This is a genomic window from Stenotrophomonas sp. FR024 (assembly GCF_047500745.2).
Lineage (GTDB): Bacteria > Pseudomonadota > Gammaproteobacteria > Xanthomonadales > Xanthomonadaceae > Stenotrophomonas > Stenotrophomonas maltophilia_A.
Genome location: NZ_JAXAXM020000002.1, coordinates 1 through 45,038, shown reverse-complemented (window position 1 = coordinate 45,038; position 45,038 = coordinate 1). Strand labels below are relative to the sequence as shown.

Annotated in this window: 30 protein-coding genes, 1 tRNA gene and 1 pseudogene; 18 read left to right on the top strand and 14 right to left on the bottom strand. The window is 65.8% G+C overall.

Annotated elements, in window-relative coordinates; translation table 11 throughout:
• Nucleotides 1-206: 206 nt before the first annotated feature.
• From lexA to ACMZ91_RS02120, 6 genes are all read left to right on the top strand, one after another.
• Nucleotides 207-842 (top strand): transcriptional repressor LexA, encoded by a 636-nt coding sequence (gene lexA, locus ACMZ91_RS02145; protein WP_032128412.1) that lies wholly within the window; start codon nucleotides 207-209, stop codon nucleotides 840-842.
• Between the two features lie 204 nt (nucleotides 843-1,046).
• On the top strand, nucleotides 1,047-2,084 hold the full coding sequence (recA, locus tag ACMZ91_RS02140; RefSeq protein WP_005412937.1) for a recombinase RecA: 1,038 nt from the start codon (nucleotides 1,047-1,049) through the stop codon (nucleotides 2,082-2,084).
• 110 nt (nucleotides 2,085-2,194) lie between these two features.
• Nucleotides 2,195-2,686 carry a recombination regulator RecX gene (gene recX, locus ACMZ91_RS02135; protein WP_005409024.1) on the top strand — a complete coding sequence of 164 codons (492 nt, stop codon included), beginning with the start codon at nucleotides 2,195-2,197 and terminating at the stop codon, nucleotides 2,684-2,686.
• Between the two features lie 109 nt (nucleotides 2,687-2,795).
• Nucleotides 2,796-5,444: an alanine--tRNA ligase gene (gene alaS / locus ACMZ91_RS02130; protein ID WP_049461276.1), complete on the top strand. Its 2,649-nt coding sequence runs from the start codon at nucleotides 2,796-2,798 to the stop codon at nucleotides 5,442-5,444.
• A gap of 147 nt (nucleotides 5,445-5,591) precedes the next feature.
• A complete protein-coding gene (gene csrA / locus ACMZ91_RS02125) occupies nucleotides 5,592-5,795 on the top strand; it encodes a carbon storage regulator CsrA (RefSeq protein WP_004152909.1) in 204 nt (67 codons plus the stop codon).
• 78 nt (nucleotides 5,796-5,873) lie between these two features.
• Nucleotides 5,874-5,966, top strand: a tRNA-Ser gene (locus tag ACMZ91_RS02120).
• Between the two features lie 84 nt (nucleotides 5,967-6,050).
• Here the strand turns inward: ACMZ91_RS02120 and ACMZ91_RS02115 are convergent.
• Nucleotides 6,051-6,506, bottom strand: a complete 456-nt coding sequence (locus ACMZ91_RS02115; protein WP_049461278.1) for a DUF4189 domain-containing protein — start codon at nucleotides 6,504-6,506, stop codon at nucleotides 6,051-6,053.
• A gap of 120 nt (nucleotides 6,507-6,626) precedes the next feature.
• Nucleotides 6,627-8,957, bottom strand: a complete 2,331-nt coding sequence (locus ACMZ91_RS02110) for a TonB-dependent receptor (RefSeq protein WP_049461279.1) — start codon at nucleotides 8,955-8,957, stop codon at nucleotides 6,627-6,629.
• A 139-nt stretch (nucleotides 8,958-9,096) separates the two neighbouring features.
• On the opposite strand from ACMZ91_RS02110, the gene ACMZ91_RS02105 reads away from it, so the two are divergent.
• Nucleotides 9,097-10,035 carry a helix-turn-helix transcriptional regulator gene (locus ACMZ91_RS02105; protein ID WP_049422688.1) on the top strand — a complete coding sequence of 313 codons (939 nt, stop codon included), beginning with the start codon at nucleotides 9,097-9,099 and terminating at the stop codon, nucleotides 10,033-10,035.
• 111 nt (nucleotides 10,036-10,146) lie between these two features.
• Nucleotides 10,147-12,318: a TonB-dependent alcaligin siderophore receptor FauA gene (fauA, locus tag ACMZ91_RS02100; RefSeq protein WP_049461282.1), complete on the top strand. Its 2,172-nt coding sequence runs from the start codon at nucleotides 10,147-10,149 to the stop codon at nucleotides 12,316-12,318.
• A 17-nt stretch (nucleotides 12,319-12,335) separates the two neighbouring features.
• On the opposite strand, the gene ACMZ91_RS02095 is transcribed toward fauA, so the two are convergent.
• From ACMZ91_RS02095 to ACMZ91_RS02080, 4 genes are all read right to left on the bottom strand, one after another.
• On the bottom strand, nucleotides 12,336-13,442 hold the full coding sequence (locus ACMZ91_RS02095) for a YdcF family protein (protein WP_049461284.1): 1,107 nt from the start codon (nucleotides 13,440-13,442) through the stop codon (nucleotides 12,336-12,338).
• The gene (locus tag ACMZ91_RS02090; RefSeq protein ID WP_049461286.1) at nucleotides 13,442-15,937 is read right to left on the bottom strand and encodes a TonB-dependent receptor; all 2,496 of its coding nucleotides are present in this window, start codon (nucleotides 15,935-15,937) and stop codon (nucleotides 13,442-13,444) included. The genes ACMZ91_RS02095 and ACMZ91_RS02090 overlap by 1 nt, the downstream gene beginning before the upstream one ends.
• Before the next feature lie 86 nt (nucleotides 15,938-16,023).
• Entirely contained in the window at nucleotides 16,024-17,181 is a 1,158-nt protein-coding gene (locus tag ACMZ91_RS02085; RefSeq protein ID WP_049461288.1) for an ROK family protein, read from the bottom strand.
• Nucleotides 17,178-18,407 (bottom strand): MFS transporter, encoded by a 1,230-nt coding sequence (locus ACMZ91_RS02080; RefSeq protein ID WP_049461291.1) that lies wholly within the window; start codon nucleotides 18,405-18,407, stop codon nucleotides 17,178-17,180. The genes ACMZ91_RS02085 and ACMZ91_RS02080 overlap by 4 nt, the downstream gene beginning before the upstream one ends.
• 189 nt (nucleotides 18,408-18,596) lie before the next feature.
• Here ACMZ91_RS02080 and ACMZ91_RS02075 point away from each other — a divergent pair, with 189 nt between their 5' ends.
• Complete coding sequence (locus ACMZ91_RS02075) at nucleotides 18,597-19,079, top strand: LuxR family transcriptional regulator (protein ID WP_125895297.1); 483 nt, start codon at nucleotides 18,597-18,599, stop codon at nucleotides 19,077-19,079.
• Nucleotides 19,080-19,130: 51 nt separating this feature from the next.
• Here the strand turns inward: ACMZ91_RS02075 and aceE are convergent.
• Nucleotides 19,131-21,803 (bottom strand): annotated as a pseudogene (gene aceE, locus ACMZ91_RS02070) (pyruvate dehydrogenase (acetyl-transferring), homodimeric type).
• A 244-nt stretch (nucleotides 21,804-22,047) separates the two neighbouring features.
• Complete coding sequence (locus ACMZ91_RS02065; protein WP_049400445.1) at nucleotides 22,048-22,347, bottom strand: hypothetical protein; 300 nt, start codon at nucleotides 22,345-22,347, stop codon at nucleotides 22,048-22,050.
• A 138-nt stretch (nucleotides 22,348-22,485) separates the two neighbouring features.
• Here ACMZ91_RS02065 and ACMZ91_RS02060 point away from each other — a divergent pair, with 138 nt between their 5' ends.
• From ACMZ91_RS02060 to ACMZ91_RS02045, 4 genes are all read left to right on the top strand, one after another.
• Nucleotides 22,486-23,001, top strand: a complete 516-nt coding sequence (locus tag ACMZ91_RS02060; RefSeq protein ID WP_032128424.1) for an RNA polymerase sigma factor — start codon at nucleotides 22,486-22,488, stop codon at nucleotides 22,999-23,001.
• Nucleotides 22,998-24,020, top strand: a complete 1,023-nt coding sequence (locus ACMZ91_RS02055) for a FecR family protein (protein WP_132809795.1) — start codon at nucleotides 22,998-23,000, stop codon at nucleotides 24,018-24,020. Before ACMZ91_RS02060 ends, ACMZ91_RS02055 begins: the two co-directional genes overlap by 4 nt.
• Before the next feature lie 141 nt (nucleotides 24,021-24,161).
• Nucleotides 24,162-27,095 (top strand): TonB-dependent receptor, encoded by a 2,934-nt coding sequence (locus ACMZ91_RS02050; RefSeq protein ID WP_414577863.1) that lies wholly within the window; start codon nucleotides 24,162-24,164, stop codon nucleotides 27,093-27,095.
• A 10-nt stretch (nucleotides 27,096-27,105) separates the two neighbouring features.
• Nucleotides 27,106-28,701: an alkaline phosphatase D family protein gene (locus ACMZ91_RS02045; RefSeq protein WP_414577865.1), complete on the top strand. Its 1,596-nt coding sequence runs from the start codon at nucleotides 27,106-27,108 to the stop codon at nucleotides 28,699-28,701.
• 102 nt (nucleotides 28,702-28,803) lie between these two features.
• Here the strand turns inward: ACMZ91_RS02045 and ACMZ91_RS02040 are convergent, their stop codons facing one another.
• A complete protein-coding gene (locus tag ACMZ91_RS02040; protein ID WP_197655814.1) occupies nucleotides 28,804-30,912 on the bottom strand; it encodes a phosphocholine-specific phospholipase C in 2,109 nt (702 codons plus the stop codon).
• 8 nt (nucleotides 30,913-30,920) lie between these two features.
• Nucleotides 30,921-33,299 carry a TonB-dependent receptor gene (locus tag ACMZ91_RS02035; RefSeq protein ID WP_414577867.1) on the bottom strand — a complete coding sequence of 793 codons (2,379 nt, stop codon included), beginning with the start codon at nucleotides 33,297-33,299 and terminating at the stop codon, nucleotides 30,921-30,923.
• A gap of 150 nt (nucleotides 33,300-33,449) precedes the next feature.
• Here ACMZ91_RS02035 and ACMZ91_RS02030 point away from each other — a divergent pair, with 150 nt between their 5' ends.
• Nucleotides 33,450-34,979 (top strand): OmpA family protein, encoded by a 1,530-nt coding sequence (locus ACMZ91_RS02030; protein ID WP_049461307.1) that lies wholly within the window; start codon nucleotides 33,450-33,452, stop codon nucleotides 34,977-34,979.
• Nucleotides 34,980-34,991: 12 nt separating this feature from the next.
• Here the strand turns inward: ACMZ91_RS02030 and ACMZ91_RS02025 are convergent, their stop codons facing one another.
• A complete protein-coding gene (locus ACMZ91_RS02025; protein ID WP_049461309.1) occupies nucleotides 34,992-35,918 on the bottom strand; it encodes a c-type cytochrome in 927 nt (308 codons plus the stop codon).
• A complete protein-coding gene (locus ACMZ91_RS02020) occupies nucleotides 35,915-37,261 on the bottom strand; it encodes a c-type cytochrome (protein WP_049461322.1) in 1,347 nt (448 codons plus the stop codon). The genes ACMZ91_RS02025 and ACMZ91_RS02020 overlap by 4 nt, the downstream gene beginning before the upstream one ends.
• A gap of 185 nt (nucleotides 37,262-37,446) precedes the next feature.
• Here ACMZ91_RS02020 and ACMZ91_RS02015 point away from each other — a divergent pair, with 185 nt between their 5' ends.
• Nucleotides 37,447-38,565, top strand: a complete 1,119-nt coding sequence (locus ACMZ91_RS02015; RefSeq protein ID WP_414577869.1) for an alpha/beta fold hydrolase — start codon at nucleotides 37,447-37,449, stop codon at nucleotides 38,563-38,565.
• An 82-nt stretch (nucleotides 38,566-38,647) separates the two neighbouring features.
• Here the strand turns inward: ACMZ91_RS02015 and ACMZ91_RS02010 are convergent, their stop codons facing one another.
• Nucleotides 38,648-39,787, bottom strand: a complete 1,140-nt coding sequence (locus ACMZ91_RS02010) for an MFS transporter (RefSeq protein WP_071229288.1) — start codon at nucleotides 39,785-39,787, stop codon at nucleotides 38,648-38,650.
• Nucleotides 39,788-39,971: 184 nt separating this feature from the next.
• Between ACMZ91_RS02010 and ACMZ91_RS02005 the strand changes: the two genes are divergently transcribed.
• Together ACMZ91_RS02005 and ACMZ91_RS02000 are read left to right on the top strand one after the other, a co-directional pair.
• Entirely contained in the window at nucleotides 39,972-40,667 is a 696-nt protein-coding gene (locus tag ACMZ91_RS02005) for an alpha/beta hydrolase (protein WP_414577872.1), read from the top strand.
• A 147-nt stretch (nucleotides 40,668-40,814) separates the two neighbouring features.
• A complete protein-coding gene (locus ACMZ91_RS02000; protein WP_414577874.1) occupies nucleotides 40,815-43,019 on the top strand; it encodes a TonB-dependent siderophore receptor in 2,205 nt (734 codons plus the stop codon).
• Between the two features lie 52 nt (nucleotides 43,020-43,071).
• On the opposite strand, the gene ACMZ91_RS01995 is transcribed toward ACMZ91_RS02000, so the two are convergent.
• Complete coding sequence (locus ACMZ91_RS01995) at nucleotides 43,072-43,773, bottom strand: pirin family protein (RefSeq protein WP_049461316.1); 702 nt, start codon at nucleotides 43,771-43,773, stop codon at nucleotides 43,072-43,074.
• Nucleotides 43,774-43,913: 140 nt separating this feature from the next.
• Here ACMZ91_RS01995 and ACMZ91_RS01990 point away from each other — a divergent pair, with 140 nt between their 5' ends.
• Nucleotides 43,914-44,834: a LysR family transcriptional regulator gene (locus ACMZ91_RS01990; RefSeq protein WP_049461318.1), complete on the top strand. Its 921-nt coding sequence runs from the start codon at nucleotides 43,914-43,916 to the stop codon at nucleotides 44,832-44,834.
• Nucleotides 44,835-45,038 lie beyond the last annotated feature (204 nt).

Here is a 45,038-nt window from a genome sequence, read left to right as displayed (position 1 = left end):
CCCGCAGCGGTTCCCAACGGGAGCCGCGGAATCGCTGCGCGATTCCTGTAGAGCCGACCGCTGGTCGGCTGCTTCTGCTCTCGCCTTTGTCTCTGCCAGCCAGGCCAAGCCCGGCGACGATTACCGAGCACAGCTCGGCACCACAGCTGTCGCCGTGTCGCCCCCGGCACTTGCAGTTCCGCTCATTAGTAGTAATACTACTAACCATGGACCTGACCGACACCCAGCAGGCGATCCTGCAGTTGATCGCCGAGCGTATCGAGAGCGAAGGCGCGCCGCCGTCGCAGACTGAAATCGCACGTGCGTTCGGCTTCAAGGGCGTGCGCGCGGCCCAGTACCACCTGGAAGCCCTGGAGCAGGCCGGTGCGATCCGTCGCATCCCGGGCCAGGCCCGCGGCATCCGCCTGGTACAGGCGCCACCGGTCGAGAAGCTGGCCGAGCCGGGCCTGCCCGACAGCGTCCTGCGCCTGCCGGTGCTGGGCCGTGTCGCAGCCGGTCTGCCGATTGGTGCTGATATCGGCTCGGACGACTTCGTGGTGCTGGACCGGGTGTTCTTCTCGCCGGCACCGGATTACCTGTTGAAGGTGCAGGGCGATTCGATGATCGACGAGGGCATCTTCGACGGTGACCTGATCGGCGTGCACCGCACCCGCGATGCCCATTCCGGACAGATCGTCGTGGCCCGCATCGATGACGAGATCACCGTCAAGCTGCTGAAGATCGCCAAGGATCGTATCCGCCTGCTGCCGCGTAACCCCGACTACAAGCCGATCGAGGTGCTGCCTGACCAGGACTTCTCGATCGAGGGCCTCTATTGCGGCCTGTTGCGACCCAACCGTTGACCCGTTCCATAGCGCATTACCCCGCGGTCTTTTGTGGCGATTCTCTGGTTCCACTGAGGTTGGTACGGATGTCCGATAATTCTTTTCAGAGCGCCGGGCAGAATCTCAGCCTGTGCGATACGTCCGACTTAAAGTGAACCCATGGCAAAGAAGACCCCCAAAGACAGCACCTCCAACGACACGACCTCTGCAAGGACCAATCCGATGGACGAGAACAAGAAGCGCGCCCTCGCTGCAGCTCTGGGCCAGATCGAAAAGCAGTTCGGCAAGGGCTCGGTGATGCGCATGGGCGACCGCGTGGTCGAGCCCGTCGAAGCCATCCCGACCGGTTCGCTGATGCTCGACATCGCGCTGGGCATTGGTGGTCTGCCGAAGGGCCGTGTCGTTGAGATCTACGGGCCGGAATCCTCGGGCAAGACCACCTTGACCCTGCAGGCCATCGCCGAATGCCAGAAGATGGGCGGTACCGCGGCCTTCATCGACGCCGAGCACGCGCTGGACCCGATCTACGCCGCCAAGCTGGGCGTGAACGTGGACGACCTGCTGCTGTCGCAGCCGGATACCGGTGAGCAGGCGCTGGAAATCGCCGACATGCTGGTCCGTTCGGGTTCGGTCGACATCCTGGTGATCGACTCGGTTGCCGCGCTGACCCCGAAGGCCGAAATCGAAGGCGAGATGGGCGACCAGCTGCCAGGCCTGCAGGCGCGCCTGATGAGCCAGGCGCTGCGCAAGCTGACCGGCAACATCAAGCGCTCCAACACCCTGGTGATCTTCATCAACCAGCTGCGCATGAAGATCGGCGTGATGATGCCGGGCCAGAGCCCGGAAACCACCACGGGTGGCAACGCGCTGAAGTTCTACGCCTCGGTCCGCCTGGACATCCGCCGTATCGGCGCGATCAAGAAGGGTGACGAGATCATCGGTAACCAGACCAAGATCAAGGTCGTCAAGAACAAGCTGGCACCTCCGTTCAAGCAGGTCATCACCGAGATCCTGTATGGCGAAGGCATCAGCCGTGAAGGCGAGCTGATCGACATGGGTGTGGATGCCAAGCTGGTCGAGAAGGCTGGCGCCTGGTACAGCTACGGTGAAGAACGCATTGGCCAGGGCAAGGACAACGCCCGCGGCTACCTGCGCGACAACCCGACTGTCGCCGCCAAGCTCGAGGCCGAGCTGCGCGAGAAATTCCAGCCGGCCGAAGCGGCCCGCGAGGAAGGCGACGACGAAGGCGAAGACGAATAAGGCTTGCTGTGGGGCAGGGTGGCGCCGTCAGTGACGTCGCCCTGTCCCGCAGGTTCGAATCGCCCAGGGATGGGCTGGGCGCCACGGATGGCGCCACCCTTGGAGTACCCATGTCCGACGCCGAAGACATTCCGACCGGCCGCAAGCGCCGGCCGCGTGAGCAGACCCCCGTGCAACGGGCGCTGGGCCTGCTGGTCCGCCGCGAGCACTCGCGCAAGGAACTCACCCGCAAGCTGACCGCCCGTGGCATCGAAGACGAAGCCGCGCAGGCCGCTGTCGCCAAGTTGACCGAGGCCGGCTGGCAGGACGACACCCGTTTTGCCGAGAACCTGGTGAGGATGCGCGCCAACACCGGTTATGGGCCGATCCATGTCCGCGCCGAGCTGGGGACCCACGGCCTGGACAGTGCCGCGATTGCCGCAGCGATGGACAGCTACGAAGGCGACTGGCAGGAAAACGCCCGTGATCTGGTCCGCCGACGCTTTGGCGAGGCCGGCCCGCAGGACCTGACGCAGCGGCGCAAGGCCGCCGATCTGCTGGCCCGACGGGGCTTCGACGGCGACAGCATCCGCCGCGCAACCCGCTACGACCCGGATGACTGAGACTGGCGGCGCCGGGCCTGATACCCTTTAGGTTTTCGGCGGTCCCTCGCGACCCTGGCCAACGCGGCCGGTGGTCCGGGTCCGCCGGCCCGCAGACTGCCAGCCCCCAATGAACGCATCCGCCAAATTCACGACTTCCCAGATCCGCAGCGACTTCCTTGAATTCTTCAAGGGCAAAGGCCACACCATCGTGCCGTCGGCGCCGCTGGTGCCGGGCAATGATCCGACCCTGCTGTTCACCAACTCCGGCATGGTGCAGTTCAAGGACGTGTTCCTTGGCGCGGAGAAGCGCAGCTACGTGCGCGCGGCCGACGTGCAGCGCTGCCTGCGCGCCGGCGGCAAGCACAACGACCTTGACCAGGTCGGCTACACCGCACGCCACCACACCTTCTTCGAAATGCTGGGCAACTGGTCGTTCGGCGACTACTTCAAGAAGGACGCGATCGCCTGGGCTTGGGAGCTGCTGACCCAGGTCTGGAAGCTGCCGGCCGAGCGCCTGCTGGTCACCGTCTACCAGACCGACGACGAGGCCTACGCGCTGTGGCGCGACATGGTTGGCGTGCCGGAAGAGCGCATCGTGCGCATCGGCGACAACAAGGGCGCACCGTTCGCCTCGGACAACTTCTGGCAGATGGCCGACACCGGCCCGTGCGGCCCGTGCACCGAGATCTTCTACGACCACGGTGACCATATCGCCGGCGGCCCCCCGGGCTCCCCGGATGAGGACGGCGACCGCTTCATCGAAATCTGGAACCTGGTGTTCATGCAGTTCGACCGCCAGCCGGATGGCACCCTGGTGCCGCTGCCGGCACCGTGCGTGGATACCGGCATGGGCCTGGAGCGCCTGGCGGCGATTCTGCAGCACGTGCACACCAACTATGAGATCGACCTGTTCCAGGCGCTGATCCGCAAGGCGTCCGAACTGACCGGTACCGCCGATCTGGAGAACAAGTCGCTGCGGGTGATCGCCGATCACATCCGTGCCTGCTCGTTCCTGATCGTCGACGGCGTGCTGCCGTCCAACGAAGGCCGCGGCTACGTGCTGCGCCGTATCATCCGCCGCGCCCTGCGCCACGGCTGGATGCTGGGTGTGCGCCAGCCGTTCTTCAGCAAGCTGGTGCCGACCCTGGTCGAGCAGATGGGCGAGGCCTATCCGGAACTGCCGGCGGCGGTGGATACCGTCACCCGTGCGCTGCAGGCCGAGGAAGAGCGTTTCGCTGAAACCCTCGATGCCGGCATGAAGATCTTCGAGGACGTCGCGGGCAAGGCCAGCAATGGTGTGATCCCGGGTGTTGACGCGTTCCGCCTGTACGACACCTATGGCTTCCCGCTCGACCTGACCCAGGACATCGCCCGCGAGCGCGACCTGACCGTCGACATCGCCGGCTTCGATGCGGCGATGGAGCAGCAGCGAGAAACCGCGCGCGCGGCCGGCAAGTTCGGTGGTGGCGTGACCCTGCCTGCCGAGCTGGTGGCGACCCTCAGCCCGACCGTGTTTCTGGGGTATGACCGCCTGCAGGCCGACGGCCTGACCGTGCTGGCCCTGCTCAAGGACGGTCGTCCGGTGCAGTCGGCCGATGCCGGTGATGCGGTCATCGTGATCACCAACCAGACCCCGTTCTACGCCGAGTCCGGCGGCCAGGTCGGCGACACCGGCGTGCTCACCGGCAACGGCGTGCGCCTGGCGGTAGAAGACACCCAGAAGTTCGCCGGCCAGTTCCATGGCCACGTCGGCACCCTGTCCGAAGGCGGCCTGAAGGTCGGTGATGTGCTGTCCGGCCAGGTCGATGGCGAGCGCCGTGGCGCCACCATCCTCAACCACTCTGCCACCCACCTGCTGCACGCCGCCCTGCGCGAAGTGCTCGGCACCCACGTGCAGCAGAAGGGCTCGCTGGTGGCGCCGGATCGCCTGCGCTTCGACTTCTCGCACTTCCAGCCGATCAGCGCGGAAGAGCTGGCCGTGATCGAGCGCAAGGTCAACCAGCAGGTGCGTGCCAACAACGCTGCCGAAGTGCACAACATGGGCATGCAGGAAGCGCTGGACTTCGGCGCGATGGCCCTGTTCGGCGAGAAGTACGGCGAACACGTGCGCGTGCTGAAGATGGGTGACTACTCCACCGAGCTGTGCGGCGGTACCCACGTCAACCGCACCGGCGACATCGGCTTGTTCAAGATCACCTCCGAGGGCGGTGTCTCCGCTGGCGTGCGCCGTATCGAAGCGGTCACCGGCCAGGGCGCCCTGGACTACGTGGACGCCGAAGAGGCTCGCCTGGCCGAAGCCGCCGACCTGCTCGGTGGCAGCGCTGCCGACGTGGTCGAGAGGATCCGTGCCCTCGGCCAGCGCCAGAAGCAGCTGGAGCGCGAACTGGACGCCGTGAAGGCCAAGGTTGCCGCCGGTGCTACCGCCGACCTGTCCGGCCAGGCGGTCGAGGTTGCCGGTGTGAAGGTGCTGGCCGCCCGTCTGGAGGGCTTCGATGCCAAGGCCCTGCGTGACGCCATGGACCGCCTGAAGCAGCAGCTGGGCGATGCGGTGGTCGTGCTGGCTGGCGCCCAGGACGGCAAGGCCGCCCTGGTCGCAGGTGTGAACGGCAGCGCAATGGGCAAGGTCAAGGCCGGGGAACTGTTGTCCCATATCGCCGGTCAGATCGGGGGCAAGGGCGGCGGACGCCCGGACCTCGCCCAGGGTGGTGGCGAGGACGGGCCCGCCCTTGCCACTGCGCTGGCTGCAGTCGTCGAATGGGTCAGCCCCCGCCTGTGATGAACCTGGCCGTCCCCCTCCTTGTAGGAGCGGGACGGCTGACGGTACCATTGCGAATCTTTTCCCTTTGTCGTGGTAGCGCTTCTTGACGGAGCGTCAAGCCGGTGGGGGATACCCTTCCACACGGTTCCATGGAGACTTACAAAAATGTTGATCCTGACTCGCCGCGTCGGCGAAACCCTGATGATCGGTGACTCGGTGAGCGTCACCGTGCTTGGCGTCAAGGGTAACCAGGTGCGTATCGGCATCACCGCGCCGAAGGACGTCGCTGTGCATCGCGAAGAGATCTACCAGCGCATCCAGCGTGGTGATGAAGCCGGTGGCACCGGTAGCGAAAATTCTGCCGAATAACGCTTTACCTTCGCACTCGATTAACGTTATGATTCACGCCCCGCTGAGGTGCAACGCACCAGACGCGGAGAAAACCCCGGAGTGATGCCCGAGTGGCCGAAGGGGCTCCCCTGCTAAGGGAGTATAGGGTCAAAAGCTCTATCGAGGGTTCGAATCCCTCTCACTCCGCCAGATACAAAGAAGCGCCTGCAGATCCTCGATCTGCAGGCGTTTTTCTTTATCCGACACTCGAAAGTACAGCCGGCGTGGAGCTGGCTATTCTGGCTGATCGGTGCGGATGGCAGGCGTTGGCATGGGCGTCGCCGCTGGTGCCGGAGCGGGCGCACCGGGCAGCTGTGGCGGTTCAAGATAGCGAGGTGGGGTTTCCCGCCACAGCAAGGCAAGCGTGCAGTCGTTGGCACGTTCCCTGCACATTCTTTCGGCCTTCCGCTGCGCGGCGTCCGCCGTCTTCTCACCCAGTGCAAAGCCCAACGCAATCGTGCCGGTCGCTATGGCCGAATAGCCTTCGCTGGTGGTGCTGGCGGACTGACCGCAATTGCGCGATCGCGCTGCGCAGTAGTGCAGCGACTGCTGCATCGCAGTGGTGAGGGAAGACTGGTTCATCGAATAGCCGTAGCGGCCATCCTTGTCGTAGGTGATCGCAGACGCAGCACTTGCGGCTGATGAAACGGACAACAACAGCGCCAGTGAAACTGCATGCTTCCAGTTCATCACGCTCTCCTCTTTTGCCGATGGTGAATCAACCGGTGAATGTTGCGCAACCCCGCAGGGGGGCGGGGGAGAACGCCTGCAGGCCATTTGCCCGCAGGCGCGTACCGACGCGTTCGATCCTCAGAGCTTCACCGTCACGCCCACCTGGAAACCGCGCCCGGGCAGCGGCGCGATGTACTTCAGCGGCGAGTTGTGCGGCCGTGCTTCTTGATTGAGCAGGTTGCTGCCGTTGACGAACACCTCCATGCCGGCGATGTAGCTGTTGCGTACCGGCAGCTCACGGCTGATCTGCAGGTCGACCAGGTTGAACGCATCCAGTGGCACTTCCTGGCTGACATTGCGGCCCAGGTACTTCTGCGTGTCGTAGTAGGTGCTGGACAGCTGCGCCTTCCAGCCTTCGCGCTGCCACTGCAGGGTGGCACCGTAGCGGTTGGTCGGCATGTTCGGCAGGTACTTGCCGTCATTGTGGGCACGCAACGAATCGGGGCGGTCGGCCTTGTTCTTCACCAGGTCGGCGAAGGCGGACACGTTCAACGTGCCGTAGCGGCCCAGGTCCAATGCCTGCGAGGCATCGATCTCGAAGCCCTTCACCGTGGTGTCGGTCTGCTTCCAGTACTTCAGCGGCAGGCGGTTGGCGGTCTGCACGCCCGAGTAACCCAGGTACAGATAGTTCTCGTACTTCATCCGGTACGCGGTGGCCGACAGTTCGAAACCACCAAGGTGGAACAGGCCGGTCAGTTCCAGGTTCTTCGCGCGCTCCGGTTCGAGGTTCTGGTTGCCTTCTTCCTGGGTCATCACCGAATAGTGGGCATTGCTCGCATACAACTCGTTGATCTCCGGTGCGCGCTGCGAGGACGAGTAGCGCACCTTGGCGACGAACAACGGACCGAGCTCGACATACGATCCCAGGCTGTAGCTGTTGAGCCGGTAGTCGCGGTCCTGCAGTTTCGCGTTGGCGGCATTGCGCGCGGTCTTGAAGCGGCTTGGTCGCAGGTCATGGTCAACGCGCTCGTGGCGCACGCCAGCGTCGAAACTGGCCCAGCCGAAGTCCAGCGTCTCCTTCAGGAACACCGCATTGCTGCGCGTGTCCACGTCCGGCAGGTAGCGCTGCGAGCCGCTGCCGGTGACATCACGCGACTGATGGCTGAAACCGAGCAGGCCGCTGAGCGGGCCGATGCGTTGATGGCTGAGCAGCAGCTCGGCCTGGGTGCTCTCGAAATCGTAGTCGTTGGCCTTGGTGGCGCCCAGCCGCTCGCCTGAGGTGTTGTCCAGCTTGGAAACACGGAGTTCCGCGCGCTCGAACCACGGCAGTGGATCACGCAGCAGGGCTTCCAGCGCGTAGCGCTGTTGCTTGATCACCACGCCCACCGGCAGGCCATCGGCATAGTTGGAACCGAACGACAGGTTCTGCATCGAAAAGCCCGGTACGCCGTACTCGCTGTCCTTGGCATCGATGCTGACACCCACGTAGCCACGGTCGAAGAACAAGGTCGAGCCGAAGGCCACCTGACTGTTGCGCGCATAGCTGTTGCCCAGCCGGTGATGGTAGTCGGGTGTGACATCGTTGTTGATCTGCTTCTGCACGTACGACGGCGTGCCGGGCACGTAGGCCGGGTTGACCGGATTGATGTAGGTGCGGCGCTGCCAGACCGAGATCGGATTGTTGGTGTAGAACGAGAAATCACCATCGGCCCAGTCCGGGTTCTCGGTCATGAACTGGTCGATGTATGGCTGCGAGGCTTTGTTGTAGATCTGCTGGACGCGCGCCTCTTTCTGGCAGGCGTCGGCCAGTGCCGAGTTGACGCCCCCGCCTGCCGGGAACAGCCCGGTGTTGCAGACGCTGGCCTTGCTGTTGCCGGGGATGTCGTAGTGCGAGATGCGCTGCCGCGACACCTGCAGATTGGTGGAGATGTTGCGTTGATTGTTGAAGTTCATGCGGAAGCCCTGCGCGTCGGCCGCGTTGAAGCCCTTGCGCAGGACCAGTTCCATCGACTGATCCCTGTCTTCCATGCTGCGCGAGATCAGGCCCGAGTCGATCTCCACGCTGCCGCCGATCGCATTGCCCCCATAGCGCACGGTGTCGGAAGACTTGTTGACGGTGACACTGCGTACGAACAGCGGATCGAACGGGATGTTGATGTCACCGCTGATCGCGTTCATGCCCAGAATCGATTGGCCGTCCTGCAGGATCTGCACGCGGTTGCCGCTGAGGCTGCGGATGACCGGGGCGCCCGCATTCGGCCCGAAGGCGCTGCTCTGCACACCGGAGACGTGTTCGAGCAGGCCGCCGAGGGTGCGGTTCTGCGCCTGCGGATTGTCGACGGTGACCCGGCTGTCGATGCGCGAAGGCTGGGTGGCCTGGACCTGGAGGGTGGGGAGGGTGGGTTCGTCCGCGGCCTGGGCGGTGTGGACGGCGAACAGAATGGCTGCAGCAAGGAGATGGCGGCGCATGACACGACCCGTGAAGTTGATGTGAAATGTTATAACGTAACTATTTGTATCGACAAGGGCGGATTGGGCCTTGCCGCCAGGGCTGGATATGAGAACGCTTCTCATATGAGAATGGCGGGTGATTCTTCACGGGCGCACCATGCACAGCCTCACCCTTGCCGACCTGGACCGCTTGGGCCGCAGCAGTGGTTTTCGCTATCGGCTGCCAGCACTCGCGTCCGCCGCCGATTCGGGCGCGCTGTGCGTGGTCGAGGGCAGGGTGGAACAGCGCTGCTTGCGCCCTGGCATCAGCCTGGCGCTGTCGGACGTGGTCGCGCATCAGCCGTTCGAGGCGACTTCGGAGGCACCCCCGCCGTTCGCTGCGATCGTGATGCTGGAAGGTCGTGCCGGAGCACGCCTGGAAGGGCAGGCTGTGATCGGCATGAACCGCGGCGCCGGCGCGATGGTGTTGGCCGATGCCACGCCGATGACTGCGATTCATCCGGCCGGTCAACGGATGCGCAGTCTGAATGTCTCGCTGGATGCACCGGCCGAGATGGATGATCCGGTGATCAGCGAACTGCTGTTGCAGGCTCATCGCCATGGTCGCCGGCGGCTGCACAGCTGGCAGGTACCCGCGCATCTTGAACATGCCGCCGAACAGTTGCTGTCGGGGACCTGGCAGGGCGCAATGCATGCGCTGCTGTGCGAGGGTGTGGGCCTGCAGATGCTGGCGATGGCGTTGGGTGCGCCTGCCCAGGAGGCATCGCCGGACCAGCGTGTTTCAGCACGTGATCGCCGCATGCTGCAACGGGTGATCGACTGCCTGCAGGCATCACCTGCGGCTGACCACAGCCTGGAGGATCTGGCGCGCCTGGCCTGCATGAGCCCGAGCAGCCTGCGGCTGAAGTTCCAGCAGGTGCACCGGTGTTCGGTGTTCGCCTGGCTGCGCGAGCGGCGCCTGCAGCTGGCCTGCGAGCAGCTGCGGCAGGGCTGCAGCGTGCAGCAGGCCGCACATTTCGTCGGCTACCGGCACGCCACCAATTTCGCGACCGCATTCCGCGCGCGCTACGGCATCGCGCCCAGCGAGCTTCGCTGAGTCCGGGCCACCGTCGGCAGTACGCATACGCCTGCTGCGTCCGCGCATACGTGCGCTCACGCTCAAATGACAATAATTCTCATCCAGCCTTTCCTTCCCGCTGGATCTCCCATGCCTGCCTGTTTCCGCCCGTGTGCCCTGGCTAGCGCCATCGGCACGACCCTGGCGCTGTTCAACGCTGCCCACGCCGCCGAGCGCACTCCGTCCGTAACGCCTTCCCAGCTTCCAACCGTGCAGGTCACGGCCGACCTCGATGGCAGCACCGAAACGTCGCGTTCCTACACCACCGACTCGATGGGCACGGCGACCGGACTGTCGCTGACCTCGCGGCAGACCCCGCAATCAGTCAGCGTGGTCACCCGCCAGCAGATCGAGGACCGTGGCCTGCTCAGCACCGCCGATGCCTTGGCGACCGCACCTGGCATCTCGGTCACGCGCAGCGACGCCAACCGCTACTCGTTCTCCGCACGCGGCTTCGACATCGACAACTACCAGTTCGATGGCGTGGTGATGCCGGTGTTGTCGCCATGGAACTTCGGCGAGAACAATCTGGACATGGTGGTGTACGACCGCATCGAGATCGTGCGCGGTGCCAATGGCCTGATGACCGGCGCCGGCAATCCCTCGGCGGCGGTGAACTATGTGCGCAAGCGCCCGCTGCGCGGGTTTGCTGCCAGTGGTGGCATCAGCCTCGGCAGCTGGGACGCACGGCGCGTGTGGGCGGATGTGTCCAGCCCGTTGAGCCGGGAAGGACGCGTGCGTGGTCGCCTGGTGGCGGCGCACGCAGAGGGCGACAGCTACACCGCTGGCCTGGACAGCACCGCAAGGACACTCTACGGCGTGGTCAGTGTGGATCTGGGCGAGGACACCGGATTGATCGCCGGTATCTCCTACCAGGGCAACGACAACCGTGGCTTCGGCAGCGGCTTCGCGTTGTTCAACGCCGACGGCACGCGTACCCGCTTCGACCGCTCGGTATCAGCCACCGCGCCGTGGGCACGGATGAGCACCGATACCCGCAACGGCTTCTTCGATTTCAACCATCGTTTCAGCAACGACTGGCAGGCGCGCGTCTCCTACAGCCGATCGCATACCGACATGGAAATGAAGCATCTCTATCGCGGTGGCTACCCCGACCCGGTCACTGGCGCCATGCCCAATGGCAACAGCTTCACCCGCTACGACGGTCCGGTGCGCCGCGAAGCGATCAGCGCCAGCCTGACCGGTCCGTTCCAGCTGTTCGGCCGCCAGCACACTGCGTCCATCGGCTGGTCGCGCTCACGCGATGAAATCGCGCTGGGGCAGTACCGCGCGCTGGCGCCGCTGCCGCCGTTGGCCAGCTATCTGGACTGGCACGGGCCGGGCACGCCGGAGCCGACGTGGGCCAGCAGCAAGACCCAGGCCGATGACCTGGACAACCATCAGAGCGGTGCCTACGCGGTGGCGCGGCTGTCGCTGGCCGATCCGCTGCACGTGATCGTCGGTGGCCGCATGAGCAACTGGGAGACCGACCAGGTCTACTTTGGCACCAAGCGGAAGTACCGCTACCGCAACGAGTTCGTACCGTATGCCGGCGTGGTCTGGGATTTCAACGGCTACAGCAGCGTGTACGCCAGCTACACCGGCATCTTCAAGCCGCAGAACAACCGCAACGAATCCGGGCAGATCCTCGATCCGGTCAGTGGCCGCAGCTATGAGCTGGGCCTCAAGGGCAGCTGGCTGCAGGAGCGCTTGAATGCGTCGGCGGCGCTGTTCCGCACCCAGCAGGACAACCTGGCCGAGGCCACTGGTGGTCTGGTCGAAGGCAGCACGCAGGCGGCCTACCGTGCGGTGAAGGGCGCAACCGTGGATGGCCTGGAACTGGAGCTGGCCGGCGAGCCGCTACCGGGCTGGAGCCTGGGTACCAGCTTCACCACCTTCATCGCGCAGGATGCACAGGGACGGGCGATCAACACCGCCAAGCCGCGCAGCCTGTTCAAGCTGTTCACCACCTGGCGGCTGCCGGGTGCCTGGGACCGGCTGACGATCGGCGGTGGCGTTGACTGGCAGAACCGCATGTACCAGACCGCCACCGCGCCAGGGAACCGCCGTGTGCCGGTGGAGCAGCCCGGCTACGCGCTGGTCAACCTGATGGCGCGCTATCAGTTCAGTTCCAATGTGTCGGCCGCAGTCAACATCAACAACCTGTTCGACCGCCACTACTACTCGCAGATCGGCTTCTACAACCAGGGCTGGTACGGCGCGCCGCGAAACGTGATGTTCACGCTGAAGGTCGGCTATTGAGGCGGCAGTGGCGAGGTTCAGGGATCCAGTGGATCCATCGGGTCGATGCGAAGTGATTCGGGCGCTGGCACGAAGGTGATCGCGTACGGTGAAATGCGTGAACCGACCTTGCCGGGAACGTAGCCCAGCTCACGGCGGTTGCGGTCACTGAACCCGCTGCTGGCGACCGAATCGATATGCGACGGACTGCTGACCACCAGTGCCGGTTGCCGCGGCGGTGCCTGCAGGGCCGCCAGCAGCCGGGCTGCATTGCGCAGGTTGGTGGTGGTGTGGCGGGCATACGGTTCGATGATGATCGCATCTGCGGGAATGCCGAAGCGCGCGATCAGCGCTTCGCGCATCTGCACCGCTTCGACGCTTCGGGTGCCGCGTGGATGCACGGCGCCACCGGAGACGATGATGAAAGGTGCATCGCCCGCCGCATAGCGCTGCGCAGCGGCTTTCAGGCGCAGCTTGCTGCCAGCGCTGAGTGGGGTGGTCAGCTCGTCCGGTCCCTGGCCCAGCACGATGATCGCTGTGTACGGATGCGCATTCCAATCGAACTGCCGCGCGCGCGCGAATGGCGCGGCGTTCATTCCCGCGTTGATGGGCTCGAAGCGGATCGCATCGAGGCGGTCATTGGTATCAAGCAGGCCCACCGCCACGGCGATGCTGCGATCGAATGCGGTGTAGGCCGCGCCGGCGTCCACTTCGCTCATCTGCATGGCAATGGCAACATCGCCGGCCAGTCGCGTGCTGCCTGCCGCGCCGACCGGGCCGTCGATGGCGTCGTAGCGGGGCGGCTGGCCGTGGCCGTAGACGGAGAGGATGTTGTTGAGGCCCGCAAGCTCCCTTTCGATGGCTGCAGCGCGCGCCGGAACCGCGGTGGTCAGCAGGCCTGCCTGCGCCGGCGTCCAGTGTGCCGCCTCGAGTGTGCAGGCCGCCGTCCGGCAGCCAGTCATGCGCTGGGTGCGTTCGACCATGAGGGCGCGTGCAGGGGCGGGCAGTGCGTCGTGCTTCAGCTGCACCAGGGTTGGAAACAAGCGCCCGGCCAGTACCGTGCTGTCGCGGTCGTCGGCTGCCGCTGCAAGCGGCAGCACAGCCGTGGCCAGCAGGGCGAGGGACAAGCTCAATCGTCGGTGCATCACCAGCTCCTGCTGACCATCAGGCGGACGTTGCGGCCGAACAGCGGCCGCCCATAGATTGCCTCGGCCGAACCCTGTCCGGCCAGCGCGTCGGTGCGGGTGTTGCCCTCGGTGAGCCCCTTTTCATTGGTCAGGTTGTCGCCCACCAGCTGTGCGCCCCAGTTGCCGCGCTTCCATGAAACGCCCAGACCCAGGGTCTGGTAGGCAGGCAACGCGGTCTGGTTGAACAGATCGACATAGGACTTGCCGACCACGTCATAGCGCAGCCAGGTCTCGAACTGGTCCTGGCCGTACTGGAAACTGAAAGTCGGTCGCAGGTTGCCGTAGAGCTTGGGTTCGCGAACGATCTGCTTGCCGTTGACCGCCGCCGGATCGGCACCGGAATCGTTCTGCAGGCTGTCGTACTGCGGATCGCTGACCGTGATCGAACCGGCGATGCTGAACCAGTCCAGCGGCCGGAACAGGCCATCCAGTTCGATGCCCTTGGAGACGGCGGTACCGATGAAGGGCACCGACTGGTCATTGCGGCCGGTCGTCGGATTGAAGGCAACGAAGGACGCGTTGAGTGGATCGAACTTCGTGTAGAACGCGGTCAGGTACAGATAGGACCGGCCAAAAGCCGCCTTCAGGCCCAGCTCGTACTGGTCCAGCTGGGTCTGCACGATGGTGGGGTCGATCGAGCGTGCCACCGATGAGTTGGGAACGATCTCCATGTGCGACACGCGGGCATAGGCGCCTACGGTGGCAGTGAAATCGTAGTTGGCACCGACCGTCCAGTTGGTGGCGGTCGGGTTCAGGCGATGGCTCTGGACGACGCCGGTGAACCGGCGCGTGGTGTTGTCGGCCAGTGTGTTGCGGTCGCCGAGGTCGACCTGGGCGGTCTGCTCGGCATAGCCCTCGTAGCGGTAGCGCTCATGGCGGATGCCGGCATCAAGCTTGAAGCGGTCCGTCAGTGCCCAGGTGTCATTGGCGTAGACCGCGAACATGCGGGCATCGACCTTGCCGCGATTGAGGGTGGTGGTGTAACGCAGCGTGCCCTTGTCGGTGACATAGCCCAGTGGGGCGCCATCGTTACCGTAGGCCACCAGATCAAGCAGGCGTGGCTTGCCCCGCATCTCCATCAGCATGTCCTGGTACAGGCTGAAGGACGTGGTGCCGAAGAAGGCGGTGTACGCGCCGATGTTCAGATCGTGGCTGCCCCAGGCCGTTTCAAACAGCCGCGTCGCACTGAAATCGGCCTGACCGGAGTAGAAGTCCGAATCAGCAGCACGGTACTGGGCCGAGATCACCAGGCCGGAGTCGGCGTAGGGATCGTAGGCAGTGGCGCCGTTGCTGCCGGCCAGCGCGTAGCCCATCCGCGCGACACCGGCACCGAAGGCGGTACGGGCCGCGCCCAGATAGCCGTTGGCGAAGCTGCGTGCGTCGACCGGATTGGTGGTCGAGTACAGCGCGTCGAAGGTATTGCGGCCCTTGGTGTAGCCGGATTTCAGCGAGATCGTCCAATCGCTGGCGGTGTTCTCGTACTGGAAGCCGATGTTGCCGAAGCGCATGTGGCGTCCATCGGCCAGATCGCGGTTCATGCCCTGCAGGACACCGCCGCCATCGAGGTACTTCAGGTTGACACTGCGCAGCGAGGGCGAGTTCAGGGTGCCGTCGAAGTAGTCGATGTAGGGATCCAGCGGGACGCTGGGATTGCGAGGGTCGGCGACCGGGATCGGCAGGTAGAACGTATTGTGGTCGTCAACGAAGGTGCCGCTGACCTTGAACCAGCTGGTGTCGTCGAAGTAGTGCTTGATGTTGCCACGGATCTGCCCGCCCTTGTCGTTCGGGAAGCCGTTGTCGCGGTAGCCATCGTGCTGGCGCAGGAAGCCACCGACGGCGTAGAAGGTGTCCTTGCCCAGCGCGCCGGACTGGTACATCTCGCCGCGGTACAGCCCGGTATCGCCGATGGTCAGCTGCGCCTTGCCGTGGGTCTCTTCCGAGCCCTCGGCCAGGATGTTGTTGACGATGGCGCCGCCGCTGCTGGCATAGATGGGCGCCGGGCCCCCACGTACGATCTCTACCCGCTGGTTCATCACGTCGAACCGGTTCATGCCGTCGCCGGAATTGAAGAAGTGGCCATCCAGCTCCTGGTAGAGCGGCAGGCCGTCCTGCTGGAAGGCAATGAAGCCGCGATCAGTGGGAATGCCACGCAGCCGGGTGATGTTCTGCACCTCGCCGCCGGTGGCCTCGACATGGATGCCGGGAACCGAGCCGAGCAGGTCGGCGTAGCTTTTCGGTGCGAGTTTCTGCACGTCTTCGCGGCTGAGTGAATTGACCGCGAAGGACGCATCGAAGCGACGCTGGGTGCGTGCCGCACCGGTGACCACCACCGCATCCAACGTTGCAGCGTCGGCACTGTCCTTGTTCTGGACAGGGGCGTCCTGCGCAGACGCACTGCCGTGCAGGGTGATCAGGGCCAGGGAGATGCCCAGGACCAGAGGGCTGATGTTCATCGGAGGGCGGCCATGCAGGAAAGGGGGACCGCTGCACGGTAGGTCCGGGCGATGACGGAATTGTTTACTTCGGCGGAAATAAACAATTAAGTGGCGGCATCGGCACCCAGCTGATGGATAGGCAGCAGGGCCGCGCCCACCGATACCGCGGATCCTCCCAACCGTGACACATGCACCTGTGGCAGGCGCAGACTGTCCAGCGCACTGCTCCAGCGTGCCGGTTGCTGCAGGTGTTGCCCCAACACTTCCAGCACCTGCCTCGGCAGTGAGCCGGACAGGATCAGGGCGCCAGGATCGAGCCATGCCACACCGGTATTGGCCGCGACGCCCAGCTGGTTGCCTGCACGTTCTGCCCAGGCATTGATGATGCCGGCATGGGTTTCCAGGCAGGACTCAAGTTCGAACAGTGAAGGAATGCCGGCGCCGGCGTCGCGCAACGTGGCCAGCAGGTCGATGCCCGAGGGACGCGGTGCGTCCATGCGGAACAGGCGACCGATATCCCCGGCATTGCCGAACTCACCGCGCATCACATCACGTCGATGGATCACGCCACCGCCCACGCCGTGGCCGACATACAGCAACAGCGCCGACGCGCAGTCGCGGATCAGTCCGCTGTCGTAGTATTCCGCCAGGGCCGCCAGGGTTGCATCGTTCTCCACCCAGACCGGGAAGCCGAAGTAGTCTTCGAAGAACTGGTCGTTGTCGATATCGCGCCAGCCATGCAGCCAGTCCACCGCGTGCCGGCGTGCCGGACCGGTTTCGACCACGGGCCCGGGAACCGCCACGCCGAGGCCGAGGAAGCGCGCGCGCATGAGCCCGGTGCGGCTGGTGAGGCTGCGCAGGCGCTGGTCCACCGCGTGTACGAAGTCGTAGGGATCTGCGCTGTCGAATGCGGTTGCATCGCGGGCGATGACCTGGCCGGCAAAATCCACCAGCGCGATCTCCAGCCAACCGGGGTGCACCGTGGCACCGGCGGCATAGCCACCCCGCCCGGACAGTGCCAGTGGCACCGATGGACGCCCCCGTTGGCCATCGGACAGTTGTCCCTGTTCCTCGATCACCTCCAGCATCAACAGTTCACGCGCCAGGCGGGTCAATGCACCGTTGTGCATGCCCAGCTGGTGGGCAATGGTGATGCGGGGAACAGCGCCCATCGTGCGCAACAGCCAGATGATGCGCTTGTGGTCGGCATCCAGCGCGATCAGCGGTTTGCGGCGCAGCCGCGATGTAGGAGCCAGGTTCATGGGTGCAGGCCCTCGGTATGCGGAAGCGCGACCGGCCAGGCCAATGCGGCCAGCGACAGCAGACTGCCGACGGCAACCAGCGAGACCAGTACGGCAGAGGTGCCCGGATCACCGGCCTGTATGCCGGGCAGCAGCTGGCCCAGCAGCAATGAGGAGGCGGCAATGGACAGTTTCATGGTTCCAGTGAGCAGCGCAAAACAGCTAAGGTCATCCTCGCGCCCGCTGCGGGCGGCATGGCGACGGGCGATCAGCGCGGTGCGCCGCCACAGCACCAGGCCGACACTGGCTACCGCCGCCCCATGGACAGCGGCACACGCAATCGCGACAGGCAGGGAGGGCTTGGCCTGGTAAACGCAGACGGCAGCGATGACCAGCACCGACATCAGCGCGATCAGGCCTGTCTCGCTGCACAGCGGGGGGCGCAGGCGCAGATGGAGCCAAGGCGCGACCACCATGCCCGCGACCATGGCGAAGGTCAGCGCTGCGCCCTGGTCGGCAAAGGGAAACAGACGCCCGGCCAGGCCCACCAGCGCCGTCTCTACCGCTGCGGCCAGCAGAACCGGCAGCAGTGCCGGCAGCGGCAGGGCGCCGGCAACGGGCCTGCTGGTTGTGGCGGGCTGTGCGGGCGTGGCGACGCAGGCCAGGGGAAGCGCGGCGGCCGCGATCAGGATGCCGATGATCATGCAGATCAGCAGCGCGCTGCCACTGCCTGCAGATTCAGGTGCACCGACCACGCCGAACAGTGCTGCAGCGATGCACAGCTTGGAGATCGGTACCACTACCGCGCGAGCGGAAACGTAGCGCATGGCCTCGTTCTCGTCGCGGGGCAACAGCGAAGTCAATGCATTCTGGGCCACGTCGTAAACCGCGTAGCAGGTACGGAACAAGAGCGAGGCGGCCAGCAGCGGCAGGAAGGCGGGCTCGGTCGCGGTGCTGGGGCTGAACAGCAGGCAGGCGCTGGCGGCGGCGCCGAGCCCGCCGATCAACTGCAGGCGCAAGGCGAGGCGACGCTGGTCGTGCAGGCGGGTGAACACGGCGGCCAGCAGCAGGTCGAGCACGCTGCTGTAGGCCAGGGAGATCGCCAGCAGTTGGCCGGTGTGGGCAGCCGACAGCCCCAGCCGCGCGTGCAGGTAGTAGCCGAGTGCCAGGTCCACGAACGACCAGACCAGAGTGCGGGCGAAGTGGCCGGCGGCATAGAGCTGCCGCAGCGATGGCTGCGCGTTCAACGCTGTTTTTGGGGGAGGAGGCCGGAGATCCGGGATCGTTCTACTACCCCTGTGTGACAGCGGTCTGACATGGTGCGAGGTCGGCCATTCAGCGAGTGGCTTGCAGCACACGCCGTGGGCGAGCAGCATTGACCGTGCTGCGCCCCACAACGCCTCACGCAGAGCCTTCTTCGCCGAATGGAGCAACGTATGAAGCTGTTGTCCGCTGTGTTGTTGTCTGCGCTTTCATTCCCCGCCGTTCCGGCGCTGGCAGTGGAGGCGTCTCCTTCACCGCTGTTGGGGCGCTGGTCGCTGGATATCGCTACGTCTGCGTTGCCCGAGGCGCAGCGCCCGAAGCAGGTGGTGCTGGAGTTCAAGGACGCCGGTGCGGGGCGTTGGAGTTCACATGTGGACATCGTCCTGCACGACGGCAAGACCATGAAATCCGACGGCACGCTGGCGCTGGATGGTACGCCGGGCGCCCTGTCCGGCACCTATGGCGCGGACAAGGCCAACCTGAAACTGCCGGCGCCGAACACCCTGGTGATGCAGCTGGTGGACCACGGCACGCCGGCCTCCACCCGCATCTATACCGTGGCGGCTGACCGCTCGACGATGACCGAGACCAAGGCGTTCTACAGCCACGATGGTACGCCGATCCTGCAGACCAATCTGTTCAAGCGGATGCCTTAGCGTTGCCACCGGCACCACGCCCGCAGAACGGGCGTGGTGAATGCTGCAGCCTTACACCGCGGCCGGGTCGCGCTTGCCGGTGTCGATGCCGTACCTGTCGATGGCGTCCTGCATCCGCGCGCGCTCGATGCGGCCTTCGTCGGCCAGCGACTTCAGGGCGGCCAGCACGATGAAGTGGCGATCCACTTCGAAGAACGTGCGCAGCGACTCACGCGTGTCGGAGCGGCCGAAGCCATCGGTACCGAGCGCGGTGAAGCGGCGGTCGTTGATGAAGGGACGGATCTGGTCGCCGACGATCTTCATGTAGTCGGTGGCCACCACCACCGGGCCTTCATGGCCCTGCAGGCACTGCTGCACGTAGGGCACGCGGGGCTCCTCGGCCGGATGCAGCAGGTTCCAGCGCTCGGCGGCCAGGCCATCGCGGCGCAGTTCGGTCAGGCTGGTCGCGCTCCACACATCGCTGGCGATGCCGAAGTCCTGCTGCAGCAGTTCTGCCGCGGCTTCCACTTCGCGCAGGATCGAACCGCTGCCCATCAGCTGCACGCGTGGCTGCGAGTCGCTGTCGGCGTCCGCCGGGTGCAGCAGGTACAGGCCCTTCAGGATGCCGGCCTCGGCGCCCTCGGGCAGCGCCGGCTGCGGATAGTTCTCGTTGAGTACGGTGATGTAGTAGTAGATGTCTTCCTGCTCGACGTACATGCGGCGCAGGCCGTCGTGGATGATCACCGCCAGCTCGTAGTTGTAGGTCGGGTCGTAGGATACGCAGCTCGGGATGACCGACGACAGCACGTGGCTGTGGCCGTCGTCATGCTGCAGGCCTTCGCCCATCAGCGTGGTGCGGCCGGAGGTGGCACCCAGCAGGAATCCACGGGTGCGCGCATCGGCGGCGGCCCAGGCCAGGTCACCGACGCGCTGCAGGCCGAACATCGAGTAGAAGATGTAGAACGGGATCGTCGCCAGGCCGTGGTTGCTGTAGGCGGTGCCGGCGGCGATCCACGAGCAGATCGCGCCGGATTCGTTGATGCCTTCCTGCAGGATCTGGCCGTCCTTGGCTTCCTTGTAGTAGCTCAGCTGGCCGGCATCCTGCGGGGTATACAGCTGGCCCAGGTAGGAGTGGATGCCGATCTGGCGGAACAGGCCTTCCATGCCGAAGGTGCGCGATTCATCGGGCACGATCGGAATCACCAGCTTGCCCAGTTCCGGGTCCTTCAGCAGGCTGGTGAGAATGCGCACGAAGCCCATGGTGGTGGACTGTCCGCGATCGCCACTGCCCTGCAGCTGGGTGTTGAAGATCGACAGCGGCGGCAGCGGCAGCGGATCGACCTTGGCCAGGCGCGCGGGTAGTTGCCCGCCCTGGATGCGGCGGCGATCGGCGAAGTAGATGGCTTCGGCGCTGCCCGGTTCCGGGCGCAGATAGGGCATCTCCTCCAGCTGGTCGTCGCTGACCGGCAGGTTGAAACGGTTGCGGAAGGCGCGCACCGCGTCGGCGCTCATCTTCTTCAGCTGGTGGTTGATGTTCTGGCCTTCACCGGCTTCACCCATGCCGAAACCCTTGACCGTCTTGGCCAGGATCACGGTGGGCCGGCCGCTGGTGTTCACTGCCTGCTGGTAGGCGGCGTACACCTTCTGCGGATCATGGCCACCACGCGCCAGCGCCCAGATGTCGTCGTCGCTCATGTGCGCGACCAGCTCCAGCAGTTCGGGGTAACGACCGAAGAAGTGCTCGCGCACGTAGGCACCGTTCTGCGACTTGAAGGTCTAGTAGTCGCCGTCCACGCATTCCATCATGCGCTGGCGCAGCAGGCCGCTGTGGTCGCGGGCCAGCAGGTCGTCCCAGCCGCTGCCCCAGATCAGCTTGATCACGTTCCAGCCAGCGGCGCGGAAGGTGCCTTCCAGTTCCTGGATGACCTTGGCATTGCCACGCACCGGACCGTCCAGGCGCTGCAGGTTGCAGTTCACTACGAACACGATGTTGTCCAGCCGCTCGCGGCCGGCCAGCGAGATCGCCGCCAGCGATTCGGGCTGGTCCATCTCGCCGTCGCCGAGGAAGGCCCAGACTTTGCGGCCCTGGTGTTCTTTCAGGTCGCGGTATTCCAGGTAACGCATGTAGCGCGCCTGGTAGGCGGCGGTCAGCGGCCCCAGCCCCATCGACACGGTGGGGAACTGCCAGAACTCCGGCATCAGGCGAGGGTGCGGATACGAGGACAGGCCTTCGCGGCCCGCTTCGCGGCGGAAGTTGTCCATTCGCGCCGGATCGATGCGGCCTTCCACATAGGCGCGTCCGTAGATGCCTGGCGCTGAATGACCCTGGATGTAGATCATGTCGCCGTCGAAGGTGTCGGTGCGGCCTCGGAAGAAATGATCGAAGCCCACGTCGTACAGCACTGCCGCCGACTGGTAGGTGGCGATGTGGCCGCCGACGTTCGAATGCTTGCCGGCACGCAGCACCATCACCATCGCATTCCAGCGGATCATCGCGTTCAGGCGGCGCTCGATGGCCAGGTCACCCGGGTAGGCCGGCTGGCGCTCGGGCGGGATGGTGTTGACGTAGGCGGTCCAGGCACGGGTATGCAGGTCGCCATGCTGCTGGGCGTCCAGCTCGCTCAGCTGGTCGATCAGGTAGTGCGCGCGCGGCCGGCCACCGGTCTGCATCACCGCTTCCAGTGATTCACGCCACTCGCGGGTTTCCAGCGGATCGGTATCGAAGGGAATGAGCGCTTGGTTCATGATTGTCTCCAGAGGGCGCCGGTCGGACTTCTGCCTGGGCGACAACACCGGCAGGGCGCACAGCACTGGAGCGGGGTCGCAACGGCGGGGCCGTGACGCGAAGGGCGACCGTGGCGGTCGCCGAGAAGACAAGCGTAGGCCCGGCCACCCGGCTTCGATAGGCGGGCAGGGCTTGGGTCTCTGGCAAGCAAGGGTTGGCACGGCGCGCCGTATCATGGCCGGGCGCGCCGGGTGCGGCCGCTGATCAGGCCGGGGACAGGCCCGGGAAGAACATCGGGATGACCGCCACACCAACCCCCAGAAGGCACCAGGCCACGATCGGCAGCCAGCCTGAGAGCTGCTGGCAGCGTTCCGGCAAGCGGCGCCCTCCGATCCACAGCAGCAGGGTGAGCAGGCCCAGCGCGTAGGCGAGGGCGATGACCACCGGATGCACGTGGACGACACGGCTGGGCGGCCACATCTGCTGCTGGTAGGCGGTGGTGTGTGCGACCAGCAGCAGGAACAGCAGGCTGCTGAGGGTGTTGATGGCGGTGCGGGCGTTCATTGCGGGGCACTCCTTGTGCCGGCTGCCGGAAACTGCAGAGGCGGCATTCTAGCGGCTGCCTGCCGGCAGTTGAAACGCCACTGTCATCGATGGCCGTCACCCTGCGGGGCTTTCCAGCCTTGGGGTGGTTGGCCGGCCGTGAACAGCGTGAGGATCTGGGAGAAGAGCTATGCGCTGCGGCGGCGGCTGCTGCGCGGCTTCTTCCTGCGCCGGGGTTCTGCCAGCGAAGATGCCGAGGATCTGGCGCAGGAGGTTTACCTGCGGCTGCTGCGCAGCACCGGTGAGCATGCCGACGCGGTCGAGAACCCGGAAGCCTACCTGTTCACCGTGGCCGCCAATCTTGCACGGGAGCACGCGCGCGCGCGTTCGTCGCTGCCGCCGCTGGAGGACGTCGACCTCCTGGCCGAAGTGCTGAAGAGCGAAGAAGACATCGAAGGCGAATTCGAGCGCGCGCAGCGGTGGAGCGATATCCGCAGCACCATCGCACGGCTGCCGGCGACCACGCGGCGGGTGATGGAGCTGCATTATCGCGACGGGCTGGACTGCCCGGCAATCAGCCAGCAGCTGCAGGTCTCGGTGCACATGGTGCGCAAGCATATCGGCAAGGGGCTGGACGCCTGCAGGAAGGCGCTGGGCGCCAGGGAGCTCACATGAAACGGAATCCATCGGGTGCGGCCGACGACGCGATCGCCAGCGAGGCCATGGACTGGTTCCAGCGCAATCGCGAGGGCGTGCTGGGCGAAGCCGAGCGGGTTGCGTTGCTGGACTGGATGAAGCGCTCGCCGGAGCATGTGCGCGCCTATATGCACGCGCTCGCACTGCACCGGCAGGTTGGTGAGGCGCTGCAATCGGCATTGGCTGAAGAGGCCTCGGTGCCGCCACAGCAGGCCGCTGCCAAGGTCGTGCCGCTGTTCGGACACGCACAGGCCCCGCTGCGCAGTGCGCCGCACAGCCGTCGCACGCGTTGGTGGGTGGCGGCTGCCGCAGCCTGTATCGCCCTGCTCGGCGTGGGCCTGGTTCCGCAGCTGATGCCTACCGAGCAGCTTTACAGCGCCGGACATGGAGAAATTCGCGACCTGGTGCTGCCCGACCAGACCCAGGTGCGGCTCAACGCGGACAGCCGCCTGCGGGTGCGCATGGGCGGGTTCAGCCGCAGGGTGGAGCTGCTGCAGGGCGAGGCCACGTTCGACATCGCCCAGGACCGACGGCCGTTCGAGGTGCGGGTGAACGGATTGCAGATCCGCGATATCGGCACGGTGTTCGACGTATCGCGACGGCTGCAGGGCACCCGCATCGGTGTGGTTTCCGGCGAGGTGGAAGTGTGGAGCCACGGTGCGGATGCGCGGCGTCTTGCACAACTGGGCAAAGGCCAGGTGGTGCAGGTCGACGCGCGCAGCCATGCGGTCGAGTCGTTGGATGTGCCGTTGTCGATGCTGCTGGACTGGCAGCAACGCAAGGTCTCTTTCCTGGACGAGCGGCTGGATGAGGTGGCCGCCGCCTTCAACCGCCACAACCAGGTGCAGGTGCGGGTGCTGGATGAAGGTGCGGCGTCGGCGCGGTTGTCCGGCAGCCTGGACGCGCATCGCATCGGTGCGCTGCAGGCCTTCCTCGAGCGCGACCCGCGCTTCGTGGTGCGGCGAGAAGGTGACACCGTGCGGGTTGGCAGTCGCTGAGGTCGACATGGCCGTGGGTTGTCAGAAAAAATTCATCAAATCCGCGTTCTCCACTTCGGTGGATGCGGGCTCTTACTTGGGAGAAGCCGCTGCCGAGTCACGCAGCGGCACCTGCTGCTTTCTCTCTTCCAAGGACCCGTGATGCGCAACACGCTTTACCTGTCGATCATCCTCGCGCTGTCTCCCTGCAGCGTGCCGCTGGCGGCTGCGGCCACTGCCGATGGCCTCGAGGCCCGCGTTTCGGCGCCGATCGCGGCGCAGCCGCTGGCGCGCGCGCTGGAGCAGTTGTCGCGCAGTTCCGGCGTGCAGTTCCTGTATTCGGGCAGCGGTGACGTGCACATGGCCGGTGCGGTGCCGCGCGGTGCCACCGTCAAGCAGGCGCTGGACGCGCTGCTGGCAGGGACCGGCCTGGGCTACACCGTGGTGGATGGCAACGTCATCGCCATTGATCCTACGCCGGCACACAACGAACCGAAGCCGGCCGCGCCGAAGCCGCGCGAGGCCGAAGCGGTGGTGGCGCCGACCCTGGGCACGGTGAAGGTGATTGCTGCGCATGAGGTGATCGACCAGAAGAAGACCTCGCCGGTGATCAAGGATTCGGTGGTCTACGACGAGATGGACAGCTACGGCGACGAGACCCTGGCCGAGAGCCTGATGGCCGCGCCGGGCCTGAGTGCCGTGGAGGATGCCGGTGAGCCCCGTTACGTGACGGTGCGGGGCGTGCAGGCCAACCTCAACTACACCACCATCGATGGCATCGCGATTGCCAGCGTGGGGGGCAGTGGCTCGGGTGAGCGCATGAACAACCTGCAGCTGATTCCCAGCGACATCGGCACCCGCACCGACATCTACAAGAGCTTCAGTGCCGAGCAGGCACCGGATGCGATCGGCGGCGTGATCGACATCATCAGCCGCAGTGCCTTCGACCGGTCCGGCAAGTACGTGTTCGCCGATGTGGCCGGCATCTATTCCACGGCCGAGACCAATGTCGAGCGCAGTGCCGGTGGCAACCACGAGACCCTGGGGCATTTCGGCAAGAGCGCCAAGATGGTGTTCTCCAACCAGTTCGGTGCCGACCAGGAATTCGGCCTTGTTGCGGTAGCGCGCTATGAGCAGCGTTCGCGCAACAGCGTCAAGCGCTGGGTGGAGTCGAACTACTACTACAACGACGCCGGCAAGTACCTCACCGACGGTACCACGGGGCCGGACGAGGCCAAGGGCTGGAACGGGCTGCGTGCGCCGGGCAATTTCAGCACTGGCACCTATACCAACTTCATCACCAACTTCGGTGGCTCCGCCAAGCTTGAGTGGAAGCCGTCGGATGATCCGTTCTACGCATCGCTGCTGCTGTATTCGTACCGGTTCTACGAGAACTCGACGATGAACAAGACGGATCTGTACGGCAACGCCAAGTTTCCGGTCCGCAACCAGACCGAAGACAGCGGCACCACCCAGATCAACAGTATCTACATCAAGAACCGCCACGACCGCTGGGACCGCAGCAACCGGGGCGCCATCGCCAGCTTCAACTGGGATATCGGTGATCGCTCGCGGCTGACCCTGCGCGGTGGCCACACCGAAGAGACCTTCCACAACAACCAGGTCTACTGGGGTGTGCGCGCCTACCCAAGCAATCTGTTCGTCGACTACGAGAACGACAGCCACGGCTTCCCGAACGCAGTGGCGGTTTCCGACTCCAGCCTGCTGACCAGCTCGGCGTTCAAGCTGAACCCGGCGCAGGCCTATGTCTCGCCGCGCGACGCCAAGGAGAGCATCGACAACCTGCGTGCCGACTTCAGCTACAACGTCGGCGCCGATGCGCGTGGCTTCGGCCTGGCCGCCGGCGCCGAATACCGCCATCTGAAGATCTGGCAGGACATCGACTTCGACTACTTCAAGAGCAGTGCCACGCTCAACGATTACCTGTATCCGGGTTCGACGCTGCTGGGTAGCGTGCCGGGCTTCCCGCTGATCGACAACCGCAAGTGGAACGAGGAACTGCTGCCGAAACTGGGCAACAACAATGCGGCGTATCCAAATGCCAACTTCACCAGCGACTACAAGTACGTGGAGGACATCACCAATGCCTACGTGTCCGCACACTACGCCTGGGACCGACTGCTGCTGATCGGCGGCCTGCGCTACGACCACACCCGCTTCGATGCCTACAGCCCATTCAGCGATGATGGCGGCACTACGTATACCTCTGCCTTCCGCAATACGAGCGGTGGCTACAACAACCTGCTGCCTTCATTGAATGCGACGTTCAAGTTGAGCGAGGACCAGCGCCTGCGCTTCTCCGCCAGCCGAACGCTGGGCCGGCCGACACCCAGCAACATCGCCCAGGCCACCAGCACCAGCTGTGGTGATGACGAGGAGGGCAGGGGCTTCTGCACCATCAAGCAGGGCAACGCCAACCTGCAGCCGCGCCGTTCCACCAACATCGACCTGGCGTGGGACCTGTACTTCAACGGCAACAACGGCCTGGTCTCGGTGGCACTGTTCGACAAAGTGATCAAGGACGACATCTACACCCTGACCACCTTCGAGAATGTGGGTGATACCCGCTACCGGGTCACCCAGCCGATGAACACCGACGAGTCCAGGCTGCGCGGTGTCGAGTTCGCGGTCGCCAACCGCAACCTGCAGTGGGGCCGCCAGCGCTTCGACATGTACTTCAACGCAACGCGGCTGGAAGGCCAGACCAACTACCGCATCAGTGATGGCACCGAACGCCGCCTGGACCGCCTGCTGTACCAGCCGGACTGGTCGCTCAATGGGTCGGTGATCTGGCGCATGCCGTGGAAGAGCGCACAGCTGCGCCTGTCCGGTACCTACCGCAGCCGGATGCTGGTCGACTTCGGCGATACCCAGTGGCTGGATTCGTACTACGACCCGTACATGACCTTCAACATGGGCTTCAGCCACAAGGTCAGCAGGCACGTGACGCTGAAGTACGAGGCCAAGAACCTGTTCAACACGCAGCCGACCTACAGCACCGGCCCGAACGGGCGCTTCCGTACCGAGATCGACGACTACGGCCGCTTCTTCTATTTCCACATCATCTACAACTGAGGGCGCAGCCGTGGATACGATCAATCGCAGGCGATTCCTGGCCTTGGCCGGCCTGTCTGCTGCCGGCGCGTGGATGGGCACGGCGCACGCGCTGGCCGCACAGACCGATGCCGCCGCGCTGAACCCGCGCAACCTGCTGGCGTCGCCGCGGTTCGCCAGCACGCCGTTCACCCTGGGCGTGGCCTCGGGTGATCCTTCGGCCGATGGCATGGTGCTGTGGACACGGCTGGCGACCGAGCCGCTGGTGTTCGGCGGTGGCATGCCGACCCGGCCGATGGTGGTCGAATGGCAGCTGGCGGCGGACGAGGGCATGCGCAGGGTGGTACGCCAGGGTTCGGCGATGGCGCATCCCGAACTCGGCCACGCTGTGCACGTGGAGCTGGGTGGGTTGGCGCCCGCACGGCCTTACTGGTACCGCTTCACCGTAGGCGGCCACGCCAGTGCGGTCGGTTGCACCCGCACGCTGCCCGCAGCCACGGCCGCAGTGGATCGCGTGCGCTTTGCGGTGGCCGGTTGCCAGCACTACGAAGAAGGCCACTACACCGCGTGGTGGCGCATTGCCGAGGAATCGCTGGATTTCGTTTTCCACTACGGTGATTACATCTACGAAGGCGAAAGCCAGCCGGGCCTGCGGAAAATGAACGGCCGGCCGTTCACCAACCTGCGCAATCATGTCGGGCCGCAGACCTACACGCTGGACGACTACCGTCGCCGCTACGCCCAGTACAAGAGCGATGCCGACCTGCAGGCCGCGCATGCGTCGGCGCCGTGGTTCGTCACCTTCGATGACCATGAAGTGGACAACAACTGGGCCGGCGCTGAAGACCAGGACGATACGCCCAGCGAAGTGTTCCTGCTGCGCCGCGCACAGGCCTTCCAGGCTTACTACGAGAACATGCCGCTGCGCCGATCGGCGCTTCCCCGCAACGGCCACATGCAGATGTATCGGCGTGCCCGCTATGGCACGCTGATGGACCTGCACCTGCTCGACACCCGCCAGTACCGCAGCAAGCAGGTGAACATGGCGCTGCGTGAGGAAGTGGAATCACCGGCGCGCAGCATCGTCGGTGCGAAGCAGGAGCGCTGGCTGTTCGACGGACTGGCCGATGCCACGCCACGTTGGCACACCATCGCCCACCAAGTGGCACTGGGCAACTACATGCGCGAGAAGGATGGTGTGGTGCAGTCGTCCGACGACCAGTGGTCGGGCTATCTGGACAGCCGCCGGCGCCTGCTTGACCACATCCAGAAGGTTGGCTTCGGCAATGTAGTGACCGCCTGCGGCGACGCGCATCGGCACTACGCCAGCGACCTGGTGCAGGACCATCGTGATTCAGGCGTGGTCTCCAGCGAATTCCTCGCCACCTCGATCACCTCCGGTGCCGACGGCCAGGGCGTGGATGCATATGCCGAGAACCAGCTTGCGCACAGCCCTTACTTGAAGGCGACCACAGACAAGCGCGGCTATGTGCTGTGCGATGTCACCCGTGATGCGTGGATCGGCGACATGAAGTCGCTGGATACCGTGATGCAGCCGAACGGAACGGTGCAGAGCTGGAAGCGCTACGCGGTGGAACACGGCCGGCCGGGGTTGCAGGAGGCCTGATCAGCCAGCACCACTGTAGAGTCGAGCCATGCTCGACTGCTTTTTCCGGTAAATGATCGAAAAGCAGTCGAGCATGGCTCGACTCTACAACAGCGCGACGGTTCAATCGTGCTCGAACCGCAATGGTTCGCTGCCCATCGCGGGGTCGCTGGTGCCAGGGCGACCATCCTCGGCACGCCCGGCCAGACGCAGCATGCTCTCACCCGCGCCGACCTGCAGGTCGTACCAGCCCGCGGTAGGCGCTGCATCCCACGCCAATGCGGTCTCCGCATGCGCCGGCAGCACCAGCGTCTGTTCCGGCATGTGCCCGGCATAGGCGCCGGCATGCACGCGCAGCTGCTGTGCGGTATCGCTGAGATTGCGCAGGTGCAACCGCAGCTGGCCGTCGGCGCGCTCGACCGACGCCTGCACAACGGGTCCTTTGGCAGCGCCCAGGAAGTGACGGTGGAAGCCGTTCGGGCCAAGCAGCCACAGGTCGTAACGCCCCTGTGCATCCAGCGCCCAGCGTTCGCGCAGCGGCGTGCCCGGTACCAGCGTATAGCGGCGTGGCACCGCACCCAGCCGCAGTCGGTCGTACACATGCAGCACCGCCGCTGCACCTTCGCAGGACAACGTCAGATCCAGGCCCGATGCGTCGATCGCAGCAATCGATGCCTGCGGCCGGTAGGGCAGGGCGCGTGCCGGGCGTACGCCGCTTTCCTGTTTCGCCGGCTTCAGTCCCTCCGGCAACGCCGGCACGGTGCGCCCCAGCAGGGCGGCGGCGCGTGCGGCAACGGCGCTCACGTCGGGCAGGCCGCGTACGAACGGGCGGGTATCACGCTGGGCGAAGTCGAAGGCGTTGCTCAGGTCACCGCAGACCGCGCGGCGCCACGGCGAGATGTCCGCGGCGGCCACGCCGAAGCGGCGTTCGATCAGGCGTATGACCGAGGTGTGGTCGTACACCTGCGAATCGACCCAGCCACCGCGGCTCCAGGGCGAGATCACATACAGCGGCACGCGCGGCCCCAGCCCATACGGGCGACCGCGCAGGTCTGCGGCGTCGTACTTCTCATCCCCCGGTGCCGGATGACGGTGATACTCGCCTTCGGTACTGACCGAAGACACACCCGCCCAGCCACCGTTTTCCGGTGAAGGCGGTGCCGGTGGCGGCATGTGGTCGAAGAAGCCGTCGTTCTCGTCGAACATCAGCAGCAGGGCGGTGCGGCTCCAGACCTCCGGATCGGCGGTCAGTGCATCCAGCACGCGCGCGGTGTACGCCGCGCCCTGGGCTGGGCTGGAAGGGCCGGGATGCTCGCTGCCGGCCGCGTCGGCGATGATGAAGCTGACCTGCGGCAGGCGCCCGTCGACCACGTCCTGGCGCAGTTGTGCCAGCCCACGCGTGCTGACCCCACGAGCGCGCAGCTGCGGGTCATGCCCCGGCGCAGCACGGTAGGCCTGGCGGAAAGACTCGAAGCCGGCCAGTGGGTTGTCGGTGAAGTTGTCAGCCATGTCCTGGTAGATCTGCCAGGACACTCCGGCCTTCTGCAGGCGTTCGACATAGCTGGTCCATCGGTACGACGCCGGATACCCGCCATGTTCCGGGAAGTTGTCGTGCGAGTTGGCGATCACCGGGCCACCGGCGCGCGCGGCCGCATCGTTGTGGCCGGTCCACAGGAACACCCGGTTCGGGTTGGTCCCGGCCTGCATCGCGCAGTGGTAGGCGTCGCAGATGGTGAAGGCATCGGCCAGCGCGAACTGGAAGGGCAGGTCGCTGCGCTGGAAATAGCCCATCGAATGGTTCTGCTTGGCCTTCGGCCATTGCCCCATGCGCCCGTGGTCCCAGGCGCGCTGCGCATCAGGCCAGGTATGCGGCGTGCCTTCCACGCGCATGTAGCCGAAGTGCGCGGCGGTATCCAGCGGGAACGGTGCGATCGCGCGCGTGCCGCTCGCGTCGGGTTGCAGCCAAAGGCTGCGGGTGCGGCCGCCGGCCTGCAGCGCGGGCGCCGGAGCGACGAAGCGGTCGCCGAAGCCACGTACCCCCGGCAGCGTGCCGAAGTAGTGGTCGAACGAGCGGTTCTCCTGCATGAACACCACGATGTGCTGCAGGTCTTCCAGGCTGCGCGTCTGCGCGGCGGGTGCGATCGCTGCAGCCCGGGCGATGCTGGGCAGCAGCGGGGAAAGGCCGGCGGCAGCGCCGGCCTGCAACAACCGGCGTCGGCCGATATCGGTCACGGGTTCACTCACAGGTCCACACGGAAGGAGATGCCGACGGTACGCTGTGCGCCGATGAAGGCGTTGTCGCGGCCGTCCACCCCTGCAAGATACCGCTTGTCGGTGAGATTGTTCACCACCAGGTTGGCGCCCATGCCCTTCAGGCGCGGCGACAGGCCCTGCAGGTCGAAGCCGATATTGGCGTTGAACACGGTGGCCGAGGGCAGCTTGTTGACGTTGGCGGCATCGAGGTAGCGCGTGCCGAGGTAGCGACCGGACAGGCCGAAGTTCCAGTTTTCGCCCTGCCAGTCGGCCGACAGCACCAGGGTCTGTTCGGGCTGGCCGATCACCTTGGCACCGTCGACGATGCCCAGCTGGGTATCACGTGCGGCATCGCCACTGCCCAGGTACTTGGAGCGGTTGTAGGTATAGGCGGCGTTGAGGCGCCAGCCATTGTCCCAGCCGTAGCCGAACGCCGCCTCCAGGCCGTTGCTTTCCACGCCACCGAAGTTCTCGTAGACACCGTCGGTCTCGCCCAGGTAGTCGATGCCGCTGACGAAACCGGCCGGCAGATAGACGATGCGGTTGTCGAACTTGATGTTGTACAGGGTGATCGACGCGGTCAGCGGCCAGCGGCTGATGCGCATGCCGACTTCGATGTTGTCGGCGGTCTCCGGCTCGACGTTGCGGAAGCGCTGCGGGTCGGTCTCGCCGAGCACGCCGGAGGGAATGGCGGCGAAGTTCTGCGAGAAGCCAGCGAACAGCTCCATGCCTTCCACACCGGGCGCCCAGGTGAAGCCGGTGGACAGCAGCGGATCGGACTTGGAATCGGATTTGACGTGCTCGCTGGCACCGATCACGCGGCGGCGCGACTGGTCGACGAAGAACTGCTTCACGCCCAGGCGTGCGCTGAACGGGCCGAAGCGGGCGACGTCCTCGACGTAGTACATCTGCTCGTCAACCTTGTACTTGTCTTCGAACTGCACCCAGTACGGCTGATGGTCGAAGGCGATGTCCTGGCCTACGTTGAGCAGGCGATGCCAGTCGCGGCGCGCCGAGCGGTCCAGCTTTTCCACCCACAGGCCGCCGCGGATCGTGTTGTCGACGGCACCGAAGGTCTGCCGCCATTCGACGTCGGCGGTCACGCCCATGCGGTCGTTGTCGTAGTGGGTGTGGCGGTAGGACTGCGCGCCCAGCACGTTGCCCGCGTAGCAGTTCGGATCGTACTCGGCAGTGAAGCCCAGCCGTGGGGTGCAGCTGGCCAGGCGCTGCGCGGCGCTGCCATCGGGATTGACGAAGAAAATCTGGCCGCGGTTACTGCCACCGTACACGGTCTTTCCACCGATGTACTCCGACTCCGGGCGACCGGCACCATCATCGCTGACCTGCGCCAGGTAGGGGGGCAGCCAGTCGCCACGACCTTCCATGCGGTGCCCGTAAGCCGCCACCGAGGCCTTGAAGCCGTTGCCGCCGTCGAAAGCCGCGCGCAGGTAGCCGAAGGTGTTCTCGCGCAGCGCACGCGAGCCGGAACGGTAGTTCTGGTCCAGGTACGGAATGCCGGTGAGGGTGCCGACCAGGTTGTCGCGGTCCGGATTGGTGGCGAAGCCCTTCGGCGAGACGCTGGTGTACTCCGGCTCGTCGGCATCGTTGTAGGACAGGTAGCCGGTCAGCGTCCAGCGATCCAGCTCGGTGATGAACTTGCCGGCGATGTGGTCATTGCTGGTCTTGCCGCTGCCATCGATCCAGTCGTGCACACGTGCGGAAGAAGCGCTGACCCAGGCGCGGGTATGGCCGCCGAGCAGGCCGGTGTCGTAGCGCACGTAATACTTGCGCGCTTCGTTGTCACCGGCACCGACCACGAAACGCAGGCGGCTGTCCTGCAGCGGATCGCTGGTGAGGAAGTTCAGGGTGCCGCCGAGGGCTTCGTTCGAGCGCGAGGAGATATCGGCGGTGCCCTGGCTGACTTCCACTGTTTCCAGGTCCAGGGTATCGATGTAGCGGTTGGCCAGCGAACCGCCACCGTAGCCCGAGCCGCCATTGGGCAGGCCGTCGATGGTGGTCCCGATCTGCTGGGTGTCACGGTTGGTGACGAAGCCGCGCATGCTGATCTGCGTGCCCCACACCGACGAACCGGTGGCATCGGCCTCGCTGACCACCACGCCGGGCACTTCGTTGAGCGCGTCGTTGACGCTGCTCATCACCGTCTGCCGGTTCAGTGTTTCCGCGCGCACCGAAGTCTTCGCGTAGCTGGTGGCCTGACCAATCACCTGTACCTGGTCGAGGGTACGCGCATCGCTGCTGCGCGCTTCGCCCGTATCGCCCTGCGGTGCTTCTGCGAGGGCGTCCAGGGCGGGGGCGATCAGCAGGGCCAGCAGCGAGACACGGGGAAAACGCGCAATCGTTCGCATCGAAACCGGACCTTCAGAGGGAGGAAACCCCGGAGTGTCGGCAGCGCCAATGACATCGGGATGACGTGGCAGCGCAGGAACGATGGCACTGTGGGGGCGGTCACGGCCTTCGGGTATGCTCGGTGCTTCAATGGACCTGAGGTGGTGACGATGCAGAAGCGATCGAAGATCTGGCTGGGAGGTGCAGCCCTGGTGCTGCTGGCAGGGTGCAACCGGACGCCCTCGGATGGAGAGGTGGCACCGCCTGCGCCAGCCACGGCGGACGAGGCCGCAGCACCGGCCGCCGCCCCAGCGGGTTCAACGGCCGCCGCCGACGGCACCGCACTCACCGACCGCGATGGCAAGCCGGTGCCGCTGGTGCCTTTCGACACCAGCAGCGTGCCGCTGAGCGACACCGCGCTGGGCGGACTGCCGTTCTTCAGCCTGCCGCAGGGCTACGCGCCGCAGAACGCCCCGCACCCGCGCGCCTGGGCGCGCTTCCCGTTCCGGATGGGCGAGGGTGTGCATTGGGTGGAAGGTCCGAGCTGGTCGGCACGCATCGTGACCGACAGTGAGGTGGCCCCCGACAAGGCGTTCTCTGCGCTGGAAGTGCAGCGCAACTTCGACGGTGTGATCACCGCGGCTGGCGGCCGCAAGGTCTTTGAAGGCACGCTGCTGCGCGACATCTACTACGGCCCGCAACTGGAAGGCGAGATCGGTGGTGGCTTCATCGATGCGGTGAACGGTGAACAGGACGCACCCACCACCGTCTACGTGCTGCGCCAGGTCAACCGCACCGTGTGGGTGCAGCTGGCAGTGGACAGCAACGGCGCCGGTCTGGTGGTCGTGGATGACGTGCCGTTCAAGGCCACCGCGCAGTGGTCGGACCGTTTCCCGCACCTGTCCCTGCCGGCCGGCTATCGCGAGCGCAACACGCCCGAGCAGCGTGATTTCGATGCCTTCCCGTTCTGGACCGGAGATCACTTCGAACCGGTCGAGGGCCGCACCTTCGCTGCCGATTTCGACAAGGGCGAGCGCGAATACTCGATGCATGAAGTACGCCGCAACCTTGAGGCGATGATGGCCCAGGTCAACGGCACCAAGGTGTTCGAGGGGCGCATCCCGCACGAGGCGGCCGAGGGCGTGTCGAAGCAGGTGCAGTCGTCCTACGGCAACGCGGCCAGCTACAGCTGGGACAACTACGACACCGTGGTCTATCGCGTCGATCTGGCTGACGGCCGCCAGGTGTGGGTGCATGCTCGCCTCGAATACCTCAGCGCAGGCTGGGTCGTGGTCGAGCGCAAGGGTTTCACCCAGACCGCGGCGCTGCTGCCGGCCGATGCGTTGAAGAAGAAGCTGGACCGCGACGGCCGCGTGGCGATCCAGGTCAACTTCGCCACCGACAAGGCGCAGATCCTGCCGACGTCCGAACCGCAACTGGCGCAGGTGCTGGACCTGCTGCGTGCCGACCCGTCGCTGAAACTGTCGATCGAAGGCCACACCGACAACAGCGGCGCGGCCGCGCACAACCGCAGCTTGTCCGAGGATCGTGCGCGGTCGGTGGTGGCGGCGTTGACCGCCAAGGGGGTCAACGCCGACCGCCTGCAGGCGGCCGGCTTCGGCGCCGACAGGCCGGTGGCCGACAATGGCAGCGAGGAAGGCAAGGCGCGCAATCGCCGGGTCGAGCTGGTCAAGCGCTGAACCATGCCCTCCTCAGTACCGCGCGTCCTTGGGTTTCGGGTCGCGCGGCCAGTCCTTGGCCTTGTTGGCGAAGTCCGGCCGCGGTTGGTTGATGAAGTAGCTGGCGATGTCCACCGCATCCTGGTCGGGCATCACCTGCTGCCCCAGTGGCGGCTCGCGGGTCACCGCCGGCGGCATGTTGTGCTTGACGAAACCGGCCGCCTTGTACAGGCGCGCCATGCCGGCGCCGATGTTGAAGCTGTGGTCGCCCCACAGCGGCGGGAAGGCGATATCACCGCTGGCGTCGCGCCGGCCTTCGCCGTTGTCGCCATGGCAGGCGGCACACTGCACGGCGTACAGCGCCTGGCCACGGATCGGGTCCGGGGTCAGCGTGCTGTCGATGGGGCCCTCGCTGGGGGCGGCCACCTTTGCACCGTCTGGCACTGGACTGCTCAGCCACGCCATGTAATCGAGCATGGCGCGCATCTGCGGTGAGTCCTTCGGTAGCGGCTTGCCGTTCATCGAGCGCTGCAGGCAGCCATTGATGCGCTCGGTCAGCCCGATCACCTTGCCCGGGCGCGGCATGTAACGCGGATAGGCGCCGCCGCCGGTGTTGAAATAGTGGTTGCCGAACGGTCGCTTGCCCTCGGCCATGTGGCACGAATTGCAGTTCAGATCGTTGCCGACGTTGTCCGGCAGCAGCCGTGCGGTCTCGTTGAGGAGGCGGCGGCCAAGCATCACCGATTCGGCATTGCCGAGCCCGGCGATCTCTTCGGCGCTGGGTGCGTGGTAGCGGCCGACCACCTTGCCCTGCGCATCGAGGATATCGATCGTGCTGGCTACGGCAGCATCCAGGTCCGGGTACAGATGGCGATAGGCGAGGGTGCCGGCGCCGGCCAGCAGCACGAGGGTGACCACGCTGCCGACCAGCAGGCGGGAGCGTTTGCGCGAACGTTTCATCGTGCGGCCTCCTGCGGAACGTAGTGCACCGGTTTGTCACGCACCACCCGGCGCATGCGCGCCACGTCGACCTCGCTCACCGCGCTGGCCTGGTTGCCCCAGCTGCTGCGGATGAAGGTCAGGATCTGTGCCAGTTGTGCATTCGGCAACTGCTCGAAACCGGGCATGGTGAACGCCATGCGGTCGTGCGGGGTATGCGGCGTGCGGCCACCGATCAGGGTCACCTGCACAAGCGAACTGGGATCATCGGCGAATACGATCGAGTTGCCGGCCAGTGCTGGGTAGACCCGTGGCATGCCGCGGCCGTCGGCGCGATGGCAGGCCTGGCAGTGCTCTGCATAGGCCAGCGAGCCGGCCACGCCATAGTCGCCACTGCGCAGTGCGGCGGTGGTGGTGTCGGTACCCGGTGACCACTGTGCGCTGCGGCCCTCACGTGCCGGCAGCTGTTTCAGGTAGCGCGCCATCGCCAGCAGGTCGGCGTCGGACAGGTACTGCGTGCTGTGCTCGACCACATCGGCCATGCCGCCGAAGGCCGCCGAGCGATCGGTGCGGCCGGTGCGCAGGAAGTCGACGATCTCGCCCTCGCTCCAGCTGGCCAGGCCGGTCGACTCATTGCGCAGGTTCTTCGCGTACCAGCCCTCCAGCACCGAGCCGGACAGGAACTGGCGGCTGCCATCGTCGGCCATCGCCTTTTCCTGGAACGCCAACCCGCGTGGTGTGTGGCAGGCGCCGCAGTGGGCCAGGCCCTCCACCAGTTCGGCGCCACGCTGCTGGCCGGCATCCAGCGACGGATCCGGGTTGAACGTGCGCGGGCGTGCGAACAGCAGCTGCCACCAGGCCAGGGGCCAGCGCATGTTGGCCGGCCAGGGAATCGTGCTGTCGGCGTTGTCCTGCTTCACCGGCTGCACCGAGCCCATGAAATAGGCGTACAGCGCCTTGATCTCGGCATCGCTGGCGATCACGTACGAGGCATACGGCATTGCCGGATACAACGGTTGCCCATCGTGACGGATGCCGCGACGGACCGCGCGCTCGAAGTCGGCGTAGTCGTAGGCGCCAATGCCGGTGTCCGGATCGGGCGTGATGTTGGTCGAGTAGATCGTGCCCATCGGCGTCTGCATGCCCAGGCCACCGGCGAAGGGCTTGCCGCCCGGCGCGGTGTGGCAGGCCGCGCAGTCGGCGGCGCGCGACAGGTACTGCCCCTGCGCGATCAGCGCCGGATCGTGGATGTCGACCTGCGCCGTCTGTCGCGGTGCGAACCAGTAGGGCGTGGTGCGGGCGATGCCGTAGGCGGCGGCCACGGTGGCGGCCAGGGCAATGGCGAGCTTGAACGAGGTGCGCATGGCGGCACTGTGGGCAATCGCGCGCGCGCGTTCATTGATCCGGATCAATGACTGAACAGATACAGCTTGTACACCAAGCTGAATCGTTCCTGCGTTGTCATCGAGCCGTCATCCGAGCGCGATAGATGGCCGGTCGAGTGGGACGTTAACGTCGCTACCTGTCTGATTCACCCCTATGATGTGATATGAAGCGCCTGCTGCTGTTGTTGCTGGCGTGCGCCGGCCTGTGGCTGGCTGCATGCTCCTCCTCGATCAATGCCGCATCCACCTCGCTCGCCGATCGGCTGATCGCGCCGGGTGGCGTGTCGACCCTGCTCGATCGCCCGCGCATTGCCGCGGCCATCGCCGAACTGCCCAACCGCCATGGCTTCGCGCCGGGCCGCGATGGCGTGCCGATCTTCTGGCGTGTGTTCGATCCCGGCGACTACGGCGCGCGTTACCACTACCTGCCGCAGCGCCACGAGAACGGCCTGCCGCTGGATACCGGCCTGAGCCTGGCAGTACCGCAGCCGTTCCGCGCGCAGGCCCCGCGCGGCACCGTGGTGCTGCTGCACGGTTGGATGATGAACGGCGATTCGATGCTGCCGTGGTCGTTGCAGCTGGCCGAATCCGGCTACCGCGTGATCACGCTGGACCTGCGCAACCATGGGCAGTCCGGTGCAGGTCCGTCCGGATACGGCACCTATGAATCCGACGATGTGGTGGATGTAATCGGCGAGCTGCGCGCGCGTGGTGAAGTAACCGGCCCGCTGTACCTGTTCGGCGTGTCCTATGGCGCCGCCACAGCGGTATTCACCGCCGACAAGCTCGGTGACCAGGTGGAAGGCGTGGTGGCGATGGAATCGTTCGCCAATGCCGGTGTGGCGATCCGCACGATGATTCCGCACCTGATGGGACTGCAGCCGGAAGGCCTGAAGGCGCAGGCGGTGGCGTCGTACGCGCGCTGGCGCTACGGCGGCCAGGACATCAACCAGGTGATCGCCGCCGCCAGCCGCCGCATCGACGTCGATCTGGACCGCGTGGATGTAGCGCGCGCGCTGGCCGATACCCGCGCCTGCGTACTGCTGCTGCACGGGCAGGGCGACCAGCACATCCCGGTCAGCCAGGGCCGCGAACTGGCGCAGGCCAATCCGCGCGCGCACTACATCGAGATGCGCGGCGAGGACCACATCACCCTGCCGCTGCGACTGGACCTGCTGGCGGGCGTGGTCGATGACTGGATGGCGCGCGACGAGCACCATACGCAGAGTGCCTGCCCGGCGCCCCAGCTGCCGGCCCAGGCCGAGTGGCTGACACGCAGCTGAGAAAAGGGGACGGAGGGGATTAAGTCGTTTCCCGCACAGCTGGGCCAGAAACGACTTAATCCCCTCCGTCCCCTTTTTTCTGTCAGGCCACCCGTCTTGCCAGCGAGCGCGCAGACGCCGCGACGCCCAGCAGCAGCGCGGCCACGCAGAGGAAGGCGAAGCCGAGGCTGGTAGCGTGTGCGAGTGCGCCGATCGCTGCCGGTCCGGCGAGGATGCCGGCGTAGCCCAGCGTGGTGACCGCGGTGATGGCGATGCTCTCCGGCATCACCCGCTGTTGGCCCGCCATCGAGAACAGCGCCGGCACGATGTTGGCGCAGCCCAGCCCGACCAGTACGTAGCCGGCCAGCGCCACCGGGAACGATGGCACCAGCGTCGCCAGGGTGAAACCCGCAGCAGCGGTGATGCCGCCGAAGACCAGGGTGCGGGTCCGGCCGAGGCGCTCGACGATGCCGTCGCCGAACAGGCGCATCGCGGTCATCGCCAGGGTGAACAGTGCGAAGCCGGCACCGGCCTGGTCACGTGGCACCTGCCGCACTTCGGCGAGGAACACCGCGCTCCAGTCCAGCATCGAGCCCTCGGCGAGGAACACCACGAAGGCCAGCACGCCGATGAACAGCACCACGCCATGCGGCAGTGCCAGCAGGGGGCCTTCATGCAGGATCCGTTGCGGGCGCCAGTGCGGTGCCGACAGCACTGCCACCAGCAGCAGTGCGGCCACCGAAACCAACGCGGCCAGCCACAGCGGCGTACCCAGGATCAGCATGCCGGTCATGCAGCCGGCACCGACGAAGCCGCCGATGCTGTAGAAGGCATGGAATCCGGACATCATCGCGCGCCCGGCGTCGCGCTCGACCGCGACCGCCTGCATGTTCATCGCACAATCCAGTGCACCGACGCCGGCGCCGAACACGAACAGGGCCGCGCCCAGCGCTACCGGAGAGGGCGCCAGCACCAGCAAGGGCAGGGCGCACAGCATCATCACGCAGGTGATCACCATCACCCGGCGGCATCCCAGCCGCCCGGTCAGCGCACCTGCCAGTGGCATCGCCAGCAGTGAGCCGAGCCCGAGGCACAGCAGCACTGCGCCGAGGCTGGCGTCGGACAGCCCGGCCTTGGCCTTGGCGTAGGGCACCATCGGTGCCCAGGCGGCGGTGGCGAATCCGGGAATGAAGAAGGCAGCGCGGGTGGCGTGCTGCTGGGCACGTGGGGATGAAGGCGTCATGCGCGATACGAAGCTCCAAGGATCATCCATGAAAACGTTTTCAAGCGGGATCGGCAAGTGCCATGCATGACATCCAGCGACGCATACGATTGCAGTGACCCGAATGCGTCACCGCTGATTAACGCCAAAGACGGACAGTGGCGACACGGTCGGCATTCCGCCGGCCGCTGCCGGAGATCCGTACATGAGCACGACACCGACCATCCTCCTCGTCCATGGTTTCTGGGGCGGGGCCGCACACTGGGCCAAAGTGATCCTGGAGCTGCATCGCAACGGCCATGACCGCGTGCAGGCGGTGGAACTGCCACTCACCTCGCTGGCCGACGATGCCGGCCGCACCCATAAAATGATCCGGCAGATCGACGGGCCGGTGCTGCTGGTCGGCCACTCCTACGGTGGTGCGGTGATCAGCCAGGCCGGCAACGAGGCCAACGTGAAGGGCCTGGTCTATATCGCAGCGTTCGCCCCGGATGCCGGCGAGAGCCCCGGTGGCATCACCCAGCAGCATCTGCCGGAGGCGGCGCCGAACCTGGCGCCGGACAGCGATGGCTACCTGTGGCTGCGTGCGGACAAGTTCCATGAGAGCTTCTGCCAGGATCTGAGCGAAGACGAGGGCCGGGTGATGGCGGTGACCCAGAAGGCACCGCTGGCCAGCACCTTCGGTGATGCGGTGAGCGACCCGGCGTGGAAGCACAAGCCGAGCTGGTACCAGCTGTCCCGCCACGACCGCATGATCGCGCCGGAAAACCAGAGGGCCATGGCCACGCGCATGCAGCCCAAGCGACTGCTGGAGCTGGATGCCAGCCATGCCTCGCTGGCCTCGCAGCCGAAGGAGGTGACCGCGCTGATCCTGGAGGCCTGCGCCGCCATCGGCGGCTGAGCCTGCGGCAGCGCGCCGCACCACAGCACATCGCACGACAGCCGGGGCGCAGGGGAGTACACTCCTGCGCCTGCGGCCATCCGGCCGCGTCCCCGTCTTCCCTCCAGCCGCCGCCAGAGGATCCCACCCGATCGTGGAGGTCCCGCCGTGCTGTCTGTGCCTGATGCCCGTATTCCGTCCCCATTGCCGCGTCGCCGTGCGTTGCCGCAGGCGCTTGCCCAGGGCCTGCTGATCACCGCACTGGCCAGCAGCGGCATCGCAGCCGCGCAGTCCGCCGCCGAGCCGGACAAGGCCGCCGAGGCCCCGGCATCGCAGACCCTGCAGACCGTGCAGGTCACCGCCAATCTGCTCGGTACCATCACCGAGGGCAGTGGCGCGTACACGCCGGGCACCATCGCCACCGCCACCCGCCTGGTGCTGACCCCGCGGCAGACCCCGCAGACCATCAGCGTCATTACCCGCGCTCAGATGGACGACTTTGGCCTGAACGGCATTGATGACGTGATGCGGGTGACCCCGGGCATCAGCATCGTCACCTACGACAGCGAGCGCACCGAGTACTACGCACGTGGATTTGCCGTGCAGAACTTCCAGTACGACGGCATTCCGATGTCGCGTGACTCGGCCTATTCGGCGGGCAACACGCTCAGCGATACCGCGATCTATGACCGCATCGAAGTGCTCAAGGGCGCGACCGGCCTGCTGACCGGCATGGGCGATCCGGGCGCGACCATCAACCTGGTGCGCAAGAAGCCGGGCAAGGAGTTCGCCGGCAATGCCACGCTGGGTGTCGGCCGCTGGGATGACTATCGTGCCGAGATCGATGTTGGCGGCCCGTTGACCGCCGATGGACGCGTGCGCGGTCGTGCGGTGGGCGCCTGGCAGGACAAGCATTCCAATCTCGACTTCTACCAGCGCACCAGCAAGGTGGGCTACGCGGTGCTGGAAGCCGATCTGGGCGAGCGCACCCTGCTGACCGTGGGTGGCGATGCGATGGACAGCGACCCGAAGGGCTCGACCTGGGGTGGCATCCCACTGCTGGACAGTGCCGGCAACTTCAATGACATGCCGCGTTCGTTCAACAACGGCACCCGCTGGAGTGGCTGGCGCCAGTATGTGCGCACCGGTTTTGCCACGCTCGAGCATACGTTCGCCAACGATTGGGTGGCCAAGCTGCAACTCAACCACCAGGTCAACGGCTATGACGCCGCACTGGCCGGCGCTGCCGCCGGCAATCCCGATCCGTTGACCGGCGAGGGCGTCAGCCTGTGGCTCGGCAAGTACGTTGGCAAGACCGTCAGCAATGCTGCCGACTTCTATGTGAGCGGTCATTTCGGCCTGCTCGGGCGGGAGCATGAGCTGGTGGTCGGTGGCAGCGCCTCGCGCAAGCGCTGGACCAATACCGGCTACGGCCCGCAGGCGGGGTTCCCGGATACCGTGCCGGACTACAGAACCTGGAATGGCGACATTCCCGAGCCGGAGTGGCAGCGCAGCTACAGCAACAACGAAGTGACGCGTGAGAACGGCCTGTACGTGGTCGGCCGTTTCGACGTGGCCGATCCACTGAAGGTGATCGTGGGCAGTCGCCTGGCCAGCTACCGCTCGCCGGACACGCGCGAGACCGGCGTGTTCGTGCCGTATGCCGGTGTGGTCTACGACCTCGGTGAGCACTATTCGGTGTACGCCAGCTACAGCACCATCTTCAAACCGCACAGCGAACGCGACGAGCAGGGCAAGGCACTGGATCCGCTGGAAGGTCGCAGCTACGAGATGGGCCTGAAGGCCGAGTTCCTCGATGGGCGCTTCAACGCCAGTGCGGCGCTGTTCCAGCTCGACCAGGACAACTTCGCCCAGCCCACCGGCGGCAAGACGCCGGACGGGCAGGATGCCTATCGCGCCCTGATGGGCGTGCGTACCAAGGGTTACGAGCTGGAAATGTCGGGCCAGCTGGCCGAGGGCTGGCAGGTGCAGGGTGGGTTCTCGCACAAGATCGCCCGCCAGGCCGGTGCCAAGGTGACCACACTGGAGCCGGAAAACCAGTTCAGCCTGCACACCAGCTACCGCCTGCGTGGCGACTGGAAGGGGCTGACGCTGGGCGGTGGCGCGCGCTGGCAGGATTCCACTTTCGGCGAGATCACCAACCCGGCCACGCAGGCCAAGGTGGTGCATCGCACCCAGCCCTATTGGCTGCTGGATGCGATGGCGCGCTATGAATTCAACGATCGCCTCTCGGCCACGCTCAACGTCAACAACCTGCTGGACAAGCGTTACTACACGATCTTCAGCTGGTACAGCACCTACACCTGGGGTGAGCCGCGCAATGTGCGGTTGAGCTTGAATTACAGGTTCTGACCCGGCTCTACACATGCGCCCGCGATGCTTTTCGGCATCGCGGGCGTTGTCATTACAGCGGCAGGTCGAACACCAGCACTTCGGCGTCGTTGCCGTTCTCCAGGGTCAGCTGCGCTTCGTCGCTGACCTGCAGTGCATCACCGGCTTCCAGAGTGATGCCATTGACCTGCAGCTGGCCTCGGGCCACCTGCACATAGGCGCCACGACCGTTGCCGAGGGCGTGGTGCAGCTTCTGGCCGCCATCGAGGATGGTGGCGAAGATGCGGGCATCCTGGTGGATGCGCAGCGAACCGTCGGCACCGTCCGGCGAAGCGATCAGGCGCAGCTGGCCGCGCTTGGTTTCCGGGGCGAAGTGGGTCTCCTCGTAGGACGGCGTGATGTTCTCGGTGTCCGGGAAGATCCAGATCTGCAGGAAGTGCACGGTCTCGTCGGCGGAGTGATTGAACTCGCTGTGGCTGACACCGCTGCCGGCGCTCATGCGCTGCACGTCGCCGTAACGCAGCACCGAGCCGGTGCCCATCGAGTCCTTGTGCTCCAGCGCGCCGCCCAGCACATAGGAAACGATCTCCATGTTGCTGTGGCTGTGGGTGCCGAAGCCCTGGCCGCCGATCACCTTGTCTTCGTTGATCACCCGCAGCGGGCCGAAGCTGACGTAGCGGGGGTCGTAGTAGTTGGCGAAGGAGAAGGTATGGCGCGAGGACAGCCAGCCATGCTCGGCCAGGCCACGGGTAGCGCTCTTGCGGATCTGCAGCATTATGGAATCTCCTTGTTCGATGGTTTCGATGGGGCGGGGTGGGCTTGTAGCCGGCGTGTTTCCCCGTTGGAGAGGAGTATCCGCTTGCGCCCGGGGTTTGAAAAACGGATAGTTTTGACAGCCATCATCGAAAAATTCGAATGCTCAAACTCAGTCTCGATGCCCTGCAGATCCTGGACGCCATCGACCGCCGCGGCTCCTTTGCCGGCGCCGGCAAGGCCCTGCACAAGGTGCCCTCGACCATCTCCTACACCGTGGCCAAGCTGGAGGAGGATCTGGGCGTTCAGCTGTTCGACCGGGTCGGCCCGCGTGCCGAGCCGACCGAGGCTGGCCGCGCGCTGCTGGACGAAGGCCGGCACCTGCTGCGCGCCGCCCGCGAGCTGGAACTGCGGGTGCGCCGGGTGGCGTCGGGCTGGGAGACCGAACTGACGCTGGCGGTGGATTCGGTGTTCCCGACCTGGCTGCTCGGCCCGGACATCGCCGCGTTTCGTGAGGCCGAGGCACCGACCCGGCTGCGATTGATCGGCGAGGCCCTGTCCGGTACCTGGGAGGCCTTGCTGGACCGCCGTGCCGACCTGCTGGTTGGTGCGCCGGGCGAGGGTCCCAGCGGCGGCGGTTACGTGGTCGAGCCGCTGGGTACGGTGGAGTTCGTGTTCGCGGTCGCCCCCGGTCATCCGTTGGCTGCAGTGCCGGGCGTGCTCGGACGCGAGCAGCTGGTCGAGCACTGCGCGATCGCGGTCTCCGATTCGGCGCGGCGGCTGCTGCCGCGCACGGTCGGTCTGTTGATGGGGCAGGAGATGCTGACGGTGCCGGACATGGCCAGCAAGCTGAAGCTGCAGTGCGAAGGCGTGGGCTTCGGTTTCCTGCCCGAGCCCTGCGCGCGTGCGGCGGTGGCGCGTGGCCAGCTGGTGATCCGCGAGGTGGAGGAGCACAAGCCGGAAGAGACCTTCTGGCTGGCTTGGCGCACCGGCGAGGATGGCGCCGCACTGCGCTGGTGGCGAGAGCGCCTGCGCAGGCCGGAGCTGCTGTCACAGTGGTGGCAGTCAATGGCCAGGGGGTAGGGGTACGGCAGGGCTGCGCCCTGCACCCGCTACGAGCTGGAGCAACAGCAACAGCAACAGCAGAAGCTGGTTTCCTGTGGGGAGGCGGGGTGGGTCCGGTTGCGGGGGCCGCTGCAAGTCCCCCTCCGGGGCCCGGCCCAGCCGCTGGCGGCTGTGCGTTCGGGCGCTTGCGAAGCAATGCTTCGCAAGCAAAGCGCCCTCACC

Coding starts and splice junctions, on each gene's coding strand:
- lexA (WP_032128412.1), top strand. CDS start 207: ATGGACCTGACCGACACCCAGCAGGCGATCCTGCAGTTGATCGCCGAG.
- ACMZ91_RS02015 (WP_414577869.1), top strand. CDS start 37,447: ATGAAGCGCCTGCTGCTGTTGTTGCTGGCGTGCGCCGGCCTGTGGCTG.
- recX (WP_005409024.1), top strand. CDS start 2,195: ATGTCCGACGCCGAAGACATTCCGACCGGCCGCAAGCGCCGGCCGCGT.
- ACMZ91_RS02090 (WP_049461286.1), bottom strand. CDS start 15,937: ATGAACATCAGCCCTCTGGTCCTGGGCATCTCCCTGGCCCTGATCACC.
- ACMZ91_RS02010 (WP_071229288.1), bottom strand. CDS start 39,787: ATGACGCCTTCATCCCCACGTGCCCAGCAGCACGCCACCCGCGCTGCC.
- ACMZ91_RS02020 (WP_049461322.1), bottom strand. CDS start 37,261: ATGCGCACCTCGTTCAAGCTCGCCATTGCCCTGGCCGCCACCGTGGCC.
- ACMZ91_RS02085 (WP_049461288.1), bottom strand. CDS start 17,181: ATGAACCTGGCTCCTACATCGCGGCTGCGCCGCAAACCGCTGATCGCG.
- ACMZ91_RS01995 (WP_049461316.1), bottom strand. CDS start 43,773: ATGCTGCAGATCCGCAAGAGCGCTACCCGTGGCCTGGCCGAGCATGGC.
- ACMZ91_RS02065 (WP_049400445.1), bottom strand. CDS start 22,347: ATGAACGCCCGCACCGCCATCAACACCCTCAGCAGCCTGCTGTTCCTG.
- fauA (WP_049461282.1), top strand. CDS start 10,147: ATGCCTGCCTGTTTCCGCCCGTGTGCCCTGGCTAGCGCCATCGGCACG.
- ACMZ91_RS02075 (WP_125895297.1), top strand. CDS start 18,597: ATGAAGCTGTTGTCCGCTGTGTTGTTGTCTGCGCTTTCATTCCCCGCC.
- ACMZ91_RS02110 (WP_049461279.1), bottom strand. CDS start 8,957: ATGCGCCGCCATCTCCTTGCTGCAGCCATTCTGTTCGCCGTCCACACC.
- ACMZ91_RS02005 (WP_414577872.1), top strand. CDS start 39,972: ATGAGCACGACACCGACCATCCTCCTCGTCCATGGTTTCTGGGGCGGG.
- ACMZ91_RS01990 (WP_049461318.1), top strand. CDS start 43,914: ATGCTCAAACTCAGTCTCGATGCCCTGCAGATCCTGGACGCCATCGAC.
- ACMZ91_RS02095 (WP_049461284.1), bottom strand. CDS start 13,442: ATGCACCGACGATTGAGCTTGTCCCTCGCCCTGCTGGCCACGGCTGTG.
- alaS (WP_049461276.1), top strand. CDS start 2,796: ATGAACGCATCCGCCAAATTCACGACTTCCCAGATCCGCAGCGACTTC.
- ACMZ91_RS02030 (WP_049461307.1), top strand. CDS start 33,450: ATGCAGAAGCGATCGAAGATCTGGCTGGGAGGTGCAGCCCTGGTGCTG.
- csrA (WP_004152909.1), top strand. CDS start 5,592: ATGTTGATCCTGACTCGCCGCGTCGGCGAAACCCTGATGATCGGTGAC.
- ACMZ91_RS02105 (WP_049422688.1), top strand. CDS start 9,097: ATGCACAGCCTCACCCTTGCCGACCTGGACCGCTTGGGCCGCAGCAGT.
- ACMZ91_RS02050 (WP_414577863.1), top strand. CDS start 24,162: ATGCGCAACACGCTTTACCTGTCGATCATCCTCGCGCTGTCTCCCTGC.
- recA (WP_005412937.1), top strand. CDS start 1,047: ATGGACGAGAACAAGAAGCGCGCCCTCGCTGCAGCTCTGGGCCAGATC.
- ACMZ91_RS02055 (WP_132809795.1), top strand. CDS start 22,998: ATGAAACGGAATCCATCGGGTGCGGCCGACGACGCGATCGCCAGCGAG.
- ACMZ91_RS02025 (WP_049461309.1), bottom strand. CDS start 35,918: ATGAAACGTTCGCGCAAACGCTCCCGCCTGCTGGTCGGCAGCGTGGTC.
- ACMZ91_RS02035 (WP_414577867.1), bottom strand. CDS start 33,299: ATGCGAACGATTGCGCGTTTTCCCCGTGTCTCGCTGCTGGCCCTGCTG.
- ACMZ91_RS02115 (WP_049461278.1), bottom strand. CDS start 6,506: ATGAACTGGAAGCATGCAGTTTCACTGGCGCTGTTGTTGTCCGTTTCA.